This is a genomic window from Idiomarina sp. 28-8 (assembly GCF_000320945.2).
In the GTDB taxonomy this organism is placed as follows: domain Bacteria; phylum Pseudomonadota; class Gammaproteobacteria; order Enterobacterales; family Alteromonadaceae; genus Idiomarina; species Idiomarina loihiensis.
In genome coordinates, this window is record NZ_DF266789.1 from 926,670 (window position 1) to 975,454 (window position 48,785).

A 48,785-nucleotide genomic window follows, 5' to 3' on the forward strand; every position below is an offset into this window, starting at 1 on the left:
TAAAAGGCCTTGTTGTTAGTGCAACAGGGCCTTTTTTGTCGTTACAATAAGCTAATGTCATAAGGCTTACGCTAGCGATACTGAATTAAGGATCCATTAATATGAAGTTACGCGTTGTTATTCTGGCCGCAGGAAAAGGAACCCGCATGCGATCGGAGCTGCCTAAGGTGCTACATAAGGTGGCGAATAAACCTATGGTAGAGCATGTTATTGATACAGCCAGGTCGCTAAAGCCTGACGCCATTAATTTAATTTACGGCCATGGCGGCGATCAGCTTAAACAGGCGATAGCAGGTGATGACTTAACCTGGGTTGAACAACGCGAACAATTGGGTACAGGACATGCGGTTCAGCAGGTTATTCCGCACCTGAAAAGCAGTGAAAAAGTCATTATTTTGTATGGTGACGTGCCGCTGCTGACCGAATCCACCTTAATTAAATTGGTAACCGCCAGCGCAAACACTTCGCTTGGCCTGCTGACTATGACGCTTGCGGAGCCTACAGGTTATGGCCGTATTGTGCGTAATGAACGCCGCAGCGTTACCGGCATTGTTGAGCAAAAAGATGCCAACGCGCAGCAATTAGCGATTAATGAAGTGAACACCGGCATTATGATTGCCGACAGCGATAAATTAAAAAGCTGGCTTGAGCAACTGAGCAATGATAATGCGCAAAAAGAATATTACCTGACCGATATTGTAGCAATGGCCGCGCGGGAAGGCGTTAATATTGCCACTGCACAGCCTGACAATGCGCAGGAAGTGGAAGGTGCCAATAACCGCCAGCAATTAGCCTCTTTAGAGAGAGCACTGCAGCAGCGTCAGGCTGAAGAGCTCATGACCCAGGGCGTCACCTTAATTGACCCCGCCCGCTTCGATTGTCGCGGTAAACTGAGTGCCGGCAGCGATGTCACTATTGATATTAATGCGGTGTTTGAAGGCAATGTGGTTCTGGGTGACCGGGTTGTCATTGAACCAAACTGCGTCATAAGAAACTCCGTTATTGGTGATGACACCGTTATTCGCGCAAATTCCCATATTGAAGACGCAAAAGTGGCGAAAGGCTGTAAAGTCGGTCCTTTTGCGCGTTTGCGCCCTGGTGCGGAACTTGCGGATGAAGCGCAGGTCGGAAACTTTGTTGAGATGAAAAAAAGCCGTCTGGGTAAAGGTTCTAAAGCCAGCCATTTAACCTATCTTGGCGATACACAGGTGGGTGAATACGCAAACATTGGCGCAGGTACCATTACCTGCAACTATGATGGTGTAAATAAAGCACTCACCGAAATTGGTGATGGTGCTTTTATAGGTTCAAACAGCTCTTTAGTTGCGCCTGTCTCCATTGGTAAGAATGCAACTGTTGGCGCTGGCTCGGTTATTACCCGGGCGGTAGCGGACGAAGAACTGGCTGTTGCCCGCGGCAAGCAGCGTAATATCAGCGGATGGCAACGTCCACAGTCGAAAAAAGGAAGTTAATTTATGTGCGGTATTGTTGGTGCCACGTCGGAACGTCGGGTAACAGGTATTTTGCTGGAAGGTTTAAAACGACTCGAATACCGGGGTTATGACTCGGCGGGTGTGGCTGTTATCGACGCTGATAATCACCTTAAAAGCGTACGCCGTACCGGCAAGGTACAGGAATTAAAAGACGCCATAGACAAGAACCCCTTAGACGGCACTATTGGTATTGCGCATACCCGTTGGGCAACGCATGGTGGGGTTACTGAAGCTAACGCTCACCCTCACCGCTCTGAAGATGAAATTGCGGTAGTGCATAATGGCATTATCGAAAACCATGAACGCCTGCGCGAAGAGCTGCAAGCAGAAGGTTATGTCTTTAATTCGCAGACTGACACCGAAGTAATCGCTCACTTAATTCATCATGAGCGTAAAACGCATGGTGATTTACTGGCTGCGGTTAAATCAGCAGTAAGTCAGCTGGAAGGTGCTTACGGCACCGTGGTTATGGATACCAAGTACCCCGAGCGTTTAGTGGTTGCCCGTTCTGGCAGCCCTCTGGTTATTGGTGTGGGTATTGGCGAGAACTTTGTAGCTTCAGATCAGCTCGCATTATTGCCCGTGACCCGTCAGTTTATTTACCTGGAAGAAGGCGATGTGGCGGATATTAACCGCACTGAAATCGACATTTATGACTCTGAAGGCAACGCCGTAGAACGTGAGATTGTTGAATCTGACGTAAGCTACGACGCGGGTGGTAAAGGCCAGTATCGCCACTTTATGCTGAAAGAAATTTACGAGCAGCCTATTGCCGTGCGTAACACGCTGGAAGGTCGTTTGTCTGAAACTACCGTGTTGGATAACGCATTTGGTGAAGATGCAGCGAGTATCTTAAAAGACATTGAACACGTTCAAATAGTTGCCTGCGGTACCAGTTACCATGCGGGCATGGTGGCGCGCTACTGGCTGGAGTCCATGGCAAACGTGTCATGCAATATCGAAATTGCTTCGGAGTTTCGTTACCGCAAGTCCTATGTTCATCCTAACAGCCTGTTGGTGACCATCTCTCAAAGCGGTGAAACCGCCGATACCCTGGCGGCACTGCGCCTATCCAAAGAGCTTGGCTACAAAAGCAGCCTGACCATTTGTAACGTGGGCTCCTCGTCTATGGTGCGCGAATCTGATCTGGCGTTTTTAACCCGTGCCGGCGCAGAAATTGGTGTGGCGTCGACCAAAGCCTTTACCACCCAGTTAACCGGCCTGCTTATGCTGACCTTGGGTATTGGCAAATACAGAGGCATGCCAGAGCAGCAGCAAGAAGCTGTTGTTCATGCCCTACAAGCGTTGCCAACTAAGCTGGAAGAAGCGGTATCCTTAGCCGATGAAATTGAAGAGTTAGCACAAGACTTTGCGAACAAAGAGCACAGCCTGTTCCTGGGGCGTGGTAACCAATACCCCATTGCTATGGAAGGCGCATTAAAACTGAAAGAAATTTCATACATTCACGCCGAAGCCTATGCCGCTGGTGAGTTAAAACACGGCCCGTTAGCGCTTATTGATGAAGAAATGCCGGTTATTGTCGTGGCACCGAATAACGACTTACTGGAAAAACTGAAATCGAACGTTGAAGAAGTGCGTGCCCGCGGCGGTCTGATGTACGTTTTTGCCGACAAAAACGCCCGCTTCAAAGGCGATGAGTCGTTAACCGTACTTAACGTCAGCCATTGCGACGAAGTGATAGCCCCTATTGTCTATACCGTTCCGTTGCAGCTGTTGTCCTATTACGTAGCTTTGATAAAAGGTACCGATGTGGACCAGCCAAGGAACTTGGCCAAGTCAGTTACTGTGGAATAAGGAAGGGCCGAAAGGCCCTTTTTTTTGTCGGCGTACATTAAAGTTCTTAATAAACATTAAAGATCTTAAATGAGACATTAAAGTCATTAAATTTTAATGTTTCAAGGATTAGAACCTGTAATTTAGTCATTTTTAGATTTTTTCTGAAATGTCAGGGTCATTCTCGTTTTCTTTGTAGACTAAGTAAACTTCCCCTTCAATGGCTTTAAGCTGTGCCTCGTAAACAACATCTTCTATTAAGCGTACTCTTTCAGGCTTCGTTATAATTTCATTATTAGCTTTATGAACACTCAAAAAGCTTGTGAAATACGAGCGCTCTATCCAATAGATTTTGGAATCTGATTTTAAAGTGCTGACGACAGAAATATTTTGTCTAACAGGTAAAAACATAAGAGCCAGTATAGCTAACGACAGTAATGGGGTGACGGCTTCTTTTAAACTGAAAGCGAGTAACGTTATGACGATAAAATACAGTGATAAGATGCCTGTTACTATCAACCCTATTCCGTTATTTCCAGTAACTTCATTTATGAAACTGAACTGAAAAAAGTAAGAAAGTAAACTAATAATAAAAGGTACAGCGTACAAAAATAGAGTGCTTTTTTTACTTAACATGCAGCTATACCTTAATTGATTTAAGAGGGGAATATTTCTTCTTTTTTAGATAACGCTACTAAACGAGAAACTCACAGTCCTTTAAAATTTTTGGCTGGCTGACTAGTACACCAGTCCCATACTAATTGAGACAGCTCCGGTGAGCTGTCGGCTTCGCCTCGGCCCATTTTCCAGTGTTCATAGCCTAAGGCTAATATTTTTTCGTTAATGGCGTCCTGGTAGGTACCGGAAGTCGTGGGAAAGAAGCGCTCCAGTTGTTTGCGGTTCTGCTCTTCGGTTACGTAGTAGTCGTCCGGGTTATCTTTAAGATCAGCCACTGTTTTGGCGACCATATTGGTTTTTAAAACCATACCAGAGCAACTTTTCCAACGGGCCTGCAGCAGCTTGCCATGCTCAGACTGGTCGTTGTCATAAGGTGTTTTACCTGGGTTTTCATACAAAGATTCCCATGGCTTATCCATCGACTGTTCAGGTGGTGTTTGTGCATTAGCGGAGAGACTTAAAGTAAGGGCGGCTGCAAACATTATTCCTGTTGATTTCATCAGTCATATTCCTGTGTTTAAGATAAACTTAAAGGTTTTTACTTCCTTACCTTAGTGATAATAACTTTATTGAAGCAGTGACAACGAGTCAACGCCTGGGGATTAACAGCTCTAATTCGTTTGAGCAATATTACCGGCTTTTATCCGACGTAATGCTTTGCTGGCTAAAATTTTGCTACCTTTTCGCTGAGGCTCTCCTCCTAAAAGCTGTATAGCCACGCTTTGTTCTTTATACCAGACCGCCAGTGTTGGCATTGCGCCTTGCATCCAGTGTGCTTCATCGCCAATGCCTAAGACTGGCTCACCTAATCGACGAGCTTGGGTTAATACATAGCCTCCCATGTTGTCACTTTCATGGTCGTGGTAGTCCCAGGATACAGTCAACTGAAATGGCTCTTTGGTGGCCAAGTCAGGATCCAGATCATTTCGTACCCAAACGCAGGTTGAATAACCTTGCTCAGCTCTTTCTTCTGCTATATGAACGCCTTCGCTGGTGGGAATATGATCCAGAACGTCTTTTTCTGTCAGAAGCTTACAAGCGGGTGTATTCGATTTATTGGGGAGCATATCGGTTTTCTGCGAAACTGACTGTGCTGTCGTCGATACCGATATCAGCAGCAAGCTAGCTGTTAAAAAAGGGGCAAAAAAAGCTTTGGTTAACATAGCGTCTCCTTCTGAAACTTCTCATTCCGTTGTGTCTGAATCAACTTTTCACCCAGTATATTAATTAACCTTTAAAATAATATCCAGATAGCGGGTTCGCGAACCTAAACTTAGTTTCTAGGGTCGGTTATTCAAATAAGGTTGCCGCCCATCCGGCAAAGCTCGATAATCTCTAAAGGATCACCTAAGGAATGACACCAATGTTTTACCGAAACTGTTTTGCTGCAAGTTTATTGGTTTTAGCCTGCTCGCAACTAACCGCTTGTAACTCTGATTCGTCTTCAGAAAGCTCGGATCACCAAGAATCCGGCATATGGCAACCCAAGCCAGGAACAAGCTGGCATTGGCAGCTGGAGAACTACGATAACCTGGATATAAGCAAGGACGCCGAGGCGTTCGATATCGACTTATTTGAAGGTGCCGAGGGTGGTGACGACAGTATTATCAGTTCATTAAAGGACAACGGTAAACGGGTTATTTGTTATTTTAGTGCCGGAACCCGTGAAGACTGGCGGCCCGATGCGACTGAATTTTCGGAAGACGCGGTTATTGCCAACGGTGAAATGGCGGACTGGCCGGGTGAAGTATGGCTGGACATAAACAATGAGGCTGTCCTGAATGAAAACATCAAACCCATTATGGAAGCGCGTCTGGACTTAGCTCAATCTGCAGGTTGTGATGCGGTTGAACCCGACAATGTCGACGGCTATATAAACACTGACGAGACAAAAGGCATTATCACTTACGATGATCAGCTAAATTACAATAAATGGTTAGCCAATGCCGCACACTCGCGAGGGTTAAGCATTGGTTTAAAGAATGATGTAGACCAACTGAATGAACTGGTTAATGACTTTGATTTTGCCGTAAACGAACAGTGTTATGCCTACGGAAATGAATGCGTGAGTTACGAGGACACTTTCCTGAAAAATAACAAAGCGGTGTTTGTGCAGGAATATTATGAAGACGGCTCAGAGGGTGAAATCAGCCAGCAGGAGTTTGAAAGTAATGCCTGCTCTTACTTCCTTGACGTTGGAATATCCGCTTTATGGAAAGAGGGTTTTAACCTGGATGGGGAAAATGTTCTGAGCTGCAGCGAATAGAATTTTAAAGCAAAGGTCAGTTTCATTAAAACAAGAAAACGAACTGACCTTTGAGCTTATATGCTCCACTCGTGAGTATGCCAGTCGTTTTCTTTCGCAATTGAGCGCATTTGTTCGTTACCATTTATAACATGGCTGTTAAGCGCGTAATCCAGTAATGGTACGTCGTTAATTGAGTCACTATATATGCAGCCTAACGGTAAGTCTTCTAAGTCGTGCTGTTTTTGCCACTGCTTTAAAAGAGCAACTTTTCCTTCTCCAAAGCTAAATGGCTCTATTAGGTTTTGTGTGAACTTATTGCTAGAGACCTCAATATCGATTCCAATAACATACTGAATACCAAAAAGAGCAGCAATGGGCTCTACTATAATGGTGGGGCTGGCAGAAATAACCAGAAGAATGTCTCCTGCTTTCTGATGCTCCCTGACTTTACGCATACCTTCTGTATAAATGCGAGGCTTAATATAGTGTTCAGCAAATTCGGCAGCCAGAGTTCTGATTTCAGTAACCCGTTTACCTTTTATGGGTAAAACCCATGCCTGCATATAATCCTTCATATTCATTCGTCCGCTACTGTAATCCTGCATGATTTCGCTGCAAATCTCAGTCGCTTCTTTGCTGTAAGGCCAAGAGTTTTTTCGTAAAAAGTACATCCAGTCCTGCGCACTATCTGAATCAACCAGGGTGCCATCAAGGTCAAATACAGTAAGCTTTGGTTTTGTCATTATTAAAGTACGTCCTTAAGTACACCTTAACGATTCAGGCGGCCGGCAAATTGTCTAAGAAAAGAATCAGATGAGGTGCTCGTCACTGAGACATCGTAGCGTTGATTACTGTCCGTCGGTATATGAACGACCTGTCCTTGAGGCAGCCTTTTTTTCGTATCAACGTCTTGTCCAAGATAGTAGGTAAAGCCGTCACTACGAGCCAATAGGCCGCAGTACTTGCCGTCACTGATAAAGCTAATATCTCTTCCGGGTTGTATTTCAGAATGTTTTCCTGCTAAGCGACGATGAAAACCTTCTGGCCCCATGACTTGCAAGTCATAAGCATCTTCAATTAGCGTCCACTCTCTGCTCGTTTTATTTTTGGCTTCGATAGTATATCGGTGCGGAATTGAGTCCAGATTCAGTCGGTTGTAAACATGGAATACAGCAGCGTGCTTGCCTTTATTAATGAAGGTCAGCTTCAATGTATTGGTTTCCGGCAGCTCATCCCACTCTAAATCCAGCTTATAGAGGCTAGGCCGGTGTGGACGCATACCCGGTTCCTGGGCAGGCATCGACTGTTGAATCGGAAGTTTAGGCGTTGTTCTTTTTGGCAGTGCCGCTGCCCTTTTTGCGTCAGCTGTGGGGTCAGGAAAAGCTAACGGCAAGTCCCTGTTTGGATTTACGAAGTCAAAAGCATTTGTGAAATCACCACAAACAGCCCGTCGCCAGGGGCTAATGTTGGGTTCTAAAACACCGAAACGTTGTTCCAGAAAACGAATAACCGAAGTATGATCGAGAACTTCCGAGTTAATGTAGCCGCCCCGACTCCAGGGAGAAATTACGTAGGCTGGAACGCGTGGTCCCAATCCGTAGGGTCTTCCCATGTAGTCTTGTACTTCCAACGACTCATCCGCTTCGGATCGATGAGTATGATACTCCCCTCGGGTAGACACCTGAGAATGGCCTGCATATCCGCCGGGTGATGCTGGATCTTCTGAAGGCGGTGCTGGTGGCGGTACGTGATCGAAAAATCCGTCGTTTTCATCAAACATGATAAACAATGCTGTTTTTGCCCAAACCTCAGGATTCGCCGTTAGAGCGTCTAATACCTCTGAGGTATATGCAGCCCCTTGTGCCGGGCTAGATGGTCCAGGATGCTCGGAACCTTCCGCTGTTGCTATAATATAAGATACAGAAGGCAACTTATTTTCCATAATATCTTCTCGCAGCTGGTCTAAAGCCTGAGTCGTTAACCCTCGTTTTGCGAGCTCTGGATTTGAACCTGGCTTACCTGCTACTGAGTTTTGAAACGCAGCAAACCCGACAAGCGGATTGTCCGTAAAATTATCCGACATATCCTGATAAATACGCCAATTTACACCTGCTTCCTGCAACCTTTCCACGTAGGTTGTCCAGGTGTATGGAATGGCTGCACCACCATCTTCAGGTAAACGGTCATGTGAGTTACCAATACTCGGCCCACCAAATTGGGCCTGCCCGTCGTTGGTTCCGGACCAGAGGAACAAACGGTTGGAGTTGGTTCCCGCATGCATAGAACAATGGTAAGCATCGCATAGTGTAAAGGCATCGGCTAAGGCGTACTGAAATGGCATATCCGCGCGCTCAAAGTAACCCATTGAGTGCAGATTTTTTGCTTCTGGCCAACGATCCATGTGCCCGTTATCCCAAGCCGCTTGCGCATCTGGCCAGGAATGAGGCGTGCCTTCTACACGCATATGTTCGAATGTTTGGCGTGTATTTAACGCAAATGGGGTGACAAATTTAGGGCCTATTTCAGTTTGGTTTAATTGCGTGAATATCGTACGGTCTTTGATTTGGTCAAACGATTTAGCTGGTGCAGGATAAGGGTCGGAAAAACCTCGTGCTCCTGACAAGGTACCGAAGTAATGATCAAAAGACCGATTTTCCTGCATCAGAATAACCACGTGCTCAATATCTTTTATCGTGCCAGTACGTACCGCAGCAGGAATAGCCAAAGCTCTTGATATTGCGGGAAAAGAAGCCATTACGCTGGCAGCTCCTGCCCCTAAAAGAAACCGACGGCGACTAATATCGACCATAGAAGTAACTCCTTGAAGAGGCATTAGATTTCGAAATCTAATGCCTCTTACCTAACATCTGGTTAAAAATCAGCACTAACAGAGAAAGTCACCGTTCTTGGTGAACCGGGATAAACACTGTTACTGCCAACAGCCGATATATACTCATCGTCGAGCAGGTTATTCACATTCAAACGCAGGCGAAGAGCCGATATGCTGGAGGAAACACCCTGAATATCAGTACCAATGTAGGCATCTACCACTTCATACCCAGGCGCGGTGGCTGAGTTCTCAAAGTTGATAAATCTATCCCCAATATGGCGCAGAGAGATTCCACTCGTTATGTTGCTACCGACATAATCAGCTGCGATGGTGAAGAAAGTTTTTGGTCCGCCGTATACTTGGTTCCCAGCCCGAATTTCTGCGTCTTGGTCAAGACCGGTATCACCTGTACTAAGGTACTCAGCATCATTATAGGTATAAGACCCAGAAACTCTCAGGCCGCTGGTAACTTGATATGAGGTGAGCAGTTCAGCGCCGCGACTCTTCTGACCACCAACGTTCACATAGCTGCCGTCGACTTCTTCTTTGTAATCGATACCATCCAATACACTAGTATCCAATTGTACAATTCGGTTATCGAATTTAATGTCGTATAAGGTAACCGCTGCGTTAAAGCCATTGTTGATATAACGGAAGCCTAACTCAATGTTCTCCGCCGTTTCAGGATCAATGCCACCCAGTTCTGAATTAGATAAACCGGAATCAATGATACCAGGAACAATGGATTTATAGTTTTCAGAGTAGCCGGCAAATAACTCTAAACCATTAACCGGTGTTGTATAGGTTAACCCTGCGTAGAGTAACGGATCTGAAGTGGAGTCTAATTGACCCGTTCTGTCATCGTTATAGAAGTGATCAACCGTAGTATCGACCTGATATTGTTTTACGCCGAGACTTGCGCTCAGCGGGCCTAAAACCGCTTTTTCCTGAGCGTAGTACATGAGTTCTTTAGTGTTTGCTTCGGTTTTATATTGAATCCAGTAAGGGGTTTCATTGAATTCCGGGCTAATTGCCGAGTTCTCAACTAAATGCCATGAGCGCGTTACATCGGCATCGTAGTTTTCATACCAAAACCCGCTGCGTAAGGTATGTTGTATGTTGCCAGTTTCAAAGTCGTAGGAAACATCCCCCGTTATGCCATAACGATGATTGGCATAATTTGACGTACGATATGAGCCAACCCCTTCGACATTGCCATCATAACAATTGGGATCTTTTTCAGCGTCTAAACCATATCGACCAGTGCAAGAGTCAATCAATGTACCTGGTACATTTGTACCGGCGTTAACGAAAAAGATATCGTCACCCTCGTAATCGCCATAAATTGTGTTACCGGAGCGTTCGTTATCCAGGTTTCCATCTCCATCGACATCGGTAATGTAGGGAGGGATCCAGTCACCACGGCCTTTCATTCTGTGATAATAAACGGCGGTATTGAATGAAAAGTTGCCAAAGTCTTTTTCGACCTGAAAACTATAAAATGAATTATCACGCAGTGCACGCCAGCCATCGCGATAGTTTTCATCAAGACCAGGAATTCCGGTCCAGTTCATGTGTAATCCGTCGTGACGAGGGTTTTCATAATAATCTTCTAAAGAAACATATTCATATTCGTTTTCATTAGCCGAATTGTAGGTAGCGAAGCCTGTAATATGAAACCCATCAATAATGGTTGTGATTTTACCCGTAAGATAATCTTTCTCCGTGATAGCTTCATTATCCCAAACGTCCTTATTTTGCGAAGATGAGCCACTGAGATAGAAGTAGGTATCTGGACTAATTTCACCTGAGTCGTAACGGAAACGGTACTTACTCGCGTCCTGGTCGCCTGCCATATAGAGTAAGCTTAAGTTTTCTTCCATTAATGGATCGGAAGTAATGAAATTCAGTGTTCCACCTAATGCCTCATTTGATCTCGAGCTGATATCCGCCGTTCCCTGACTGACTTCCACGGTTTCAAGATCGAGCACGTCAATAAATCTATTCGCTTTACTACCGCCGCCGTAGTTTGAGCCGCCGTTTGGTAAGCCATCAAGCGTTGTACCAATTTGCCCGTTATTGGTATTAAAGCCTCGCATTCGGATGTTAGTCATCCAGTCAGATGAACCGAAGGTATCAGCTTCCTGTACAATAACTCCGGGTAATTCCTGTACAACAGTGTTTACTGAAGCATTGGCTGGACGACGTGAAATCATATCCATTGAAACCGTGTTTGAGGCGAAAGTCTGTCTCTTACCTACAACAATGATTTCTTCCATTTGTTCGTCTTTTTTACTCGTTTCTTCTTTATCCTGATCAGCTATCGCTGATGCTGAGGCTATTGCCAGTATTAATGGTGAAAGTGCAAATCGTTTGTAGCCGTTCATGTGTATCTCCCCAGGTATGCTAAACGTGGAAGTAATAGGACCAAAATGACCTTTCACCTCCAGCTATGATTTTGAGCGAGGCCAATATAGAATTAAAATGTGACAGTGGTGTGATATTTTGTTGTATTAATTATTAATAATGTGAGTTTATGTGGTTTTTAATGTTGGAAGTGGATTAAGATTTACTTCTGCTCTAAAGTAGCAACTTGTTAACTCATTGAATTACATGCGCGCAACCAATAAACGTGTGGGGATGGATGTGAATATGTCTGAGCGTTTAATCACTATGTTGGAGTTGATTAGGCTTCATAGATCAATGTCTGTTGTCGATCTTTCACAGCGTTTTGAGGTGTCAGAAGAAACCATACGACGTGATATACGGCAGTTAGAAACTACCGGCAGAGTGGTTAAAGTGCATGGTGGAGTTCGTCTTTCCACTTCAACTCTAGAGCCCCCATACCAAGGGCGCGTAAGTTTGAATGCTGCGGCTAAAAAAGAAGTTGGAGAGAAAGCTACCGAATTAGTCGAAGATGGGATGACGGTTTTTATTGACTGTGGTTCAACCAGTTACTGGTTTTCAAGAATGTTGACCAAACCTAAGAAGTTACTGGTAGTGACAAATTCGCTGGATGTAGCAAATGAAGTCATTGGTCGCGATGATTGGCGGTTAGCATTTACTGGTGGACAAATTGATCCAGATTACCGGGCCGCTTTCGGGCGGGAAGCTATTATTCAGGCTCGGCAGTTCACACCCGATCTGCTATTTCTGTCTATCGGTGGTATTCATTCCGACATAGGGCTACTTGATTTCAGTATTGATGAGGCTAATTTTAAGCGTTCACTTCTTGATAGAGCTCGCCGAAAAGTCGTACTGACCGATTCTTCAAAGTTTAGTGGGGCTGGTTCCGTTCATCTGGCCGATTTTGACCAAATTGATACGATAGTTTGTGATAAACCGCCCGAAGACCCGTTGAAATCTGCACTCGATAATGCCCAAGTGGAGGTTATTTGTAGCCGTTAACCCGCTATCAGGTTAGCGTCGGGTAGTAACATAAATTCTTCATATTCTGCGCGTAATATTGGCCGTTCTCACAATGGTAGGAATGGCACTTATGGTTTCTCTCACTAAGAATACAAAGCGCAGTAACACCTTCTGGTTTATTCTCTACGCCTCAAGTGCCGCTTTCTCGACCTATTTTTGTATGTATGCGTTCCGGAAGCCTTTTGCCGTGGCAAGCTACGAACAGGCTCAGTTCGTTGCAGGGATCGATTTCAAAAGTGCATTAATTATTGCGCAGGTATTAGGTTACGCCCTATCCAAGTTTGTCGGTATTAAAGTCGTATCGGAAATGACGGCAAATTATCGCAGTGTTGCCATTCTCACGTTGGTAATGGCAGCACAGTGCTCACTTATGGCTTTTGCCGTTGCGCCGGGGAACTGGAAGCTAGTCGCGCTATTCTTTAACGGTTTACCGTTAGGCATAATCTGGGGCCTGGTCTTCAGTTACTTAGAGGGAAGAAGAACCACGGAAGTCTTGGGTGCTATTTTATCTATTAGTTTCATTGTGTCTTCTGGTGTCGTAAAAACCGTCGGTAAATACCTGATGCTGGACTTACAAGTCAGCGAATACTGGATGCCGGCTGCCACGGGCGCTATTTTTACTATCCCGTTATTCATTTCCGTATATTTTCTTTCCAGGATTCCCCCGCCGACACACCAGGATAAAGAGGAACGCCATAAAAGGGAGCCAATGACATCCGAAGATAGGATCCAATTAGTGCGGAAATACTCGATAGGTTTGGGCTGCATGGTCGTCAGTTATATATTACTGACCGCTATGCGCGACTTCAGTGACAATTTTGCAGCAGAAATATGGATAGAACTAGGGTATGGCGACAGACCCGCAATATTTTCTTCCGTTGCGCTGTATACGTCATTGACTGTTCTACTTTTGCTAAGCTCGATAATGTGGATTAAAAACAATTTTCGGGCATTTATGGTTAACCATCTGATGGTTATTGGGGGATTTCTTCTCTTAGGTGTTAGCAGCTTATTCTATCAAAGCGGTGGAATTTCAGGTTCATCATGGATGATAGCGCTAACTATTGGGATTTATCTGGCTTATGTTCCTTTTAACTGTCTTATTTTCGATCGCATGTTATCGATGATAAACGACAAAGCTAATGCCGGATTTCTTATTTATATCGCGGATGCTATGGGTTATGCGGGAACCGTCGGTATACTGCTGTACCGTAACTTCTTTGAAATAAAGCTAAGTTGGCTAAACTTTCTATTAGAGAGCGCTTACTTTACGGCTCTTCTGGGTAGCGTGTTGATGGTATGTTCCGCCTGGTTTTTCCGCCAGCGCTTCTATAAAGAACACTCAAAGACTCTTATTAAAAGCTCAGCTTAACTGGAAATGAAAAGGGGCTACACGAAAGCGGCTCAAAAGTGCTCTTTTAAGAAAACGTCACGAGACTGTCACGGAACAAGGCGTTTTGATCAATTTTGGACAGGCTTAACGTAAGCTACTATTTTGAATGTAGTCATATTTTTATTTTAATCTGCTGAATTCTAAAATAATTTAACCAGACCAAGGAGCCAGCATGGAGAATTTTCTATCGCTATGGGGTGAGTCGGCCTATACCAGCCTGGGTTTTTTCTGGATGGCGCTGTGGGCGTTTGTATTAGGTTATTTAATCAGTAGCTTAATCCAAGTGCTTATCACTAAGCGGCGAATGCGCAAGGCTATGGGCGGCAATGATCTTAAGTCTGTGTCGCTGGGTACTTTCTTTGGCTTTATCTCCAGTTCCTGCAGTTTTGCTGCGCTATCAACCACCCGGGCTTTGTTTAACAAAGGGGCTGCGTTCAGTGCTTCAATGGCGTTTATGCTGGCCTCCACGAATCTGGTTATTGAACTGGGTTTTGTTATTTCTATTTTCCTTGGTTGGCAGTTTGTAGTTGGTGAATACGTTGGCGGGTTGTTGCTAATTCTATTCGTCTGGCTCTTTATTACGCTAACCAACCCTAAAAACCTAATTAAGAATGCGCGAAAAGAAGACGAAGAGGACGACGAACATCAACACGAGAGCACATTATCGGATCTTTTCAGTAAGGATACCTGGCAGAAAGTTGGCCAAAAGTACGTAATGGAATGGCAAATGGTCTGGCAAGACGTACTCATTGGTTTTACCGTTGCCGGCGTTATTTCAGCCTTTTTGCCTAGTGCGTTTTTTGAATGGTTGTTTATTGGTGTGGGTACAGAGGGTGACCCGGGTTTCTGGTCGTTACTTCAACAAGCGATAGTGGGTCCGGTGGCTGCATTTTTCACCTTTATTGGTTCTATGGGCAACATTCCATTAGCGGCCGTTTTGTTTGGTGAAGGTGTGGCCTTTGCCGGGGTTATGGCGTTTATTTTCTCCGACTTAATTGTACTGCCGGTTGTTAAAATTAATGCGCGTTATTATGGCTGGAAAATGGCACTGTATATTACCTTAATGCTATTTACCTGCCTGGTAGCGGCGTCTTTAGCTATGCATTATGGTTTACTGGCGTTTGATCTACTGCCGGATGCGTCGCAGTGGTCCTCTCCGGCAGAACAACAGCACTTTAAGTTGGACTATGGTTTTGTTCTCAACCTTATTTTCTTACTGCTGAGCGTGGTTATGGTTGTGCTTTGGCGGCAGAAGCAAAAAGAACACGAACACCACCATCATCATGACCATGGCGGCGGTTCGTCTTTAGGTGACAAGGTTATGAATGGGCTGTGTGGTATCAGTGTTCTTTGGCTGCTAGGCGGAATGGGCTTTTATCTTACAAGTAGCGCGGGTCAGTTCTGATCTGCGCAGTGCTCGTGCTTTAAATGAAAAAAGTGACCACTAATTAAGGTAAGCGAGCCAATAATAGTGAGTAAGATTTCAATTGGGCCATGAAAAAACTGGGCGATAACGACCGCTAAACAACCAAGCGGCAGTAGTACCCGACTGAGCTTCGCCTGCGGGTTTTTCCAGGCATAATACCCCTGAAATATCGCCATGGTTAACACCGGCAGCAATAATAGCCGGTGGAACAAAGGCGTTTCCAGAACACTCGCTAACGAGTTTGTCCCCAGAAAAATAAGCAGTATTGGCGTTGCCAGACAATGAACAAAACACAGGCCAGAGAAAAATATACCGAGTCTGTCACTCATGCCTTTCTCCTTAACCATCATAAATATTTCACCCAGGCTTTATTGCTGCGACGTTTGTATCGGTTAAACACTTGCGTTGGCTTATACAGTAAGGCGGCCAGTACAATGGTGGTTAACCACACCCAATAAATGTTGGGCAGACTCATAAAGCCTTCCTCCGGCGCCCCTAAAACTGCGGTAGCCAGAGTATAAAGCAGCAATAAAACGTAAAGATGGACTATGTAGAAAAACATGGGTGCGCCACCGAAAGCGGTCAGAACTTCCGTCCACTTTCCTTGTAAGCGCTCCATTAGGTAAAGCATGGCAAACATGCCGGCAAAGGTTATTTGCAGAAAATTCAGCGATGGCGGGTACTTGGTCACATTGAATATAGCCCGCGCGGTGGCGGCTAAACTCTCTTGCTGAGACCAGGCCTGTGTCTCGCCGTAGATATTAAAACCACGCAGCAACAGAAAGCCGGCGAGGCAAAACGTCGTTAGCCCTAATAACCAATAGGCTCTGCGCTCAGATGAGAAGGATTTGGAATACAAAGGTCCGGCCGCATAACCCAGCAAAATAACGCCTATCCACGGCAGTAACGGGTAGCTGGCTCGTATTGATAATGCGTCGGACTGTAAAATATAGCCGCGGTCATGAAGAATGGTCCAGGCTGTATAGCCCCACTCACCCGGTTTAAGGTGGATAAAGTCCAGCGCGTTATGCCCGGCAACAATAAGCAGACCCAACACAAACAGAAGCCGGTACGGTAAATTAACGCAGGCACCCAGAATGAGCATGCACAGACCAATAACCCATATTACTTGCAGGTACAGTGTTTCGTAGGCGCCAAACCATGAAAAGTTGATGACCGTAAGTTCCAATATCACCAGGAACAGTCCGCGCTTCCATAAAAACTCACGGGCGACGCTGGGCGAACCGTCATGCTTTTGCTGATACAACCAGGCTGAAAGGCCGGTTAGAAACACAAATATGGGCGCACAAAAATGTGCGGCAAAACGGCTCCAGAATAAGCCCGGCTCCGTAGTTTCCAGTATCATAGGGTCTGCAACCGGGTGATTATAAAAGAACCTCTCCCGTACGTGGTCCAGCAACATCAATATAATGACCAGCCCACGCAACGCATCAATACTGTTAATTCTTTGCGTGATAGTTTTAGAATTCATAAGTCAGGCTCACTGAAAACTGTCTTGGGGCTCCTGGTGTTGTCCAAAGCGCAGAGTAGGCGTTCGACATGTAATACTCGTCAAAAAGGTTATCAACGTTTATCTGTAATTCAGTGTTGTCGGTTAACCGGTGTGTATAGAACAGATCAAACACCTGATAACTGGGCAGACGATACGACTGATCGACCGTAGCGCCTAAACGGTCATCCACATAGCGAGCAGTAAGCCCTATATCAGCATTAATTTGCCAGTGTCTGAGGTCGTGTTTAACCATGGCGTTAAAGGTATTCTGAGGAATATTTACCAGGTCACTACCGGCAGGGACATTGACGCCCCAGTCGTAAACGGTAATATCATTTTTTGTTTCACTGTCTATGTAGCTGTAGGCAACCTGTAAATCGGTGTAACTGCCTAGCGACATGCCCCCTTCTATTTCAAACCCTCTACTGGTTGCTGCGCCCAGCGTGGCTGGATAGCCTGGGTGAGCCGGGTCATCCGTAAGAATGTTGGTTTTGGTGGCATCGAAAACAGCCGCATTTAACCGAAAGCCATGAGCGGAATATTTCATGCCCAGCTCTACTGAGTCGCTCTCTTCCGGGTCAAAACCCTGACCTTCGAAGTCGGTGCCGCTAATAGGAACAAAGCCTTCTGAATAACTGGCATACAGGGTTAAGTTATCCGTTGGCAAGTAGCTCAGTGCAACGCGTGGGCTAACCCGGCTGTCATCCTGTTCAGATTCCGTACCTGAAACCAGCTCTAAGGTTTCCTGTGTGTACTGATCCAGCCTTAAACCCAGCAGTAGATGCCACTGGTCATTAAGCTCAAGTTGATCCTGCACGTACAAACCGAAGCCCTTTTGATTCTCATCGTTAATGTATTGAGTCTGGAGTTCTGGTTTAGCTGCGCCATACTGAGGGTTAAAAATATCCAGCTCGTAAGTGCCTGGCTCCGGACGGGCGCGAGCCAATAAGGTGTATAAGTCATAACGGTATGCGTCGGCTCCCATCAATAAGTGATGGGTCATACCGAACAGCTCTGTGTTACCGCTTAATTCCAACCTTACTGATAAATCATCGGAGTCATAGTCACGACGGCGATGCTGACGTGTCAGAGTGCGGCCGTCTTCAAATAGTTTCTGGCGCGAGCCGGATAGCTCGGCATCTGACGAGTAGCCGTCCAACTTTGTGCTTCTGGCATTAATACCACCGGTTAAAAACCAGTCGTTTTGCAGATAGTGCTCAAAGGTTAACTGGTGGCCTTGTGAATTGATTTTAGTAGGGTCATCACTTGGTTCGCCCAGAAAGCGTTCTCGTGGAACAGTTTTAATGTTGTTATCTAAAACGACAATGCCGCGGTCAAACAACTGCTCCTGCTGCATGAACTCAAACGAATAAAGTATGGAGGTGTCTTTATCCAGTTGCCAGCGCAGCGACGGGTTAATAACCTTTTTCTTGCTGCTGACATGATCGCGGAAACTGTCGTCGTCCTGTATTGCACCGTTTATCCGCATGGCGAGGCTATCGCTAAGGCCGCTGGTGTAGTCTCCTTCAAGACGATAGCGGTCATCGCTGCCAAGGGAAGTCTTTAAGTATCCTTCCGGCGCGTATTGTGGTTTACGAGTAACTACATTAATTACCCCTCCCGGGTCCGAGCGGCCATACAGTGCAGAGCCCGGGCCTTTCAGAACTTCTACGTACTCAATATTGGAAACGTCCCGATGCCCGCCGAATCCGCGACCACTGGAGAAACCATTAACTAAATAACCAGTAGGTACATTTTCGTTGCCCGGAAACCCGCGCATGGAGTAGCTGTCCCATAAGTTACCGCCGTCGTTTTGCAAAGCAATTGACGGAGAAAACAGCAAAATATCGCGAAAACGGGAAATATTAATATCATCCACCAGGCTGCGGTCCAGCGTAGTAATTGCCTGAGGAATTTCTGAAACAGGAACATCTCCGCGGTAAGCCTGACGATAATTGACTTCAATGTGTTCGAAAGACTCCTGTTCTTGCGCAAACGAGCCCATACTTATGATAGAGAGTAAACTTAAGGTAACTGTTTGGTATTTCATGGGTCCAAGACAACTCAGTTATTGTGTTTAAGTGTAATGTTATATTATAACAGTAAATCTCTGATGTCGAATTCTGACTCGCTTAGTATTAAGATGAATGGGTGCTAACATTGGTAATAAGGAGCTTTATGCACCATCACCATCATCACCACGAGAGCTCATCGGAGCGAATTGGTTGGGCGTTTTTCCTTAATCTGTGCTTTACCGTTATTGAATTTATCGGTGGGATATTAACCAATAGTACGGCCATTTTAGCTGACGCGGTGCACGATCTCGGCGACAGCATTTCTATTGGTATGGCCTGGTTGCTGGATAAATTCAGTCGTAAAGATGCCACGCAGACCTTTACCTATGGCTATCAACGCTTATCTCTGGTTGGCGCTTTTATTAACGCGGTTGTACTGACTGCAGGCTCAATCTGGATTTTATTTGAAGCCATTCCCCGTTTATGGAACCCGGTAATGCCAATGGCGGAGGGTATGGCGTTACTGGCGGTATTCGGCGTTATTGTGAATGGTTATGCGGCGTTTAAATTGTCTCATGGTAAATCGTTAAACGAACGCGTACTTAACTGGCACTTACTAGAGGACGTTCTGGGCTGGGTTGCTGTTTTAATCGTGTCGATTATCTTAATCTTTGTCGACTGGCCTATTCTTGACCCTCTGCTTTCCATTGGCTTCACTTTGTTCATTCTGGTTAACGTTCTTCGTCACTTGGGTTCTACCGTTAAGCTCTTTGTTCAGGCCTCACCAGACCCCGAAGTGTACCGGAAAATACGTGAGCAATTGACCTCGCTGGAACTGGTTGATGACGCCCATCATTTGCATTTTTGGTCGTTGGATGGCGAGCGTCATGTATTAACCGCGCATATTGTGGTATCAAAAGAACTGGAATGTTCAGAGCGCGCACTGTTAAAGCAGCAAATATCACAGCAGCTGGCAGCGTTTGAATTAGCTCATACCACCATTGAACTGGAATACCCTGACGAAGCTTGTCGAGACCATTAACAGGAGAAGATCATGGAATTGTTCGGAAGTTATACCTCGCCGTTCGTAAGACATTGCCGTATTGCTTTACTTGAAACCAAGACAAAGTTTTCATTTACCGAAACGGATTTTGAAACCAGTGCCAAATTAAGTCCGGCGAAAAAGGTTCCCTTTCTTCACCACAATGATTTGCGCCTGCACGACTCTACCAGCATTCTCAAATACGTGCGGGACAAGGCGGATGAGCGCTTCTTTGCCGATGTAAAAGATTTTGATCAGTACTGTCTGGTCAATACGGCGATGGACTCGGCAATTAACGTGTTTTTGCTGGAGAGAGAAGGCGTAACAGCTGACAGTGTTAAGTATGTTAAACGCCAACAGCAGCGTATTGATGACATACTGCAACTGATGGAAGATAAAGAGCATGCGGTGGCTTATGAAGGGCCTCATCCCTTTAGTGACGGAGAGCTACGTTTAGGTTGTTTCCTTAGCTGGGGGCTTTTCCGTGAGCGTTTTAACTTAGATAAGTATCCGCGACTTCAGGCCTTTGTCGATAAGTTAAACGACTACCCTTATTTCGCGGATACTGATCCGAACCGTTCTTAAATATCTTTAATGGCGCGGCTGCGTTCGGGGATTTCCTCGTTCAGCAGTCGGTCATTTTGTGAATAGTTCACGGGTACATCAATAAGGTGTACGCCGGGTTTGTTCAGGCAGTCTTTTAACAGCGGTATCAAGTTTTCGGTTTTATCTAAACGGTAACCGTTAGCGCCGTAAGACTCTGCATATTTCACAAAATCCGGGTTATTGAAATCTAAGCCGTAGTCGCTTAGCTTCATATGCTGCTGCTTCCACTTGATCATGCCATAGCCACTGTCGTTTAAGATAACGACAACAATATCCAGCCCCATGCGCACCGCGGTTTCAAGCTCCTGCGAGTTCATCATAAAACCGCCGTCGCCACATATTGCCATAACTTTCTTTTCCGGATTAACCAGCTTCGCAGCCATGGCCGAGGGTAATCCTGCACCCATTGAGGCAAGGGCATTATCCAGTAGAACGGTATTCGGCTGACGAGCCGGGTAATTACGTGCAAACCAAATTTTGTAGATGCCGTTATCCAGCGCAATAACACCGTCATCTGGCATCGCTTCACGCACATCTTCTACCAGACGCTGCGGTAACATTGGAAAGCTGTCGTCATGAGCGCCTTCATCAGTATGGTCGCGCATATGATCGCGAACTTTTAGCATAAAGTCGAAATCCCAGTGACTCTGCGGCTCAATCCCTTCTTTCAATTGCCAAATGCTATTCCCAATATCGCCGATCATGCTGGCATGAGGGAAGTAAACTGAGTCAACCTGAGCACCCTGAAAATTAATATGTATAACTTTACGGTTATCGTTGTCGCCGGTTTTCATCATAAAGGGCGGCTTTTCCACCACGTCGTGACCTACATTAAGAATCAGGTCAGATTTTTCGATGGCGCGGTGAGGATAATCGCCATCGGAAACCGCGGCATTACCAAGCCAGCGCGGGTGGTCTTCGTTAATAACGCCCTTACCCATTTGTGTGGTAATAAAGGGAATACCGGTTTTATCAACAAAGGCGCGCAGCATTTTGGCTGTAATTTTCCGGTTGGCAGCAGCCCCTATCAGCAATACCGGATGCTTGGCCTCTCGCAGCAGCTCGAGTACGTGGCGAACCGACTTGTGCTCGGTAATGGGTCGGCGCGAATGACTGGGTTCTATCGGGAGACTACTGACTTCCTCTCGGCTGATATCATCTGACAGTTCCAGATGAGAAGCGCCTGGGCGTTCGTCCTCAGCACGACGGAAAGCTTCACGGATGTGCGCCGGAATACTGCTGGCGCTAATAATCGCCTGAGTGTATTTGGTAATAGGCGTCATCATGTCGACCACATCAATGATTTGGAATTGACCCTGATGCCGTTCCTTTATGGGTTTTTGCCCGGTAACCACAACCATAGGCATAGCGCCGAGTTGTGCGTAGGCCACCGGTGTAACCAGGTTGGTTGCACCCGGCCCTAAGGTCGAAAGACACACCCCGGGTTTGCCGGTCAGGCGGCCATAAGTAGCAGCCATAAAACCTGCGCCCTGCTCATGCCGGGTTAAAATCAGTTCGATATCAGATTTTGACAGGGACTCAAGTAAGTCCAGGTTTTCTTCGCCGGGAATGCCGAAAATGTACTTCACACCCTCGTTTTCAAGTGCTTTTACGAATAAATCGGATGCTTTCACTTCGCTTTCTCCTTGCGTTAAAGAATCTTCTAGTTAGGCCTACGTAAAGCATAGGAGAGATGATCAAAAAAATCCGTAACCAGAGTCAACTGATTACGGATTTTACAGTACTTTAAATTTCAGATTTTAGAACGAGTAACTGACTTTCGAGTAAACAAAGCGACCACGAGGGTTGTGAACGCTTGATGCGTACCCGTAAAGATCGTTGTTAAACGCTTCTGGCGGCTCTTCATCGAACAGGTTGGTTGTACCAATAGTCAAACGAAGTTCAGAGGTCACATCGTAATAGGCCTGTAAATCGACAAGCAGTTGTTTATCAACCATGCGTGCTTTCTCTGCTTCTACTTCATCAGGTGCCTGATAGTCCTCGAACTCGCCAATGTAGTTTAAGTTCAAGTTAACGCCTAAAGCGTCCTGGTTCCATTCTGCACGTGCAGTCCAGCGGTGTTCTGGATACTCGTACTCACCAGTGTAATCAATACCGTTTTTCTCAAATTTGCTCATATAAGACCAATCAACACCGAAACGGACTGTTCCAAGGCCTTGGGTATCCCAGTTGTAATTGGCTGAGAAATCAAGGCCAGAAGCTTCCTGACTAGTTAGATTTACATAGCTATTGTAAAGCGTTGCGAGCTCACCTAGTTCATCGCCCGGTAATGGATCGCGGCGCTCACAGATTTCGCTGTCTTGATCGTTGCAGTTGGCATCATAAACGGTTTCAAAATCGTTTTGCGCGATTTTGTTGTCTTGTTCAATAGACCAATAGTCTGCAGAAATATCAATGTCATCATTAACTTGCCAAATTGCACCTAAGTTGTAGTTTGATGACTCTTCTGGCTCAAGATTGTCAGAGCCTGAGAACACGATAGTGTAGTCTAATTCAGCACAGCCCTGGCCGTCTGCATCGCAACGGTATTCATCCACAAAGAAAGTGGATTCCTGTGATGGACCTAAACCAATTTGTGCTAATGATGGTGCGCGGAATCCTTCACCGTATGATGCACGTAACGTTACATCTTCAGTTGGACGCCACTGTAATTTAAATTGCGGATTGAAGGTTGAGCCAAAATCACTGTAGTCGTCATAACGACCGGCAACAGTCGCTTCCAATTGATCAGTAATTGGGATTAGGAACTCGACATAAGCAGCCCACTGATCACGCTCGGCTTCCGCTTGTACAGATTCGGTACCAAAAATTAATCCACGCTGGAACTGGTCATCTGGTTGGTCGAAAACGTCTTCCTGACGGTATTCAAGACCAGCAGCCATTGACACGTAGTGGTTACCTAGCTTGAATGCTTCGCCGGCAATACTTGCATCTACTGCGGTAAGGTGTGATTCACCGCGACGTACAAGTGACGTGTTGATAGCATCAATAACTTCCGGATCGTTGATGGTGCCGCCAAATGGGTTGTAGTTACCTGCGTTAATTTCTTCTTGTAAAAAATCAGTGCGGAGCCAGCCTTGTTCACGAGAGCCGGTTTGCATGCTTGAACTGCGGCCTTTTTGGTATGAGACATCCCAGCCCCAACCATTTAGGTCGCCACGCAAACCTGCGATGAAACGTAAGGTGTCCGATTCGATATCCCAAATACGGGCTCCGGCATCTATAGGACGAAAATAGTTGATATCAACTTGTTCACCAAAAGGATTATTTGGGTGGTCGGCAGGTACGTAAAGATCCGCATCACTATCAAGAGGAGTTGGTGCGCCACCAGCCTTTGAGCGGTTATGTTGGGCTGCTATTTCAATGTAGCCCTCAACGTCGCGTGAAAACTCTTTACTGGACTGAACAATTGCACCTACACGCTCTGCCTCCGGAAATATTTGTGCGTATGGACCGTAATCAAATACGCAAAAATCGCCGATTCTATTATCATCTTCATCAAATATATCTTTTGTTGCTTCAGGAGCACATGCAGGGTCCGCCGTTGACACCCCGTCTACAATGAAAGTGCCGGGGAACCCACGAGAAGAACGCTTGTCGGCTCCACCCCAGGGGGTTTGGTCTGCTGTCCCATTTCTGCCAAACTCTGAGCCCATAATTGAGGTGTTTTTCCAGTAGTCCAGAATTATTGTGGTGTTACTGTCATCGTCGCCAGTACCCCATACCAGGCTCATACTGGTTTCTTCATAGTTAACATCACCAGTGGTTCCACCGTGACTGGCGGTTAACTCAGTACCTACGAAATCGTCACGTAGAATGATGTTAACGACACCAGCAACGGCATCAGAACCGTATATAGCGGACGCACCGTCTTTAAGAATATCAATACGTTCAATGGCGGCTACCGGAATAGAGTTAATATCGACAAATGAGTTAGCAATTCCTTCAGCAAATGAAGAGACACCAACCCGACGTCCGTTTAGCAGAACCAGTGTAGAGTCCGCACCAAAGCCACGCAAACTGATAGCCGCAGCACCATTAGCGGTGGTGTCCTGACTGTTTCCCTGAGTTGAGAAGGTTCCGACACCTGCCGATGGTAAGCGCTCTAATAACTGTTGTAGGTTGTTAAAACCTGAGGCTTCAATGCTTTCTCTGTCAATTACCTCTACCGGAGAAGCGCCTTCCATATCGGTTCGTGAAATTCTTGAGCCAGTAACCTGAATGCGCTCAAGAGCGTCATCGTCTGCCTGACTGTTTCCTTGTTGTGCAAAGCTGGGGGCTGCGGTGAAAGTTGCGCCTATAGCTAATGCACAAAGAGAATGTTTAAACGTTATTTTCATTATTGTTTTCCCCTTTGCATTTGCGTTATATCGATTGAAAAAGTAACTTATATGTTAATTTTTATTACATTAATTTGACGATCATGCAAGGGTTGGTTATTCATTTTTAATGAATAATTATTCGTTTTGAGGCTAGATTAGACTAAAGTTTTAGTGAGGACGATGATTGTAAAAGTTTGTAAATAAAAAACCGCAGTCCGAAGACTGCGGTTTTTTTATGTCTTATGGAATCTCGGTTGATTAAGAGTTTTCGTCACCAGTCAGCTCTTCTAAGCGGCCACGAAGTTCTTCGTCGTTTTGCGCTTGCTGAATAATCATGTTGTACTCTTGCGGAGTTAGGCCAGCGTCTTCAACTGCTGCAATCATTTCTTCCTGTGCAGACTGTTGAATCTCACGAGCTTCTTCCTGGTTTTCAGCTTCCTGGAACTGGTCACGGTATTTTTCAGTAACACCCTGAACATCTTCCATAGCGGTTACAAACTTAACCAGCATGCCTTCAGAAATTTCCTGAGTTTGCTGCTGTTGTTGCTGAGCCATTGGATCTTGAGCTTGTTGCTCTTGAGCCATTGCGGCAGTGCTACCCAGTGCGAATACAGTTGCTAATGCGATAATTGTCTTTTGCATGATAATCTCCTAAATGAATTTATCAGTTTTAATTACGCTCTAACTAAAGCGAAGACTGTGCCAACTTTTCAATCAATTGATTTTTAAGAGATTTTTTTATTTGAAGAGTTTGCACACAGAAAAACCGCCCAAAAATGTGTATCCTTAGTACACAGTCAAAGGAGGCAGTGTGACAAAAAGATACAGTTGGCCACTATCCAGCTTGCAGCGGCGACTTCTTATTTATGTTGTTGTGCCTATGCTAATGATTTCCGGTGTGGCAATCAGTGTCGGCTTACAGGTTGCATCGGATGAAGCTAATGAACGTTTAAAGAGCGATCTGGAGCTGCTGGGTAGAGCTATTAGCTTACCCATTAGTGATGCGTTGCTGAATAATGATTTGTCCACAGTGCAGGCTAACCTGGACTCGGTGTTCAATATTGGCCGGGTTCACGGCGCGTCGGTGTATAACGTGTATGGTCAACAGGTAGCCGAAGCCGGCATTACTGAAACCGATTTAAGTAATAGTCAGTTGGCGCTGCAAACCGTACAGACGGGGGTCAGGCAAGATGACTACCGGCGGGTTGAGGGGCGCGATGTCTTCTCCCAGTTCCTGCCTATTGTTGACCGTGGTGGTCGCATTATTGGCTTATTACAGATAAACCGTCGTGCCAGTGACTTTGATGAGTCCTTTGAAACGCTGAGTCAATACGCCTGGCTCAGTTGGGCGGCGTTCGGCTTAATTACTATTGCGGTGTTGGTTTTTGGTCATTATCGCGGTGTTGGTCGGCATGTGGTGGCACTTAAGGACGCGATGTTGCGGGTGGCTGAAGGGAACCGCAGTACACGAGTTACACCGGCTGGACCGTCAGAATTGCAGGAGGTTGCGCAGGGTTTCAACCGTATGCTCGATAGTATCACTGAGGCTGAGCAGGAGCTGGAGCAACGTCGGGAGCACGAGGCCTCACTACAACAGGCATTACGAGAGCAGGAAAAAATGGCGGCTATTGGTAGCGTCGCCAGTGGTGTTGCGCATGAGTTAGGTGCTCCGCTGACCGTTATTGACGGACGCGCCAGCCGATTACTACGCAACCATAAAGACGAAGACAGTCAGCGCCAACTAAAAGCCGTAAGAGGCCAGGTGCAGCGGTTAACCGGGTTGGTAAACCAGCTGCTCGCTTTCTCTCGCACGCCGGTACAGCAGCGCGAAGCCATTTCTCTACGTGACCTGATAGCAACAGCCATGACCAGCATAGAGTTTGAGCAGGATAAAGGGTCGGCCAAAGTAGTCATTAAGGAGCTTGTCGACGTTATTCTGAAAGTGGATATCAAGCGACTGGAACTGGCGTTGGTGAATGTTCTTCGCAATGGTTTGCAGGCCGCTGAATCGGAAGTTGCGGTGGCAGCTGAGTTTGCTGATGAGGGCGTCATTATCACCATTGATGACGACGGCGAAGGCTTGCCCGAGTCGATGAAAGATAAAGCCTTGCAGCCTTTTGAAACCAATAAACCTCAGGGCAAAGGTACCGGACTTGGTTTAACCATAGTTAAACACGTATTGAATGATCATAATGGGGAATTGTCTTTAACAAATAACCCCAACGGTGGCTGTCGGGTCACCTTGAGTTTACCTGCGCAATGCCTTCGGCAAGCAGTTATCAAAGGAGGTAGTGAATGACCGCAGCAAAAGCCATGATAGGCGTAATTGAGGATGATCCGGCTCTGCAGGAACTGCTGGTTGAAGAGCTGGAGGCCGAAGGCTATAAAGTTACGGCCTGGGGAAGTGTTGAGGCCTTCAAAAAGTCGGTAACACCATTGGATTTGGTTATCAGCGATATCCGCTTACCTGGACTGTCGGGTCTGTCTTTACTGGAAAGTTTAAAAAATGAAGATAACTCACCTGCACTTTTATTGATTACCGCTTTTGGTACGGTTGATCAGGCGGTTGATGCCCTCAAACAAGGAGCCGATGACTTTCTAACTAAGCCGCTGGATGTTGAGCATTTATTGCTTAGCGTAAAACGGATCTTAGAGCATAGGTCACTGCAGCGGGAGCTTAAACGGTATCGTCAGCAACAAAAAGGCCCCGGGGGCTTAGTCGGACAAAGCCCGTCAATGCGCAAATTGTATGACCAGATAGAGCGCATTGCTCCGGCAGACGGCAGCGTGTTAATTACCGGTGAAAGCGGTACGGGTAAAGAGTTGGTGGCTAAGGCACTGCATCAGTTAAGTGACAGTGCTGAGCAAAGCTTTCAGGCAGTGAACTGTGCAGGTATTCCCGCCGATTTAATGGAAAGTGAATTCTTTGGTCACGCAGCCGGTGCGTTTACCGGTGCTCAGAAAAAACGTCAGGGTCTGCTTAAGCAGGCCGACGGTGGTACTTTGTTACTGGACGAAATTGGTGAAATGCCAATGGCGTTGCAGGCCAAACTGCTACGCGTCTTGCAGGAAGGCACGATTCGCGCCGTGGGCAGTGACGAAGAAGAAACAGTGAATGTCCGGATCCTGGCGGCTACTCACCAGGACTTAGAGCAACAGGTAGAGGATGGACGCTTTCGGCAGGACTTATTTTACCGTCTGGAAACCTTTAGTTTAAGGGTGCCTCCTTTGCGCGAGCGCGGCGAAGACATAGAGCGCTTAGCTAATTACTTTCTACAGCAGTTGCAAAAAAACAGTGATAAAACGGTTCGCAGCATTTCTCCGGCTGCACTGGAACAACTTTATAGCTACCGCTTTCCGGGCAACGTACGAGAACTACAAAATGCTATTGAGCGTGCTTTTACCTTTTCCAGAGACGATAAGATAGCGGTTGAAGATTTACCGCAAAGAATTCTGGATAGTGAGCATGAACCCGACGTGGAATATGGCACGGAGTGGCCGACTCTGGATGAATATCAGAATCAGTACATTCGTAAGGTACTGGCGCATGCCGAAGGGAACAAATCTAAAGCGGCTGAAATTCTCGGGGTCACAAGACGCACCTTATACCGTTGGCTGGAACAGCATGGCGAGTGATCAAACACGCGTTTTATCACGTAGTCTATACTAAGTTTTAGAATCATCTAACGGGAGTACTAAGTGAAAGTATTAATGGTATTAACCTCACACGATAAGCTCGGTGACACAGATCATAAAACGGGTTTCTGGGTAGAAGAGTTTGCAGCTCCGTATTATGTTTTTACCGATTCAGGTGTGGACGTGACTTTGGCATCGCCTAAGGGCGGCAAGCCACCAATTGATCCAAACAGCACAACGCCCGATGCGCAAACCGAAGCAACCGAGCGTTTTGAAAAAGACGAGACGGCTCAGCATAAATTAGAAACCACCTGTAAGCTTGATGAAGTTGACCCTGAGGGTTTCGACGCAATTTTTTATCCGGGTGGTCACGGACCATTGTGGGATTTAACCAACAATGAGCACTCCATTAAGCTGATTGAGCATTTCTGGAGTAAAGGCAAGCCGGTTTCTGCTGTTTGCCACGCACCCGCGGTGCTTTTAAATGTGAAAACCCCAAGTGGTGACCCGCTTGTTCAGGGGCGTACTGTTACCGGTTTTAGTAACAGCGAAGAGGCGGCAGTAGAGCTGACCGATGTGGTTCCGTTCTTGCTGGAAGACGAGTTGACCGCCAAAGGCGGCCATTATCGTAAGGTGGATGACTGGCAGGCATATGCCGTTCAGGACGGTATGTTAATTACCGGTCAGAACCCTGCTTCATCTGAGCAGACGGCACAGCGCCTGCTCGATGTGTTAAGAGCCAGCCTGTAGTTGGTTTAAAAGCGTCGGCGCCAACTAATGCCGACGCTTGCCTGCCGGCCTACTGCGGGTTCAAATGAACGCCCGCTGCCCTGATTAACCACAACAGCTCCTACGTAGTCTTTGTCCGTAATGTTATCAATCCGAGCCCATACATCCAGCTCGCTCTTAGACCATTGCCAATCGCGGCTTACAGCGATATCCCAAGTCGTATAAGAAGGGGCAAAGGTATCGTTTGCATCATTAACCGGTGTCTCGTTACGGTACTGTCCGGCTAACTGAACCAGCCACTGCTCTGTGGGCTGCCAGTTAAGACGTAAATACCCCTGACTTTTTGCTACGCCGGGTAGCTGATTCCCCTGCAACGGACCATTATCAAAGGTCGCATCAATGTAACTGTATGAAAGCAGTAAATCTAACTGTTGCGTTAATGCTCCGTTAATACTGAGTTCAGCACCTTCGCGCGAGGTTTCCGACGCGTTGCGGTAGGTTGTGCGACCGTCGTTTGACTGATCCACCAGTATTTCGTCCTCGCTTTTAATACCGAAGAACGCGAAATGCAGTCGCCAGTCTTGTGGTAGTTGGTGTTTGATACCCCATTCCCACTGCTCATTCGTGGACGGACCCAGTTCGCGGTTCAGGCCCGAGCCCTGATTTCGGTATGCCAGCTCAGTCAGTGTCGGTGTTTCAAATCCCTGCCCGATGCTCAGATAAGTCGCCGAGGTAGGCAGAAACTGCCAGGTAACTGAAACAGCTGCGGTGGTCTCACTAAAGTCGCTGCTGCCGCTGTCATCGGAGTTATCCAGCTCGGTAAAGTAGTCTTCTACCTCATAATTGATGTCGCTGTAACGAACTCCGCCGGTTGCCGAAAGCTCTTCCGATAACTGCCACTGAAAACGTAGATAAGCTGATGCATTTTCAATCCAGTTGAATTCGTTGCGGCGCAAGTCACCTTTTTCACCGCTGTCATTCACATAACCAAAGCGATGATCCTGCTGGCGTTCTAATTGCGCTCCCACGGTTGCTGACCAGTTAACTCCGCGTTGACGCCAGCGCGCATGAGCACCTTCAAATTGACGAGAGACATCAATGACGGCGCCCGAGCTTGTTGTGTCGTCACCGGCAAAAGGCAGAAACTGCTCTATATCGCGGTCACCCTGCCACAGCGAGAGTAACCCCTCACCATTGTTGCTCTCATGAAACCAGCTAAAAGACCCCTGACGGTGGTGAATATCTTTCCGCGTGTTGAAATCAATTGCCCGTTGTACTGTCTGAGTTGGGTCTTCGCGCCAGTCTTCGGGCGTTAGTGCGCTGGGGTCTTGCAATAATGGCGCATCGTTATTGTCGTAACGAATAACAAAGCGGTTCTGCTCGTCCCACTGATGATACCAGCGTATCGCCTGCTGTTGGCGCTCGGCTGAGTTATGCCTGCGCGGGCCGTCGGTCTGAAAATCTGAGGCTAAAATTTGCAGCTGATTGGTGTTGGTTGCCCACTGGGCATTAACATTGTACCGCTGAGTGTCATTTTCGCTGAACTGTCCACCCCATTCCAACGCGGTTTCTGTTGGCTTGCGGCTGAACCATTCAACCACACCACCGCCGGAGTTACCGTACAGCGTTGCTAATGGACCGCGCAATACTTCCAGCGAATCAATGCTGTCGAGAAAAATGCTCGAAGTTTGTGCCTGTCCGTCGGGCATAGATAACGGAATGCCGTCGACATTTAACTGCAAACCCCTTACTCCAAAGGCCGCACGCGAGCCAAAGCCCCGAACCACCAGGCGTGTATCCTGTGCGTAGTTGTAACGGTTGTCAGCCTGAATGCCCGCCACCCCGGCTAAGGCATCGCCAGCATCAATTTTCATAGAAGGTAAGGTGTTTTCCACGCTCACGCGGTCGATACTGGCCGCAGTAGTCAACCAGGGCGTTTCGCTTTGTGTCGCTGTAACAACAACGGTTTCGTCTACGTCTGCGGAGTGAACAACGAAAGAGGCCGCCAATAAAGGCAGCCCCGTGTAAGTGAGTTTTCTTAATACAGCTGAGTACAACATATTAATCCGCCGGTTTTATTTGAATGATGGCACCGTCAGGCTGGTCGGTTAATAAATAGAGGTAACCGTCAGGGCCTTGGTTAATGTCGCGAATACGAGCTTCAACAACATCTTCAAATAAACGCTCTTCATGCATCATGCGACCTTCATACAAGTCCAGGCGAGCAACCAGTGAACTTTTCAAAGCTGCGACAAAGAAATCGCCTTTCCACTCAGGAAACGCATCGCCGTTGTAAAATGTGGCTCCGGCCGTGGCAATAGAGGGTACCCAGTAATAGAAGGGTTGCTCCATACCTTCTTTGACTGCGTCTTCGCTGATAATGCCACCGCCATAATCAACACCATAAGTAATTTCTGGCCAACCGTAATTTTTGCCAGCTTCCGGAATGTTTACTTCGTCACCGCCTTGTGGGCCATGTTCAACAGTCCAGAGCTCGCCCGTTTCAGGATGAATATCGGCACCCTGCACATTGCGGTGACCGTAAGACCAGATTTCGTCCAGAGCGTTATCATTGTTAACAAAAGGGTTGTCTTTCGGGATGCTGCCATCAGGCCATATGCGTATCACTTTACCGTGATGGTTATCCAGTGTCTGTGCGTCATCCATACGTGAATAGCGGTCACCTAAAGTAATGTATAAGTGCCCTTCAGGTGAAAAGACTAACCGGGAACCAAAGTGGTTATTGCTTTCGTACTTAGGTGCCTGACGGAAAATAACTTCCTGCTCAGTAAATTCTTTATCGTCAAGTTTCGCCCGCATAACGGCCGTACTATTCCCTTTCCCACCGTCCTGTGCTGCTTCAGAGTAGCTAATATAAACCCAGTTATTCTCAGCAAAGTCAGGGTCAGTGGTAATATCCAGCATACCACCCTGGCCTTGTGCTACCACCTCTGGCGTTCCGCTTATCTTTTCGCGATAACTGCCGTCGGCGGATACCCAGTAGATGTCGCCGGAGCGCTCGGTAACTAAAATGCTTTTGTCAGGAAGAAAAGTCATACCCCAGGGGTTAGTAAAGCCATCCGCAAGTGTGCTGACACTGACTTTATGGCGTTCGGTTTCGACATCTTCGGCTGTGGCCGTCACGCTTACTGAAGCTGCCAATATTGCCGTTAAAACAAACTTTGGATTGAACATAGGTCTCTCCTTGTTATTGAATTATTTAGAGTATACGTCATTCTTCAAAATTTTGATGACACTGTGCTTGATCTGTTTGTCGCTTTAACCGTTAATACTCTTATCAATTACTAGAAATGTATTAGGTACCCATGAGCGGCAACGTTTTTAGCACGGACTCCTTACTTACTTTAGCGCAGTGGTTAGCCGCCATTTTTGTTTTGGCTATTATTACGCTGGTGATTTCTATTGGCGTTATGTATGTCGTCGATAAAACCCAGAATAAGCATACTATTCGCCATAACTATCCGGTTGTGGGGCGCTTTCGCTATTTATTCGAGCGCATGGGGGAATTCATGCGCCAGTATTTCTTTGCTATGGATCGCGAAGAAATGCCATTTAATCGTGCCCAACGAAGCTGGGTCTATCGTGCCGCAAAAAATGCCGACCGTAACGTGGCTTTCGGCTCCACCCGGGATTTAAGCCGCACCGGCACCATCATTTTTAGTAACGCTCCTTACCCACCTATGGCTGAGCAGGCGACATCGCCGGAGCCGGTTATTATTGGTCCTTATTGTCAAAAGCCCTATTCTCCGGTTTCGTACTTTCATGTGTCCGGGATGAGCTATGGTGCCTTGTCACCGGTTGCGGTTAAGTCATTGTCTCAGGGGGCGGCGAAGGCCGGCTGCTGGCTGAATACCGGCGAGGGCGGTTTATCGCCTTACCACTTGATGGGACATTGCGACATTGTTTTCCAAATGGGCACCGCGAAGTTTGGGGTACGGGATAAAGAAGGGCGGCTTGATGAAGATCGGCTTGCTGAGCTGGGCCGCCACGACAATGTGAAAATGTTTGAAATAAAGCTGAGTCAGGGCGCTAAGCCGGGTAAAGGTGGTATTTTGCCGGGCATAAAAGTGAATAAGGAAATTGCACAAATCCGTGGCCTTGTAGAAGGCGAAGATGCCATTAGCCCGAACCGGCACCCGGAAATCAGTAACAATGAAGAGCTGCTCGATTTCATTGAAAAAGTTCGCAAAATTACCGGCAAACCTACCGGCTTTAAATTTGTTATGGGTGACCCGTCCTGGATTGACGAGTTGGTCGACTGCATCCTGACCCGTGGAGAAGAATACGCCCCAGACTTTATTACGCTGGACAGCGCTGATGGTGGAACCGGCGCAGCACCACAGCCATTAATGGATTATGTTGGTCTGAGAGTGACTGAAAGCTTACCTATGCTTATTGATAAGCTCACCGAAGCTGGGTTGCACGGCCGTGTTCGCGTAGTTGTCTCCGGTAAAATGATCACACCTGCAGATGTTGCCTGGGCTATTGCTATGGGAGCCGACTTTGTTACTTCTGCACGTGGTTTTATGTTCTCGCTGGGGTGTATTCAGGCTATGCAGTGTAATAAAAATACTTGCCCAACAGGAGTCACTACCGACGACCCTAAGTTAATGCGAGGGCTTGATCCAGAAGATAAATCGGTGCGTGTCGCCAACTACCATAAATACATGGAATATGGCGTTAATATTATTGCGCACTCTTGTGGTGTGACCGATCCGCGTCGGTTGAATCGTCGTCATGCCCGGGTCATTAAACCCGACGGGGAGAGCATTAGTCTGGCCGAGCGTTATCCGTTGCCGCCGGCCAGACGGCGTTAGTTTAATTCAGCGTATTGACTGGCAGCAACCTGGCAACCTCTTCCGCAATTTTACGGAAAGTTTGTCGACGGCTGGTGGTTGGGCGGTATACCAGGCCAATATCGCGGGAGGCTTCCTGCCCGGTGGGCTTTAATGAAACAAGGTCGGTATTTTCCAAAATGCCCTGGTCAATGGCCATTTGTGGAATAAAGGTAGCGCCTAAGCGGGCGTCAGCCATTTGTACCAGGCTGTGCAGGCTGGTTGCTGTAAACGGGTTCATCTTAATCGAGTCCGTTAACTGGCAGGCTGCGACCGCATGCCCGGTCATGCAGTGTTCTTTTTCCAGCAGGAAAATGCTGCGATCAGGCAGTTTATCGTAATCGACTGGTTCGCCGACGGTTTCTGCCAGATCTTTATGCACCACTAGTTTGAATGGGTCTCGACCCAGTATCCACTTCTGATTCCCCTGAATATCCATAGGCAGAGCCAGCAAAAGAATATCCAGTTCGCCGTTACGCAGGCGGTGCAGTAAGTTTTGCGTGGTATCTTCGGAAAGCTGCAGCAGCAGTTTAGGGAACTTGTTCTGTAAGTTTTTACTGAGCTCACCAATAACAAACGGGGCTATGGTCGGAATAATGCCGAGTCTTAACGGTCCTTCCATAATATTGCCCTGCCCCTGAGCATAATGCAGTAATTCTTCTGAGGCGCTGATAATGTCCCGCGCTTTCTCCACAATTTCCTCGCCTAAGGCAGTAAAGAGGAAGGATTTATGGTCGCGTTCAATAAGTTGGCAATCGAGTTGTTCTTCCAAATTTTGAATGCCACTGCTCAGTGTTGACTGGCTGACATTGCATTCCGCTGCCGCACGATTAAAGTTTTGTTCCTGGTGCAGTGCCAGTAAGTAGCTCAGGTTTTTCAGGCTCGGTAATTTACTCATAGGTTATCCGTCGCGTTTTAATTGGTATTTCCGATTATCATAATCCGTTTTATTCGTTTTATCCAATCTCTCTCCGTCCGTACACTAGCTCTCGACTCGTTAAGGAACGAATACATTTTAAATCTCAATCAAGGAGACAATTTATGTTAACAGTAGGCGATAAACTACCAGAATTCAGCGTAATTGCGGCAAAACCTAAGTTCAACATGCCGGAAGAAAACGGCGAAAGCGCTTTTGAAACTATCGACAACAACAGCTTTGAAGGTAAGTGGAAAATCATTTTCTTCTACCCGAAAGACTTCACCTTTGTTTGCCCAACTGAAATTGTTGAGTTCGCAAAACTGAACGAAGACTTCGCTGACCGCGACGCCGTTGTTATGGGTGGCAGCACCGACAACGAATTTGTGAAATTGGCATGGCGCCGTGAGCACCCTGACCTTGACCGCCTGAACCAGTACTCTTTTGCTGACGACGGTTCTTTGGTCGACGGATTAGGTGTTCGTGACAAAGCTGAGAATGTTGCTCTGCGTGCTACGTTCATTGTTGACCCGCACAATGTTATCCAGCACGTATCGGTAAACAACCTGAACGTAGGTCGTAACCCGGCAGAAATCGTTCGTATTTTAGATGGTTTGCAGACCGATGAACTGTGTCCTTGTAACCGCGCGTTGGGCGGCGACACCCTTTAATTGGTGGTTACTCCCCTAAACTAAGCGCTGATGGTATTGCCATCGGCGCCTGTTCCCCACTTTCAGAGGATTTCAGGAGTAAAGTATGGCAATTGCAGACTACAAACAGTTATTGGGTGATCACAGTAAAGACACCAAGCTTAACCTGTCGAGCTTGTTTTCAAATGTTGAGCAGTCAGGTTTAACCAGCGACCAGTTCTATGGCACAGCACTTTCGCTGGTTTACACTTTGTCGGACGGCGAGCTGACTCAGGCAGTGGAAGAAGAAGCCGATGGCAAAATTGAAGAAAACGTTAAGACAGCAGCGAAAACGGCAGCGTCGTTAATGGCAATGAACAACATTTATTATCGCTTCCTGCACTTATCTAGCGATAAACAATTTTCTAAGCTTCCTGCGGGGCTCCGCATGAATGCAATGGCTAACCCGGGTGTGGACAAAGCAGACTTTGAGCTGTTCTCACTGGCGGTGTCGGCCCTGAATGGTTGTGGTATGTGCATTGATTCGCACGTACAAACTTTGCTGAAGCACGAGGTCTCAGCGCAAGCGATTCAATCGTCAATTAAGTTGGCGGCGGTACTTAATGCAGCCTTAACTGCACGCAAACTGTCGTAAACCCTCTAGGGGCTCCCCTTTGCCCCGTGCAACCTTTGCCCGTACTTTTTGGTGCGGGCTTTTTTTACGCCTTTGGTGCTCCTTAGTTTATGTCCTACGCTTAATAATAAAAGCAAAGGAGGTGACTATGCTGAGTATTAATGCTGACCGCTTAAAAAAATCCGTGCTGGAGCTATCCAAAATTGGTTATAACGAGACCGATCATGGTATGTACCGTTGGGGTTTTACCGATGCCGATATGGAAGCCCGCCGCTGGATGATGGAGCAAGCTAAAGCCGAAGGTTTCAAGACCTTTATGGATGGTGCCGGTAATGTGTTTTTTGGTATTGGCGACTACAGCAAAAAACCAGCTATTCTTACCGGTTCACATCTAGATACTGTTCCCGCCGGGGGGATTTTCGATGGCGCACTCGGAGTGTTAGCGGGCTTCGAAGTTTTGCGCTCGATCAAAGAAAATGACGTGAAATTAGCGCATCCTGTATGGGTTGTTGGTACTGCCGAAGAGGAAGGCCGATTTGGCGGCATGATGGGTTCTCAGGCTATTGCAGGTGTGCTGAATCCGGACTGGCTTATGTCGGCTCACGATGCTGATAATGTGTACTTAAAGGACGCAATGGCCGCCCATGGCATGGACGTTATGGATGCACTGGACGCTGCCTGGCCTCCGGAGCGGCTAAAAGCCTTTTACGAACTGCACATTGAACAAGGACCGGTGCTGTTTCAGAAAGAGATAACCATTGGCGCAGTGGAAGGCATTTCCGGGGTGTTTAAATGGATAGTTCACTTAAAAGGTAAAGCCGACCACGCTGGTACTGCTCCTATGAATATGCGCAGTGACGCTTTTATGGGGCTGGCAGATTTTGCTCACGAAATTGAGCGCATTATTGCTGAAGACGGTACCGATAAAACGCGTATTACCGTGGGCAAAGTGGACTTGAAGCCCGGGAGTCCGCACACCGTGCCGGGTGAAGCGGTGTTTACTATTGTTGGTCGCGACATGAGTAACGATGTAATGAAAGAGCTGGCAGACTCCTGTAACAAGGCGTTATCAGCAATAGCGCGTAAGCACCGTTTGAAGTTTGAATACGAGCAAGTGAGTTGGCTGAACCCTCAGGCCTGTTCAGAAAAGCTGACAAAACAAATAGAAGAGAAAGCTAAAGCTCGAAATTATTCGTGTCTTAAAATGCCCAGTGGCGCAGGACACGATGCTCAATTTTTTACAGAGATTACGGAGTCCGGGCTAATATTTATCCCGTCTGTAAATGGGGTCAGTCACGCACCCGATGAGTGGTCGCACTGGCATGACGTGGAAGCTGGTTGTAACATACTTTTAGATTGCATCATTAATTCAGCCCAGTGAGCTGCGCAAACAGTTAAGATCCGTTATACTGTGCGCACCTCGCCGTGACACTATGTGGTATTGCTCATGGAACAAAAAATAACGGTTCAGTCCGCCGATAAAGTCAAAATTCAACGTCCAGACGGACAGAAACACAACGATAACTACTCCCCCCGCAGCCGAATTTACGTGCGTGATACCAAAGGTGCCATGGAGTATTTTAGACGTGGGTTTGGTTTTCTATTGCTGGCTGTCTTTGCTCTCATTCCCTGGCTGACTTATCAGGGCGAACAAGCAGTTCTGCTCGATATTATGGATCAGCGCTTCCGTATTTATGGCTTAACTTTGTGGCCGCAGGACTTCACTGTAGTTGCCTGGTTTGCGATTGTGGCCGCCGTTGCGTTATTTTTTGTGACAACCGTTTTTGGTCGGGTCTGGTGTGGGTTTATGTGCCCGCAAACCACCTGGACCTTTATTTTCATGTGGTTTGAGAAAAAGTTCGAAGGGCCGCGCAATAAGCGTATAAAACTGGATGAACGCAAAATGGACTTTGACAAGTTCTGGCGCAAAACCGGTAAACAGACCGGCTGGATCCTGGTGTCTCTATTAACCGCAATGATCTTTGTGGGTTACTTTACTGACATACGCGAACTTTTCCTGAACTTCTTTACCCTGGACGCCGGTTTCTGGGCAACCTTCAGTGTTCTTTTTTTCGCATTCTGTACTTATGGTAACGCCGGTTATATGCGGGAAATTATGTGTACGCACATGTGTCCTTATGCGCGTTTCCAGTCGGCTATGTTCGATAAAGACACTTACACCGTGTCTTATGATGCTGAAAGGGGCGAGCCCCGAGGCCCACGCTCGCGTAAAGCCGACCCCGCTGAAAAAGGCTTAGGTCACTGTATTGACTGCTATATGTGTGTGCAGGTCTGCCCTACCGGCATCGATATCCGAAACGGTCTGCAATACGAGTGCATCGACTGTGGCGCCTGTATTGATGCCTGTAATGACGTTATGGATAAAATGAATTATCCAAAAGGACTTATCCGCTTTACCACTGAACGTAACTTAGCCGCCAAAAACAAAAAAGAGAAAACCAATCCGTGGCGGATGAAGAGTATCGGCTACTTTATTATGGTTCTCGTAGTTAGTACCGTACTGGTTTGGGACGTCGCGACCCGTGTGCCTCTGGAGGTTGATGTATTACGTGACCGTAACCAGCTGTTCCGAGAAAATATAGAAGGACAAATTGAAAACGTCTTTACCTTAAAGCTGGTCAATAAGTCGCAACAGGACATGACTTACCGCGTGGAAGTTAAAGGTTTTGATGAGTTCGAGTTAATTGGCGATTCTACGAAACAGGTTTCTGCGGGTGAAGTCGGAACCTTGCCGGTAACCGTAGCGGTTCCACCATCATTATTAGAAGGTCAGGTCACAGAGTTTTACTTCGTGGTCACAGCGGTTGATAATGCGGATATAACTAATACGCATCAGAGCCGCTTTTTATATGAATGATTTTACAGAGAACGCGTCGGACTTTGCTTTTCAGGGACTGACGCCGGATCTGGTTGTTAATGCCTTAGAAAGTGTCGGTTTGTATCCCGCATCGGGCTTGCTGGCACTTAATAGCTACGAAAACCGGGTTTATCAGTTTGCTGACGACGATCGCAAACGTTACGTGGCAAAATTCTATCGCCCGCAGCGCTGGCGCACAGAGCAAATTAACGAAGAACTGGAGTTTGTTGAGGAACTGGCGCAAGCCGAGGTTCCGGCGGTTTCGGCTCTGGAGCTTCAGGGAAAGCGTCTGCACGAGTTTGAAGGCTATCGTTTTTGTGTGTATACAAGCATTGGCGGCAGAGCCTTTGAGCCGAATGACCTGGACGAACTTGAGCGACTGGGCCGTCAAATAGGCCGTATGCATGCGGTGGCTCAGGCAGGCAAGTTTAAAGTCCGGGAAACCATTGACTATGAAGGTTTTGTGGAACAGTCCGTGGTCGAGCTACACCAGTCCGCTTTATTACCCGCTGAATTAAAAGACGCCTTTTTTGCCATTCTTGATCCCTTAAGTGAGCGCTTACGTTCTACACCTTTGCAGGACTTCGAGTATCAGCGTCTGCATGGCGACTGCCATATTGGTAATATTCTGCAGTATGAAGAGCAACTGACTTTTGTCGATTTTGATGATTGTCGCTCCGGCCCTGCAGTTCAGGACTTATGGATGATGCTGAACGGATCGCATCAGGAGCAAACATTACAGATGGATGCCCTGCTGACTGGCTACGAAGATTTCTGCGAATTCGATACGGCGCAATTGATATTAATTGAACCTTTGCGCAGTTTCAGAATCATTCAATATATGGCATGGTTATCACGCCGGTGGCAAGATAGTGCCTTTCAGCGAGCGTTTCCCTGGTTTGCAGAAAGCCGATATTGGGAGCAGCAGATTCTGGCACTGAAAGAACAATTGGCGGGGCTGGATGAAGCGCCGCTGAACCTTGGTTTTAATGGCTAATTTGAATAGATAGTTTTAACAGATAACAGGAAATGATAATGAAAAAGTGGTTAATGGGTTTTGCCGGGGCATTAATGGTCGCAGCGGGTTTTGCTCAGGCTCAGAATTTTGAAGAAGGTGTCCACTACGAAGTGGTGGCCGATGAAGCGACCAGCAAGCCGGAAATTGCAGAGTTTTTCTCATTTTACTGCGTGCACTGCTACCGCTTTGAACCTATTGCAAAAGAACTGAAATCTGAATACCCGGATGCTTTCAAGAAGGCTCATGTGTCGTTCATTAGTCCTCGCGGTAACGTGGGCGAGACCATGACTCAGGCTTTTGTCGTTGCGCAAAAACTGAATAAGGAAGAAGAGATTGCCGCGGCTATTTTTGATTACAACTTTAATAAAAATAGCATGCTGACCAGCAAGCAGGACATTCGTAATGTGTTTATTGTTAACGGTGTTTCCGGTGATGAGTTTGATAAAGCTATGGCGAGCTTCACTGTGCGCGCTGCGGCGTCTAAAATGGATCGCCGGGCAAGCAACTTAGGGGTTAACGCAACGCCAACTTTTATCGTTAACGGTAAATACAAAATGCTGCCACAGGGTTTCCGTGACAGCGATAATTTTCAGGAAGACTTTTCTGATTTAGCCGGTTATCTGTTAGAAAAGTAACTCAGGACTCCGGTTTATAGTCACAATAAGCGCCTTCTTTGTTTTCAGAGAAGGCGTGGTTGTTATTCAAGTACTGATAATTCTTCAGTCCAAAGTCTGGCATCACACTGTATAAATACTCGATAATTGAGCTTTGTACCGCTTCGTATTTCATCCAGTCCGTTTGTTTACAAAACGCATAAATTTCCAGCGGTAACCCTGCTGCTGTAGGCTGCATAAGGCGAGCCATAATAGTCAGATCTTCTCTTACCTGTTTGTGGTTCCTTAGATAATTGTCAGTAAATACCCGGAATACAGTTAAGTTACTTACCGGTTTGTCGAGTTCATTGGCATTTAGCCAGTCGTCAGCGGACTGATTAAAATGCTTTTTAGCAAGTTCTTCTAACTGTTCGTTCGACAGAATTTTAGAGCTGTCCAAATCAATCATTAGTGAACGTCTCATGCGCCGCCCACCTGTATTGATCATTCCCTGCCAGTTTTTAAACGACTCGTGTATTAATACATAAGTGGGCAAGTAAACAATGGTTTTATCCCAGTTCTCAACTTGCACGGAAATTAGGCCGACTTCCTGAACCGTACCATCAACCCCGTGATCAGTCAGTTCAATCCAGTCACCAATAGCAACCATACGGTTGGTCGCCAATTGCACTCCGGCGACAAAGCCCATTAGGGTATCCCTGAAAACCACCATAAGAATGGCGGTCATGGCGCCGAAGCCGCTGAGTAAATACATGGGGGACTTGTTCATAATAATGGCGATGGTAATAATAATGGCCATTAGTACCAATACGAGCTTTATAACCTGTATGACCCCGGTAATGGGGACTTCACGTGCTTTATAAGAGTAATCATAAGCAATGGATACTACGTTAGCTAAAGCCGTGAGGATGCTGGTAATAACCCAGGTAAGATAAACACCAACAACGGTACGTAGCGGGGACTGCCAGCTTTCAAAGTCATCGATAAACAGGATCGGTATGAAACTGTGTATCAGGATAACCGGGGCTAAGTTAGCGCAGCGCTTAAAAAGGCCGCTGTTAACCAATGACTTATACCAACGCTCAGGCGCTCTTTTTAGTAAGTGCTCTATGGCATGGTCGATAAGCCAACGCGCTATGGCATAGGTAATATAGCAACCAATAAGAACCATTAATGAACTGATAGCCAGGCTCAGTTCCTGTAAATTGCTTTCAATACCGAATTTCTGTAGCCACTCTTTTACAAACTCGAAGTCCATTATAAAACTCCCTTAGCGGGTGCTGTGAATTTGCTTACGCATTTCGTCAATGGTTTGATCTTTTTCCTGCCAGCGCTGATTCAACCATTGTTGAAAATGGGCTCTGAAGACTTCGTCACTGGCGTAATCGCCGATTAAGTCAGCGGTAATGGGCCGTGTCTTTATATCAACATAGACGTTTTTCAATTGTCCGCTTAATAAATGCCAGACTACCGGGCGTTTATCGGTTCCCGGATAGACAATGGTAATATCCAGAATGGCCTCAAACTGACCTCCCATAATTTGCAAAGAGAAAGCCGTACCGCCGGCCTTAGGTGGCAGCAGGTTGCGAAAGGGGCTCTGTTTCTTTTCGTGTTTTTCCGGGGTAAAGCGCGTGCCTTCACAGAAATTCACCACAGTTGTAGGAATGTGGCGGAATTTGGCGCAGGAGCGTGTTGTTGTTGCAATGTCTTTGCCTTTTAAGTGTGGTTTTTTCTCCAGCAACTCTTTTGAGTAGCGTTTCATAAAAGGCATATCCAGTACCCAGCAGCCCCAGCCAATAATGGGTATCCACATAAGTTGTGACTTTAAAAAGAAGCGGGGCATAGGCATGTGGCGACGAGTCAAATGCATTAATACCAGCACATCGACCCAGCTACGGTGGTTAGCCATAACCATGTACCAGCCTTTTTCGTGGATATCGAGGTCACCTTCAATGTGCCATTCCATGCGTTGAGTCAGCTGGAACATCATTGACATACAGTACGCCCAGACTCTGAATAGAGCATTCCCCAGAAAAGAACAAATGCGCTGAGGCGTTTTAAAAGGCAGTAACACTTTAAAAATACCAATACTAATAATCGAAACACCAATAATAGCGGTGGTGATTAATCCCCATGAAAAGTTAATAACGACTCTGAAGGGAATGAGTATTGATGTCAGCATGCTGCCCTATCCTAATTAGAAACAATGAGATAAATAATAACTGAAGCCAGTAATGATGTCTGTTGGTAACGAGTAAAAATTAATGATACTGTATATATGTACAGTATTCGGAGGTTTTATGCAGACAAAGCTTCAGACTCTTATTCAGCAAGGGCTTGTTTGGCATGGTCAGGTTACCGACAATCAGACAGCAACCTTAAGCTCCGGTTTTTCGTCGTTAGATACGGCGCTGGGCGGTGGCTGGCAATACCCGGGGTTGCATGAATGGCAGTTGCCAACTCCTTTTTCGGAGCAGGCACTATTGTTGCCATTAATACAGCGTGCGGTGCAACAAAAGCAGTCAGTTTTCTGGGTAAACCCTCCGGCCTGGTTGTCGGCTGCTGGCTTACATCATTATGGACTTAATGAGTCTATGCAGGTGGTTGTTCAGACCAGTGCAGAGAAAGCTGCCTGGGCGTTTGAGCAGATATTGCAGACAAAAAATGCGCTGGCTTTAGGCTGGTTTGCACAAAAAGAGACGACAGCTCAATCTGTTCGGCGTTGGTATAAAGCTGCCCAAACCGGGCAGATGGGCGTGGTCTTGAGCGAACCCGCTTTAAATGAAGAGGCGCGGGCTTATTCTAACCGTGTACGGTTAAAGCTTGGTGAATCGGGTGTCACGCTCGACATACTAAAACGTAAAGTGGGTTGGCCGCTGGAAGGCGTTGTTCTGAACTAATGTGGCTATATTGTCATTTTCCCCAACTACTACTGGATAATCGGGTGCGCTTACAGCCTGACAGCAACACCCTGCCGCTGGCACTTTACCAGTTACAGGGTAACCAGTCGGTTATAGTGCAGTGCAACACCTTGGCGCGGGAGGCTGGGGTCAAAACCTCTATCCAGACGGTTATGGCAATATCGCTTTGTGAGCAACTGCAACTCGTTGAATATATTCCGGAGCGTGAGCAGCAGGTGTTGCAGCAATTAGCCACCCGACTTTACCAGTGGGCAGCTAAGTTAGTTTTGTATCCATCCAAAGGTCTGGCAATTGAGTTGAGTAGTCTGGCGCAGTTGTATGGCGGGATGGATGCGGTATTTAACACGTTATCCCGAGAGGTTGATGCGCTGCCAATTAAGGCTCAGCTGGCAGTCGCGGATAACCCTTTAGCCGCTCAATTATTAGCAGAATATGACTGCCCGGTTTCGTTAAACCCCAAAGAGTCTGCACAGCTGCTGGCTCAGCTACCTATTGGTGCTGCCGGTTTAGGAACAAAAACACAGAAGCATTGTAAAGCCGCTGGTTTTCGTCAGCTGGGAGAGCTCATACAGTTATCGGGAGATGAAGTCGGCCGGCAGTTGGGCCTGGAAACACAGTTATATCTGGAGCGAATTCAGGGTCGCCAGCAGCAAAGTTATAATTTTTTCACTCCACCGGAAAGTTTCCGGCAAAGCCTGGATCTGGTCACTGAAATTCCTCACTGGCAAGGGTTGTTGTTTCCGCTAAAAAGACTGTTCGGTGAGCTGGAAGATTTTCTCTATCAGCGGCAAAAAGTAACCCAGCAGGTTAGTATTGAACTGCATCACCGATATGAACCTCCTTCTGTTGTTCCCGTCGCTTTAGCTGAACCCGGCTGGCGGGGGCAGAGTTTTTTGTCGTTACTGCAGTTAAAAATGGAATCTATACCCTTGCCAGAAGCGGTTATAGAAATTACGTTGGTAGCTAACGAGCTATTGCAGTCTGAACAGCACAACAGTCACTTTTTTGGTGTGCAGCAACACCGGCATGAAACACTGCAGCTTATTGGCCGGTTACAGGCTAAGCTTGGCAACAATGCCGTGTTCTCGCCAGCCATGAATGACGACCCTCGCCCCGGTAATAACGAATTTCGACGCCCGGCAGGGGAAAAGCCTCAAATTTTATCTGCGGCGCCTAAGCGGCCTCTTTGGCTATTACAGCCTCCGCAGCCAACTTCAATTGATTTATGGCAACTACGTCACGGGCCGGAACGCAAAGTCTGTGGTTGGTGGGACGCTGGTGACATAGCGCGCGACTACTGGATTGCCCGGGACAAGTTTCAGCGTGTGGGTTGGCTCTATTTTGAGTCCGGACAATGGTATTTGCATGGTTGGTTCAGCTGATATGTTCAAAGGTTCCGGTGGAAAACCTTTTGCTGAGCTACACAGTTTAAGCCATTACAGTTTTTTGCGCTCAGCCGCTTCGCCGGAGGAACTGGTGAGGCACGCAGATGATCTGGGTTATGCCGCCATAGCAATAACTGACGAATGCTCTTTGGCCGGTATTGTAAAAGCCTATCAGGAGTCAAAAGAGCAGGGTATTAAACTGATTGTGGGTAGTGAATTCAGGGTGACCGAAGTGGGTACGCTGGTTGTGCTGGCGCCAACCCGGGAAGCCTATGCGGAGCTTTGTAAAAAAATTACACTGTTCCGTAGTCGCAGTGAAAAAGGCCATTATCAGGCCAACATCGATGATTTTTTCGACGGGTTCTCTCAGTGTCTTTTATTGTGGCAGCCAGACTTTTCTCAGGCCCAGCTTCTGGCCATTGGTGAAAAGTTGAAATCGGTATGGCAGCAGCGCTTTTGGCTATTATACGAGCGGCATTACCAGGCTGACGATGAAAGGGCTTTTCAGGCTATGGTTGAGCTACAACAGGCCGTTAAAGTGAAAGTCACCTGCGCTGGTGGCGTTCGCATGGCAACCATTGAACAACAGCCGCTGTATGACATTCTGAACGCGATTCAACATGGTGGCTCTTTAGCGCATCAGCCGGGGTTAGCCAGTAACAACGCGGAGCATCATCTGCGAAGCCTGAGTGAGTTGCAACAGTGCTACCCGCAAAAGTGGCTAGCCGAAACACTGGTTATTGCTCAGCAGTGTCAGTTTTGTCTGTCCGAACTTCGTTACGAATACCCCGTCGAACTGGTTCCTGAAGGTATGAGTGCCTCCGGCTATTTAAAGCAGTTAACTGAACAAGGCGCTCGCTGGCGTTATCCGCAAGGTGTGCCCGAGTCGATAAAAGCGCTTTATTTAAAAGAGCTAAGCCTGATAAAAGAGCAAAGCTACGAGCCTTTCTTTTTAACCATTCATGACTTAGTTCGTTTTGCCCGTGAGCAGGGAATCTTATTTCAAGGGCGTGGTTCGGCAGCAAACTCGGTGGTTTGTTATTGTCTGGGCATTACCGCGGTTAACCCGGCGCAAATTCAGGTGTTGTTTGAACGTTTTATTTCTAAGGAACGGAACGAACCTCCCGATATCGATGTGGACTTTGAGCACGAGCGCCGCGAAGAAGTCATTCAGTATATTTACCGCAAGTACGGTCGGCAGCGCGCAGCGTTGGCTGCAACGGTTATTACCTACCGTTTTAAAAGTGCTTTTCGTGATGTTGGCAAAGCTCTGGGCTTTAGTGAGCAGCAACTGCAGTATTTCCGTCGCAACTTAGACCGACGCGACAAAGAGCAAAGCTGGCAGCAACAGCTGGTGCAACAGCACCCCGAAGTCACAAATTCGGTAAGGGGGCAGCACCTTTTACAGTTCACTGAGCAATTGATGGGTACTCCCCGGCATTTGTCGCAGCATGTCGGCGGTTTTGTTATCGCTGCTGATGACTTGTCACGGCTGGTTCCGGTAGAAAATGCCTCGATGACGGACCGTACGGTTATTCAGTGGGACAAGACGGATCTCGAAAGCCTGGGCTTATTAAAAGTAGACGTGCTGGCGCTGGGCATGCTGACGGCATTACGAAAAATGCTGACGCTTATTAATTCGCGCTATGACCAGCAACTGACCATGGCAACCATTCCGCAGGAAGACAGCCGAGTTTATCAGCAGCTGCAAACCGCCGATTCTATGGGGATTTTTCAGATAGAGTCGCGGGCGCAAATGAATATGTTGCCGCGATTAAAGCCCAAAACTTTTTATGATCTGGTCATTCAAATTGCGATAGTGCGGCCCGGCCCCATACAAGGCGACATGGTGCATCCCTTTTTACGTCGCCGCGCAGGTCTGGAAGAGGTTGATTACCCTAGCGATGAAGTAAAGTCGGTATTAGAAAGAACGCTGGGCGTACCTATTTTTCAAGAGCAGGTAATTAAGCTGGCTATGGTCGCGGCTGGCTTTAGCGGTGGCGAAGCGGATCAGCTTCGTCGGGCAATGGCTTCGTGGGGGCAAAATGGGCATTTAACCCGCTTTGAAGACAAGCTTATTAACGGCATGCTGGAGCGAGGTTATAAGCAGGAGTTTGCAGAACGGTTGTTCCGGCAAATTTGTGGCTTTGGACAATATGGTTTTCCTGAGTCTCATTCTGCCAGTTTTGCTAATTTAGCTTATGTGTCGTCCTGGTTTAAGACCTACCACCCGGCTGCTTTTTATGTCGGTTTACTGAACAGTTTGCCTATGGGTTTTTATTCGGTATCGCAGTTGGTACAGGACGCACAACGCCACGGCGTAGCGTTTTTGGCTGCGGATATTAACGCCAGCGACTGGAACTATTGCTGGTTGCCTAAAGAAGATACGAACTCTGATGAGACTGTCCGCATGGGCTTAAGGCAAATTCAAGGCCTATCCGAAAGCAGAATAAAACATACGTTGATGCAAAGGCCGGAGGACGGTTTCACCAGCATGCATGAATTGCGAAAAAGCGGATTGCGGGACTCCGATATCAACGCCCTCGCCCGCGCCGACGCATTAAAGAGCATTGCTGGACACCGGCATCAGGCACATTGGCAAAGCTTGTCTATGAGTGATCAGCAAATGCCGTTGTTTGAGAATGTTAAGGATCGCCCTGCCCGCCAACTGCCTGCGCCTGATGAGCCGGACAATATAAAAGCGGATTATGAGTCGACCGGATTGACCTTAGGCCGCCACCCATTAGCTTTGCTGAGAAATAACCCTGAGTTAAAAAACTGTGTTATGGCCCGCGACCTAATGACCTGCCGCTCAGGACAAGTGCTGACTCTGGCCGGCTTAGTCACCTGCCGTCAAAGGCCTGGCACCCGTAGCGGCGTCACTTTTTTAACTTTGGAAGATGAAAGCGGAAACAGCAATGTGGTGGTCTGGGCGAATACCGCCCGCCAATTTCGACAATGCTTCCTGACCAGCAACCTACTTTGGGTAAAAGGCATTGTCGAAATTCACGACGGTGTGGTGCATGTTATTGCAGGCCGGTTAAAAGACTTATCCGGCCTGTTAAGTTTCTCTCGACTGGAAAGCCGTCGTTTCCACTAAGCTTCCATTAACTTAAGAAACTGGACTCACCTGTAAAAGGTAGTCGTCTTTTAAATCGACGTAGTTTTGTGCCGATTGGCTTAAAAAGTTCGTCTCACCACTATTAAGGCGTCTTTTCTTTTCAACTGGGCTGCCGACATATAAGTAGCCACTTTCTAAGCGTTTGCCCGGAGGAACCAGACTACCGGCTCCAATAATGACATCATCCTCTATTACGACATCATCCATTATAACGGCTGACATGCCTACTAATATGCGGTTACCCAGTTTGCAACCATGCAGCATGCAATGGTGCCCTACGGTAACTTCGTCCCCAATAACTAAGGGATGCCCATCAGGGTTGGCTTTGGATTTACGCGTAACATGAAGAACGGTTCCATCCTGAATGTTGCTGCGCTTGCCAATAGTAATACGGTTAACATCGCCTCTCGCTGCGACCATAGGCCATACGCTGCTGTCATCGCCTATTGTAATATTACCGACAATGACCGAACTGGGGTCCAGGTAAACGCGTTCACCGATAACTGGTTCATATTCACAGTAACTACGGATATCTGCCATAAGTGTGCTCCTGAGTTAAAAGCTGTTACAACCTTTATAGCAGATAGAGGTAAATAGGTCATGTCTGGCCTAAGTTTGGCGAGAAAAGCAGCGTGTTG

The 48,785-nt window shown here is 47.0% G+C and carries 39 protein-coding genes; 21 read left to right on the forward strand and 18 right to left on the reverse strand.

What is annotated here, in order from left to right; genetic code table 11:
• Positions 1–101 precede the first annotated feature (101 nt).
• Together glmU and glmS are read left to right on the forward strand one after the other, a co-directional pair.
• Positions 102–1,472, forward strand: a complete 1,371-nt coding sequence (gene glmU / locus RJ32_RS04555; RefSeq protein ID WP_034819474.1) for a bifunctional UDP-N-acetylglucosamine diphosphorylase/glucosamine-1-phosphate N-acetyltransferase GlmU — start codon at positions 102–104, stop codon at positions 1,470–1,472.
• A gap of 3 nt (positions 1,473–1,475) precedes the next feature.
• Positions 1,476–3,308: a glutamine--fructose-6-phosphate transaminase (isomerizing) gene (glmS, locus tag RJ32_RS04560; protein ID WP_034819476.1), complete on the forward strand. Its 1,833-nt coding sequence runs from the start codon at positions 1,476–1,478 to the stop codon at positions 3,306–3,308.
• Positions 3,309–3,440: 132 nt separating this feature from the next.
• Here the strand turns inward: glmS and RJ32_RS04565 are convergent, their stop codons facing one another.
• The 3 genes from RJ32_RS04565 to RJ32_RS04575 all read right to left on the reverse strand — a co-directional run bounded on the left by RJ32_RS04565 (position 3,441) and on the right by RJ32_RS04575 (position 5,128).
• Positions 3,441–3,923, reverse strand: a complete 483-nt coding sequence (locus RJ32_RS04565; protein ID WP_034819479.1) for a hypothetical protein — start codon at positions 3,921–3,923, stop codon at positions 3,441–3,443.
• Positions 3,924–3,994: 71 nt separating this feature from the next.
• Positions 3,995–4,465 carry a hypothetical protein gene (locus tag RJ32_RS04570; protein WP_034819481.1) on the reverse strand — a complete coding sequence of 157 codons (471 nt, stop codon included), beginning with the start codon at positions 4,463–4,465 and terminating at the stop codon, positions 3,995–3,997.
• Positions 4,466–4,576: 111 nt separating this feature from the next.
• Positions 4,577–5,128 (reverse strand): hypothetical protein, encoded by a 552-nt coding sequence (locus tag RJ32_RS04575; RefSeq protein ID WP_011235821.1) that lies wholly within the window; start codon positions 5,126–5,128, stop codon positions 4,577–4,579.
• Between the two features lie 200 nt (positions 5,129–5,328).
• Here RJ32_RS04575 and RJ32_RS04580 point away from each other — a divergent pair, with 200 nt between their 5' ends.
• Positions 5,329–6,231, forward strand: coding sequence for a polysaccharide hydrolase (locus RJ32_RS04580; protein ID WP_011235820.1), 903 nt, complete (start codon positions 5,329–5,331; stop codon positions 6,229–6,231).
• A gap of 56 nt (positions 6,232–6,287) precedes the next feature.
• Here the strand turns inward: RJ32_RS04580 and RJ32_RS04585 are convergent, their stop codons facing one another.
• The 3 genes from RJ32_RS04585 to RJ32_RS04595 form a co-directional block, all read right to left on the reverse strand.
• Positions 6,288–6,956 (reverse strand): HAD family phosphatase, encoded by a 669-nt coding sequence (locus tag RJ32_RS04585; protein ID WP_011235819.1) that lies wholly within the window; start codon positions 6,954–6,956, stop codon positions 6,288–6,290.
• Positions 6,957–6,982: 26 nt separating this feature from the next.
• Positions 6,983–9,022 carry a phosphocholine-specific phospholipase C gene (locus RJ32_RS04590; RefSeq protein WP_011235818.1) on the reverse strand — a complete coding sequence of 680 codons (2,040 nt, stop codon included), beginning with the start codon at positions 9,020–9,022 and terminating at the stop codon, positions 6,983–6,985.
• Positions 9,023–9,084: 62 nt separating this feature from the next.
• Positions 9,085–11,430, reverse strand: coding sequence for a TonB-dependent receptor (locus RJ32_RS04595; protein WP_011235817.1), 2,346 nt, complete (start codon positions 11,428–11,430; stop codon positions 9,085–9,087).
• Positions 11,431–11,695: 265 nt separating this feature from the next.
• On the opposite strand from RJ32_RS04595, the gene RJ32_RS04600 reads away from it, so the two are divergent.
• The 3 genes from RJ32_RS04600 to RJ32_RS04610 all read left to right on the forward strand — a co-directional run bounded on the left by RJ32_RS04600 (position 11,696) and on the right by RJ32_RS04610 (position 15,270).
• The gene (locus RJ32_RS04600) at positions 11,696–12,451 is read left to right on the forward strand and encodes a DeoR/GlpR family DNA-binding transcription regulator (RefSeq protein WP_034819484.1); all 756 of its coding nucleotides are present in this window, start codon (positions 11,696–11,698) and stop codon (positions 12,449–12,451) included.
• A 91-nt stretch (positions 12,452–12,542) separates the two neighbouring features.
• Positions 12,543–13,844: a DUF5690 family protein gene (locus RJ32_RS04605; protein ID WP_011235815.1), complete on the forward strand. Its 1,302-nt coding sequence runs from the start codon at positions 12,543–12,545 to the stop codon at positions 13,842–13,844.
• 193 nt (positions 13,845–14,037) lie between these two features.
• Positions 14,038–15,270: a permease gene (locus tag RJ32_RS04610; RefSeq protein WP_011235814.1), complete on the forward strand. Its 1,233-nt coding sequence runs from the start codon at positions 14,038–14,040 to the stop codon at positions 15,268–15,270.
• Here RJ32_RS04610 and RJ32_RS04615 read toward each other — a convergent pair.
• The 3 genes from RJ32_RS04615 to RJ32_RS04625 are packed head-to-tail and all read right to left on the reverse strand — an operon-like array spanning position 15,261 to position 18,854.
• Positions 15,261–15,620 (reverse strand): MerC domain-containing protein, encoded by a 360-nt coding sequence (locus RJ32_RS04615; RefSeq protein WP_011235813.1) that lies wholly within the window; start codon positions 15,618–15,620, stop codon positions 15,261–15,263. The genes RJ32_RS04610 and RJ32_RS04615 overlap by 10 nt on opposite strands.
• 17 nt (positions 15,621–15,637) lie before the next feature.
• The gene (locus RJ32_RS04620) at positions 15,638–16,783 is read right to left on the reverse strand and encodes a DUF1624 domain-containing protein (protein ID WP_011235812.1); all 1,146 of its coding nucleotides are present in this window, start codon (positions 16,781–16,783) and stop codon (positions 15,638–15,640) included.
• Positions 16,773–18,854 (reverse strand): TonB-dependent siderophore receptor, encoded by a 2,082-nt coding sequence (locus RJ32_RS04625; RefSeq protein ID WP_011235811.1) that lies wholly within the window; start codon positions 18,852–18,854, stop codon positions 16,773–16,775. Before RJ32_RS04625 ends, RJ32_RS04620 begins: the two co-directional genes overlap by 11 nt.
• A 128-nt stretch (positions 18,855–18,982) precedes the next feature.
• Between RJ32_RS04625 and RJ32_RS04630 the strand changes: the two genes are divergently transcribed.
• Together RJ32_RS04630 and RJ32_RS04635 are read left to right on the forward strand one after the other, a co-directional pair.
• The gene (locus tag RJ32_RS04630) at positions 18,983–19,861 is read left to right on the forward strand and encodes a cation diffusion facilitator family transporter (protein WP_034819486.1); all 879 of its coding nucleotides are present in this window, start codon (positions 18,983–18,985) and stop codon (positions 19,859–19,861) included.
• Positions 19,862–19,873: 12 nt separating this feature from the next.
• On the forward strand, positions 19,874–20,446 hold the full coding sequence (locus RJ32_RS04635) for a glutathione S-transferase family protein (RefSeq protein ID WP_034819489.1): 573 nt from the start codon (positions 19,874–19,876) through the stop codon (positions 20,444–20,446).
• On the opposite strand, the gene RJ32_RS04640 is transcribed toward RJ32_RS04635, so the two are convergent.
• From RJ32_RS04640 to RJ32_RS04650, 3 genes are all read right to left on the reverse strand, one after another.
• Positions 20,443–22,101 carry an acetolactate synthase large subunit gene (locus RJ32_RS04640; RefSeq protein WP_034819491.1) on the reverse strand — a complete coding sequence of 553 codons (1,659 nt, stop codon included), beginning with the start codon at positions 22,099–22,101 and terminating at the stop codon, positions 20,443–20,445. The genes RJ32_RS04635 and RJ32_RS04640 overlap by 4 nt on opposite strands.
• A gap of 126 nt (positions 22,102–22,227) precedes the next feature.
• On the reverse strand, positions 22,228–24,828 hold the full coding sequence (locus RJ32_RS04645; RefSeq protein ID WP_034819493.1) for a TonB-dependent receptor: 2,601 nt from the start codon (positions 24,826–24,828) through the stop codon (positions 22,228–22,230).
• A gap of 240 nt (positions 24,829–25,068) precedes the next feature.
• A complete protein-coding gene (locus RJ32_RS04650; protein ID WP_034819495.1) occupies positions 25,069–25,452 on the reverse strand; it encodes a DUF4168 domain-containing protein in 384 nt (127 codons plus the stop codon).
• A gap of 169 nt (positions 25,453–25,621) precedes the next feature.
• Here RJ32_RS04650 and RJ32_RS04655 point away from each other — a divergent pair, with 169 nt between their 5' ends.
• The 3 genes from RJ32_RS04655 (at position 25,622) to RJ32_RS04665 (ending at position 29,196) form a co-directional block, all read left to right on the forward strand.
• The gene (locus tag RJ32_RS04655; RefSeq protein ID WP_227016393.1) at positions 25,622–27,109 is read left to right on the forward strand and encodes a sensor histidine kinase; all 1,488 of its coding nucleotides are present in this window, start codon (positions 25,622–25,624) and stop codon (positions 27,107–27,109) included.
• Positions 27,106–28,446 carry a sigma-54 dependent transcriptional regulator gene (locus tag RJ32_RS04660; RefSeq protein WP_034819498.1) on the forward strand — a complete coding sequence of 447 codons (1,341 nt, stop codon included), beginning with the start codon at positions 27,106–27,108 and terminating at the stop codon, positions 28,444–28,446. Before RJ32_RS04655 ends, RJ32_RS04660 begins: the two co-directional genes overlap by 4 nt.
• A 63-nt stretch (positions 28,447–28,509) precedes the next feature.
• Positions 28,510–29,196, forward strand: coding sequence for a type 1 glutamine amidotransferase domain-containing protein (locus RJ32_RS04665; RefSeq protein WP_034819500.1), 687 nt, complete (start codon positions 28,510–28,512; stop codon positions 29,194–29,196).
• 5 nt (positions 29,197–29,201) lie between these two features.
• Here RJ32_RS04665 and RJ32_RS04670 read toward each other — a convergent pair whose 3' ends face one another.
• On the reverse strand, positions 29,202–31,235 hold the full coding sequence (locus RJ32_RS04670; RefSeq protein ID WP_034819502.1) for a TonB-dependent receptor domain-containing protein: 2,034 nt from the start codon (positions 31,233–31,235) through the stop codon (positions 29,202–29,204).
• Between the two features lies 1 nt (position 31,236).
• Positions 31,237–32,370, reverse strand: a complete 1,134-nt coding sequence (locus RJ32_RS04675) for a PQQ-dependent sugar dehydrogenase (RefSeq protein WP_034819504.1) — start codon at positions 32,368–32,370, stop codon at positions 31,237–31,239.
• A 131-nt stretch (positions 32,371–32,501) separates the two neighbouring features.
• Here RJ32_RS04675 and RJ32_RS04680 point away from each other — a divergent pair, with 131 nt between their 5' ends.
• On the forward strand, positions 32,502–34,013 hold the full coding sequence (locus tag RJ32_RS04680) for an FMN-binding glutamate synthase family protein (RefSeq protein WP_034819506.1): 1,512 nt from the start codon (positions 32,502–32,504) through the stop codon (positions 34,011–34,013).
• Between the two features lies 1 nt (position 34,014).
• Here the strand turns inward: RJ32_RS04680 and RJ32_RS04685 are convergent, their stop codons facing one another.
• Positions 34,015–34,929, reverse strand: a complete 915-nt coding sequence (locus RJ32_RS04685; RefSeq protein ID WP_034819509.1) for a hydrogen peroxide-inducible genes activator — start codon at positions 34,927–34,929, stop codon at positions 34,015–34,017.
• Positions 34,930–35,072: 143 nt separating this feature from the next.
• On the opposite strand from RJ32_RS04685, the gene RJ32_RS04690 reads away from it, so the two are divergent.
• The 6 genes from RJ32_RS04690 to RJ32_RS04715 all read left to right on the forward strand — a co-directional run bounded on the left by RJ32_RS04690 (position 35,073) and on the right by RJ32_RS04715 (position 40,741).
• Positions 35,073–35,618, forward strand: a complete 546-nt coding sequence (locus RJ32_RS04690) for a peroxiredoxin (RefSeq protein WP_011235799.1) — start codon at positions 35,073–35,075, stop codon at positions 35,616–35,618.
• Positions 35,619–35,703: 85 nt separating this feature from the next.
• Entirely contained in the window at positions 35,704–36,231 is a 528-nt protein-coding gene (locus RJ32_RS04695; protein ID WP_034819511.1) for a carboxymuconolactone decarboxylase family protein, read from the forward strand.
• Between the two features lie 127 nt (positions 36,232–36,358).
• Positions 36,359–37,591, forward strand: coding sequence for a Zn-dependent hydrolase (locus RJ32_RS04700; protein ID WP_011235797.1), 1,233 nt, complete (start codon positions 36,359–36,361; stop codon positions 37,589–37,591).
• Positions 37,592–37,657: 66 nt separating this feature from the next.
• Complete coding sequence (gene ccoG, locus RJ32_RS04705) at positions 37,658–39,088, forward strand: cytochrome c oxidase accessory protein CcoG (protein WP_011235796.1); 1,431 nt, start codon at positions 37,658–37,660, stop codon at positions 39,086–39,088.
• Positions 39,081–40,085 (forward strand): serine/threonine protein kinase, encoded by a 1,005-nt coding sequence (locus RJ32_RS04710; RefSeq protein WP_011235795.1) that lies wholly within the window; start codon positions 39,081–39,083, stop codon positions 40,083–40,085. The genes ccoG and RJ32_RS04710 overlap by 8 nt, the downstream gene beginning before the upstream one ends.
• 38 nt (positions 40,086–40,123) lie before the next feature.
• A complete protein-coding gene (locus tag RJ32_RS04715) occupies positions 40,124–40,741 on the forward strand; it encodes a thiol:disulfide interchange protein DsbA/DsbL (protein ID WP_034819514.1) in 618 nt (205 codons plus the stop codon).
• 1 nt (position 40,742) lies between these two features.
• Here the strand turns inward: RJ32_RS04715 and RJ32_RS04720 are convergent, their stop codons facing one another.
• Together RJ32_RS04720 and RJ32_RS04725 are read right to left on the reverse strand one after the other, a co-directional pair.
• Positions 40,743–41,978 carry a mechanosensitive ion channel family protein gene (locus RJ32_RS04720; RefSeq protein ID WP_034819516.1) on the reverse strand — a complete coding sequence of 412 codons (1,236 nt, stop codon included), beginning with the start codon at positions 41,976–41,978 and terminating at the stop codon, positions 40,743–40,745.
• Between the two features lie 12 nt (positions 41,979–41,990).
• Positions 41,991–42,902 carry an acyltransferase gene (locus RJ32_RS04725; RefSeq protein WP_011235792.1) on the reverse strand — a complete coding sequence of 304 codons (912 nt, stop codon included), beginning with the start codon at positions 42,900–42,902 and terminating at the stop codon, positions 41,991–41,993.
• A 118-nt stretch (positions 42,903–43,020) separates the two neighbouring features.
• Between RJ32_RS04725 and RJ32_RS04730 the strand changes: the two genes are divergently transcribed.
• The 3 genes from RJ32_RS04730 to RJ32_RS04740 are packed head-to-tail and all read left to right on the forward strand — an operon-like array spanning position 43,021 to position 48,126.
• Positions 43,021–43,620: an ImuA family protein gene (locus RJ32_RS04730; protein ID WP_034819517.1), complete on the forward strand. Its 600-nt coding sequence runs from the start codon at positions 43,021–43,023 to the stop codon at positions 43,618–43,620.
• Entirely contained in the window at positions 43,620–45,023 is a 1,404-nt protein-coding gene (locus RJ32_RS04735) for a DNA polymerase Y family protein (RefSeq protein ID WP_034819519.1), read from the forward strand. Before RJ32_RS04730 ends, RJ32_RS04735 begins: the two co-directional genes overlap by 1 nt.
• Positions 45,007–48,126, forward strand: coding sequence for an error-prone DNA polymerase (locus RJ32_RS04740; RefSeq protein WP_034819521.1), 3,120 nt, complete (start codon positions 45,007–45,009; stop codon positions 48,124–48,126). Before RJ32_RS04735 ends, RJ32_RS04740 begins: the two co-directional genes overlap by 17 nt.
• A 12-nt stretch (positions 48,127–48,138) precedes the next feature.
• On the opposite strand, the gene RJ32_RS04745 is transcribed toward RJ32_RS04740, so the two are convergent.
• Positions 48,139–48,687, reverse strand: coding sequence for a gamma carbonic anhydrase family protein (locus tag RJ32_RS04745; RefSeq protein ID WP_034819523.1), 549 nt, complete (start codon positions 48,685–48,687; stop codon positions 48,139–48,141).
• Positions 48,688–48,785 lie beyond the last annotated feature (98 nt).

Excerpts from the sequence above, each read along its gene's own strand:
- RJ32_RS04590 (WP_011235818.1), bottom strand. The coding sequence starts at position 9,022 with ATGGTCGATATTAGTCGCCGTCGGTTTCTTTTAGGGGCAGGAGCTGCC.
- RJ32_RS04740 (WP_034819521.1), top strand. The coding sequence starts at position 45,007 with ATGGTTGGTTCAGCTGATATGTTCAAAGGTTCCGGTGGAAAACCTTTT.
- RJ32_RS04620 (WP_011235812.1), bottom strand. The coding sequence starts at position 16,783 with ATGAATTCTAAAACTATCACGCAAAGAATTAACAGTATTGATGCGTTG.
- RJ32_RS04645 (WP_034819493.1), bottom strand. The coding sequence starts at position 24,828 with ATGAAAATAACGTTTAAACATTCTCTTTGTGCATTAGCTATAGGCGCA.
- RJ32_RS04720 (WP_034819516.1), bottom strand. The coding sequence starts at position 41,978 with ATGGACTTCGAGTTTGTAAAAGAGTGGCTACAGAAATTCGGTATTGAA.
- RJ32_RS04570 (WP_034819481.1), bottom strand. The coding sequence starts at position 4,465 with ATGAAATCAACAGGAATAATGTTTGCAGCCGCCCTTACTTTAAGTCTC.
- ccoG (WP_011235796.1), top strand. The coding sequence starts at position 37,658 with ATGGAACAAAAAATAACGGTTCAGTCCGCCGATAAAGTCAAAATTCAA.
- RJ32_RS04735 (WP_034819519.1), top strand. The coding sequence starts at position 43,620 with ATGTGGCTATATTGTCATTTTCCCCAACTACTACTGGATAATCGGGTG.
- RJ32_RS04605 (WP_011235815.1), top strand. The coding sequence starts at position 12,543 with ATGGTTTCTCTCACTAAGAATACAAAGCGCAGTAACACCTTCTGGTTT.
- RJ32_RS04600 (WP_034819484.1), top strand. The coding sequence starts at position 11,696 with ATGTCTGAGCGTTTAATCACTATGTTGGAGTTGATTAGGCTTCATAGA.
- RJ32_RS04695 (WP_034819511.1), top strand. The coding sequence starts at position 35,704 with ATGGCAATTGCAGACTACAAACAGTTATTGGGTGATCACAGTAAAGAC.
- RJ32_RS04595 (WP_011235817.1), bottom strand. The coding sequence starts at position 11,430 with ATGAACGGCTACAAACGATTTGCACTTTCACCATTAATACTGGCAATA.
- RJ32_RS04670 (WP_034819502.1), bottom strand. The coding sequence starts at position 31,235 with ATGTTGTACTCAGCTGTATTAAGAAAACTCACTTACACGGGGCTGCCT.
- RJ32_RS04565 (WP_034819479.1), bottom strand. The coding sequence starts at position 3,923 with ATGTTAAGTAAAAAAAGCACTCTATTTTTGTACGCTGTACCTTTTATT.
- RJ32_RS04685 (WP_034819509.1), bottom strand. The coding sequence starts at position 34,929 with ATGAGTAAATTACCGAGCCTGAAAAACCTGAGCTACTTACTGGCACTG.
- RJ32_RS04715 (WP_034819514.1), top strand. The coding sequence starts at position 40,124 with ATGAAAAAGTGGTTAATGGGTTTTGCCGGGGCATTAATGGTCGCAGCG.
- RJ32_RS04745 (WP_034819523.1), bottom strand. The coding sequence starts at position 48,687 with ATGGCAGATATCCGTAGTTACTGTGAATATGAACCAGTTATCGGTGAA.
- RJ32_RS04630 (WP_034819486.1), top strand. The coding sequence starts at position 18,983 with ATGCACCATCACCATCATCACCACGAGAGCTCATCGGAGCGAATTGGT.
- glmU (WP_034819474.1), top strand. The coding sequence starts at position 102 with ATGAAGTTACGCGTTGTTATTCTGGCCGCAGGAAAAGGAACCCGCATG.
- RJ32_RS04730 (WP_034819517.1), top strand. The coding sequence starts at position 43,021 with ATGCAGACAAAGCTTCAGACTCTTATTCAGCAAGGGCTTGTTTGGCAT.
- RJ32_RS04725 (WP_011235792.1), bottom strand. The coding sequence starts at position 42,902 with ATGCTGACATCAATACTCATTCCCTTCAGAGTCGTTATTAACTTTTCA.
- RJ32_RS04625 (WP_011235811.1), bottom strand. The coding sequence starts at position 18,854 with ATGAAATACCAAACAGTTACCTTAAGTTTACTCTCTATCATAAGTATG.
- RJ32_RS04635 (WP_034819489.1), top strand. The coding sequence starts at position 19,874 with ATGGAATTGTTCGGAAGTTATACCTCGCCGTTCGTAAGACATTGCCGT.
- RJ32_RS04675 (WP_034819504.1), bottom strand. The coding sequence starts at position 32,370 with ATGTTCAATCCAAAGTTTGTTTTAACGGCAATATTGGCAGCTTCAGTA.
- RJ32_RS04585 (WP_011235819.1), bottom strand. The coding sequence starts at position 6,956 with ATGACAAAACCAAAGCTTACTGTATTTGACCTTGATGGCACCCTGGTT.
- RJ32_RS04610 (WP_011235814.1), top strand. The coding sequence starts at position 14,038 with ATGGAGAATTTTCTATCGCTATGGGGTGAGTCGGCCTATACCAGCCTG.
- RJ32_RS04690 (WP_011235799.1), top strand. The coding sequence starts at position 35,073 with ATGTTAACAGTAGGCGATAAACTACCAGAATTCAGCGTAATTGCGGCA.
- RJ32_RS04680 (WP_034819506.1), top strand. The coding sequence starts at position 32,502 with ATGAGCGGCAACGTTTTTAGCACGGACTCCTTACTTACTTTAGCGCAG.
- RJ32_RS04650 (WP_034819495.1), bottom strand. The coding sequence starts at position 25,452 with ATGCAAAAGACAATTATCGCATTAGCAACTGTATTCGCACTGGGTAGC.
- RJ32_RS04700 (WP_011235797.1), top strand. The coding sequence starts at position 36,359 with ATGCTGAGTATTAATGCTGACCGCTTAAAAAAATCCGTGCTGGAGCTA.
- RJ32_RS04660 (WP_034819498.1), top strand. The coding sequence starts at position 27,106 with ATGACCGCAGCAAAAGCCATGATAGGCGTAATTGAGGATGATCCGGCT.
- glmS (WP_034819476.1), top strand. The coding sequence starts at position 1,476 with ATGTGCGGTATTGTTGGTGCCACGTCGGAACGTCGGGTAACAGGTATT.
- RJ32_RS04580 (WP_011235820.1), top strand. The coding sequence starts at position 5,329 with ATGTTTTACCGAAACTGTTTTGCTGCAAGTTTATTGGTTTTAGCCTGC.
- RJ32_RS04615 (WP_011235813.1), bottom strand. The coding sequence starts at position 15,620 with ATGAGTGACAGACTCGGTATATTTTTCTCTGGCCTGTGTTTTGTTCAT.
- RJ32_RS04575 (WP_011235821.1), bottom strand. The coding sequence starts at position 5,128 with ATGTTAACCAAAGCTTTTTTTGCCCCTTTTTTAACAGCTAGCTTGCTG.
- RJ32_RS04710 (WP_011235795.1), top strand. The coding sequence starts at position 39,081 with ATGAATGATTTTACAGAGAACGCGTCGGACTTTGCTTTTCAGGGACTG.